Annotated in this window: 54 protein-coding genes, 3 pseudogenes and 1 riboswitch (1 of these 58 running past the window's edge); of the genes and pseudogenes, 27 read left to right on the forward strand and 30 right to left on the reverse strand. The window is 71.2% G+C overall.

Going from position 1 to position 56,339, the window contains the following annotated elements; genetic code table 11:
• Positions 1-121 precede the first annotated feature (121 nt).
• The 3 genes and pseudogenes from ACYVAG_RS14155 to ACYVAG_RS14165 all read right to left on the reverse strand — a co-directional run.
• Positions 122-403: pseudogene (locus ACYVAG_RS14155) on the reverse strand (DDE-type integrase/transposase/recombinase); the annotation flags it as partial.
• Between the two features lie 35 nt (positions 404-438).
• Entirely contained in the window at positions 439-1,665 is a 1,227-nt protein-coding gene (locus tag ACYVAG_RS14160) for an IS110 family RNA-guided transposase (protein WP_460770683.1), read from the reverse strand.
• A 305-nt stretch (positions 1,666-1,970) separates the two neighbouring features.
• A pseudogene (locus ACYVAG_RS14165) lies at positions 1,971-2,734 on the reverse strand (transposase); the annotation flags it as partial.
• 71 nt (positions 2,735-2,805) lie between these two features.
• On the opposite strand from ACYVAG_RS14165, the gene ACYVAG_RS14170 reads away from it, so the two are divergent.
• Positions 2,806-4,092 carry a cytochrome P450 gene (locus ACYVAG_RS14170; protein WP_460770685.1) on the forward strand — a complete coding sequence of 429 codons (1,287 nt, stop codon included), beginning with the start codon at positions 2,806-2,808 and terminating at the stop codon, positions 4,090-4,092.
• Between the two features lie 81 nt (positions 4,093-4,173).
• Here the strand turns inward: ACYVAG_RS14170 and ACYVAG_RS14175 are convergent, their stop codons facing one another.
• Positions 4,174-5,112: an SDR family NAD(P)-dependent oxidoreductase gene (locus tag ACYVAG_RS14175; RefSeq protein ID WP_460770687.1), complete on the reverse strand. Its 939-nt coding sequence runs from the start codon at positions 5,110-5,112 to the stop codon at positions 4,174-4,176.
• Positions 5,113-5,230: 118 nt separating this feature from the next.
• On the opposite strand from ACYVAG_RS14175, the gene ACYVAG_RS14180 reads away from it, so the two are divergent.
• Positions 5,231-5,617 carry a hypothetical protein gene (locus tag ACYVAG_RS14180; protein WP_460770689.1) on the forward strand — a complete coding sequence of 129 codons (387 nt, stop codon included), beginning with the start codon at positions 5,231-5,233 and terminating at the stop codon, positions 5,615-5,617.
• A 66-nt stretch (positions 5,618-5,683) separates the two neighbouring features.
• On the opposite strand, the gene ACYVAG_RS14185 is transcribed toward ACYVAG_RS14180, so the two are convergent.
• Positions 5,684-7,885, reverse strand: a complete 2,202-nt coding sequence (locus ACYVAG_RS14185) for a catalase (protein WP_460770691.1) — start codon at positions 7,883-7,885, stop codon at positions 5,684-5,686.
• 165 nt (positions 7,886-8,050) lie between these two features.
• Between ACYVAG_RS14185 and ACYVAG_RS14190 the strand changes: the two genes are divergently transcribed.
• The 7 genes from ACYVAG_RS14190 to ACYVAG_RS14220 all read left to right on the forward strand — a co-directional run bounded on the left by ACYVAG_RS14190 (position 8,051) and on the right by ACYVAG_RS14220 (position 15,244).
• Positions 8,051-8,416, forward strand: a complete 366-nt coding sequence (locus tag ACYVAG_RS14190) for a lycopene cyclase domain-containing protein (protein WP_460770845.1) — start codon at positions 8,051-8,053, stop codon at positions 8,414-8,416.
• A complete protein-coding gene (locus ACYVAG_RS14195) occupies positions 8,409-8,867 on the forward strand; it encodes a lycopene cyclase domain-containing protein (protein ID WP_460770693.1) in 459 nt (152 codons plus the stop codon). The genes ACYVAG_RS14190 and ACYVAG_RS14195 overlap by 8 nt, the downstream gene beginning before the upstream one ends.
• Complete coding sequence (locus ACYVAG_RS14200; RefSeq protein ID WP_460770695.1) at positions 8,857-9,555, forward strand: methyltransferase domain-containing protein; 699 nt, start codon at positions 8,857-8,859, stop codon at positions 9,553-9,555. Before ACYVAG_RS14195 ends, ACYVAG_RS14200 begins: the two co-directional genes overlap by 11 nt.
• Positions 9,552-11,372, forward strand: coding sequence for an FAD-dependent oxidoreductase (locus ACYVAG_RS14205; protein ID WP_460770697.1), 1,821 nt, complete (start codon positions 9,552-9,554; stop codon positions 11,370-11,372). The genes ACYVAG_RS14200 and ACYVAG_RS14205 overlap by 4 nt, the downstream gene beginning before the upstream one ends.
• Positions 11,373-11,394: 22 nt before the next feature.
• On the forward strand, positions 11,395-12,591 hold the full coding sequence (locus ACYVAG_RS14210) for a cytochrome P450 (protein WP_460770698.1): 1,197 nt from the start codon (positions 11,395-11,397) through the stop codon (positions 12,589-12,591).
• A gap of 466 nt (positions 12,592-13,057) precedes the next feature.
• Entirely contained in the window at positions 13,058-14,578 is a 1,521-nt protein-coding gene (locus tag ACYVAG_RS14215; protein ID WP_460770700.1) for a DUF222 domain-containing protein, read from the forward strand.
• Between the two features lie 312 nt (positions 14,579-14,890).
• A complete protein-coding gene (locus ACYVAG_RS14220) occupies positions 14,891-15,244 on the forward strand; it encodes a VOC family protein (protein ID WP_460770702.1) in 354 nt (117 codons plus the stop codon).
• A gap of 58 nt (positions 15,245-15,302) precedes the next feature.
• Here the strand turns inward: ACYVAG_RS14220 and ACYVAG_RS14225 are convergent, their stop codons facing one another.
• From ACYVAG_RS14225 to ACYVAG_RS14280, 12 genes and pseudogenes are all read right to left on the reverse strand, one after another.
• Positions 15,303-16,106 (reverse strand): MerR family transcriptional regulator, encoded by an 804-nt coding sequence (locus ACYVAG_RS14225; protein WP_460770704.1) that lies wholly within the window; start codon positions 16,104-16,106, stop codon positions 15,303-15,305.
• Positions 16,107-16,120: 14 nt separating this feature from the next.
• Entirely contained in the window at positions 16,121-16,369 is a 249-nt protein-coding gene (locus ACYVAG_RS14230; protein ID WP_460770706.1) for an ABC transporter permease, read from the reverse strand.
• A gap of 38 nt (positions 16,370-16,407) precedes the next feature.
• A complete protein-coding gene (locus ACYVAG_RS14235) occupies positions 16,408-16,719 on the reverse strand; it encodes a hypothetical protein (protein ID WP_460770707.1) in 312 nt (103 codons plus the stop codon).
• Entirely contained in the window at positions 16,716-17,060 is a 345-nt protein-coding gene (locus ACYVAG_RS14240; protein WP_460770709.1) for an AAA family ATPase, read from the reverse strand. The genes ACYVAG_RS14235 and ACYVAG_RS14240 overlap by 4 nt, the downstream gene beginning before the upstream one ends.
• The gene (locus tag ACYVAG_RS14245) at positions 17,045-17,464 is read right to left on the reverse strand and encodes an ATP-binding cassette domain-containing protein (protein ID WP_460770711.1); all 420 of its coding nucleotides are present in this window, start codon (positions 17,462-17,464) and stop codon (positions 17,045-17,047) included. Before ACYVAG_RS14245 ends, ACYVAG_RS14240 begins: the two co-directional genes overlap by 16 nt.
• 17 nt (positions 17,465-17,481) lie before the next feature.
• Entirely contained in the window at positions 17,482-17,742 is a 261-nt protein-coding gene (locus ACYVAG_RS14250) for a hypothetical protein (RefSeq protein WP_460770713.1), read from the reverse strand.
• Positions 17,743-17,949: 207 nt separating this feature from the next.
• Positions 17,950-18,849: a phytoene/squalene synthase family protein gene (locus ACYVAG_RS14255; RefSeq protein ID WP_460770715.1), complete on the reverse strand. Its 900-nt coding sequence runs from the start codon at positions 18,847-18,849 to the stop codon at positions 17,950-17,952.
• Positions 18,846-20,351: a phytoene desaturase family protein gene (gene crtI, locus ACYVAG_RS14260; protein ID WP_460770716.1), complete on the reverse strand. Its 1,506-nt coding sequence runs from the start codon at positions 20,349-20,351 to the stop codon at positions 18,846-18,848. Before crtI ends, ACYVAG_RS14255 begins: the two co-directional genes overlap by 4 nt.
• Positions 20,336-21,424: a polyprenyl synthetase family protein gene (locus ACYVAG_RS14265; protein WP_460770847.1), complete on the reverse strand. Its 1,089-nt coding sequence runs from the start codon at positions 21,422-21,424 to the stop codon at positions 20,336-20,338. The genes crtI and ACYVAG_RS14265 overlap by 16 nt, the downstream gene beginning before the upstream one ends.
• Before the next feature lie 6 nt (positions 21,425-21,430).
• Positions 21,431-22,000: pseudogene (gene idi / locus ACYVAG_RS14270) on the reverse strand (isopentenyl-diphosphate Delta-isomerase); the annotation flags it as partial.
• Complete coding sequence (locus ACYVAG_RS14275) at positions 21,997-23,265, reverse strand: FAD-dependent oxidoreductase (protein WP_460770718.1); 1,269 nt, start codon at positions 23,263-23,265, stop codon at positions 21,997-21,999. The pseudogene idi and the gene ACYVAG_RS14275, both read right to left, overlap by 4 nt.
• A gap of 54 nt (positions 23,266-23,319) precedes the next feature.
• Positions 23,320-24,861, reverse strand: a complete 1,542-nt coding sequence (locus tag ACYVAG_RS14280; protein ID WP_460770719.1) for an ATP-dependent DNA ligase — start codon at positions 24,859-24,861, stop codon at positions 23,320-23,322.
• A 94-nt stretch (positions 24,862-24,955) separates the two neighbouring features.
• Between ACYVAG_RS14280 and ACYVAG_RS14285 the strand changes: the two genes are divergently transcribed.
• The gene (locus ACYVAG_RS14285) at positions 24,956-25,324 is read left to right on the forward strand and encodes a DoxX family protein (RefSeq protein WP_460770721.1); all 369 of its coding nucleotides are present in this window, start codon (positions 24,956-24,958) and stop codon (positions 25,322-25,324) included.
• A gap of 1 nt (position 25,325) precedes the next feature.
• A complete protein-coding gene (locus ACYVAG_RS14290) occupies positions 25,326-25,913 on the forward strand; it encodes a TOPRIM nucleotidyl transferase/hydrolase domain-containing protein (RefSeq protein ID WP_460770722.1) in 588 nt (195 codons plus the stop codon).
• 32 nt (positions 25,914-25,945) lie between these two features.
• Here the strand turns inward: ACYVAG_RS14290 and ACYVAG_RS14295 are convergent, their stop codons facing one another.
• The gene (locus ACYVAG_RS14295) at positions 25,946-27,685 is read right to left on the reverse strand and encodes a pyruvate dehydrogenase (protein ID WP_460770724.1); all 1,740 of its coding nucleotides are present in this window, start codon (positions 27,683-27,685) and stop codon (positions 25,946-25,948) included.
• A gap of 78 nt (positions 27,686-27,763) precedes the next feature.
• Here ACYVAG_RS14295 and ACYVAG_RS14300 point away from each other — a divergent pair, with 78 nt between their 5' ends.
• The 7 genes from ACYVAG_RS14300 to lepB all read left to right on the forward strand — a co-directional run bounded on the left by ACYVAG_RS14300 (position 27,764) and on the right by lepB (position 33,428).
• Positions 27,764-28,666 (forward strand): SDR family oxidoreductase, encoded by a 903-nt coding sequence (locus tag ACYVAG_RS14300; protein ID WP_460770726.1) that lies wholly within the window; start codon positions 27,764-27,766, stop codon positions 28,664-28,666.
• An 81-nt stretch (positions 28,667-28,747) separates the two neighbouring features.
• Positions 28,748-29,737, forward strand: coding sequence for an LLM class F420-dependent oxidoreductase (locus ACYVAG_RS14305; RefSeq protein WP_460770728.1), 990 nt, complete (start codon positions 28,748-28,750; stop codon positions 29,735-29,737).
• A gap of 36 nt (positions 29,738-29,773) precedes the next feature.
• Positions 29,774-30,250: a hypothetical protein gene (locus tag ACYVAG_RS14310; protein ID WP_460770730.1), complete on the forward strand. Its 477-nt coding sequence runs from the start codon at positions 29,774-29,776 to the stop codon at positions 30,248-30,250.
• Between the two features lie 9 nt (positions 30,251-30,259).
• Positions 30,260-30,787: a hypothetical protein gene (locus ACYVAG_RS14315; protein ID WP_460770731.1), complete on the forward strand. Its 528-nt coding sequence runs from the start codon at positions 30,260-30,262 to the stop codon at positions 30,785-30,787.
• Position 30,788: 1 nt separating this feature from the next.
• The gene (locus tag ACYVAG_RS14320; protein ID WP_460770733.1) at positions 30,789-32,030 is read left to right on the forward strand and encodes an NAD(P)/FAD-dependent oxidoreductase; all 1,242 of its coding nucleotides are present in this window, start codon (positions 30,789-30,791) and stop codon (positions 32,028-32,030) included.
• Position 32,031: 1 nt separating this feature from the next.
• Entirely contained in the window at positions 32,032-32,571 is a 540-nt protein-coding gene (locus ACYVAG_RS14325; protein WP_460770735.1) for a type 1 glutamine amidotransferase domain-containing protein, read from the forward strand.
• A gap of 107 nt (positions 32,572-32,678) precedes the next feature.
• A complete protein-coding gene (lepB, locus tag ACYVAG_RS14330) occupies positions 32,679-33,428 on the forward strand; it encodes a signal peptidase I (protein WP_460770737.1) in 750 nt (249 codons plus the stop codon).
• On the opposite strand, the gene ACYVAG_RS14335 is transcribed toward lepB, so the two are convergent.
• Positions 33,409-34,362 (reverse strand): hypothetical protein, encoded by a 954-nt coding sequence (locus ACYVAG_RS14335; protein ID WP_460770739.1) that lies wholly within the window; start codon positions 34,360-34,362, stop codon positions 33,409-33,411. The two genes, lepB and ACYVAG_RS14335, sit on opposite strands and share 20 nt — an antisense overlap.
• A gap of 31 nt (positions 34,363-34,393) precedes the next feature.
• Positions 34,394-34,723, reverse strand: a complete 330-nt coding sequence (locus ACYVAG_RS14340) for a histone-like nucleoid-structuring protein Lsr2 (RefSeq protein ID WP_460770741.1) — start codon at positions 34,721-34,723, stop codon at positions 34,394-34,396.
• Between the two features lie 222 nt (positions 34,724-34,945).
• Between ACYVAG_RS14340 and ACYVAG_RS14345 the strand changes: the two genes are divergently transcribed.
• Positions 34,946-35,734 (forward strand): hypothetical protein, encoded by a 789-nt coding sequence (locus ACYVAG_RS14345; protein WP_460770742.1) that lies wholly within the window; start codon positions 34,946-34,948, stop codon positions 35,732-35,734.
• Positions 35,727-36,875 carry an NADH-quinone oxidoreductase subunit D-related protein gene (locus ACYVAG_RS14350; RefSeq protein WP_460770744.1) on the forward strand — a complete coding sequence of 383 codons (1,149 nt, stop codon included), beginning with the start codon at positions 35,727-35,729 and terminating at the stop codon, positions 36,873-36,875. The genes ACYVAG_RS14345 and ACYVAG_RS14350 overlap by 8 nt, the downstream gene beginning before the upstream one ends.
• Before the next feature lie 77 nt (positions 36,876-36,952).
• On the opposite strand, the gene ACYVAG_RS14355 is transcribed toward ACYVAG_RS14350, so the two are convergent.
• The 9 genes from ACYVAG_RS14355 to ACYVAG_RS14395 form a co-directional block, all read right to left on the reverse strand.
• Entirely contained in the window at positions 36,953-37,618 is a 666-nt protein-coding gene (locus ACYVAG_RS14355; RefSeq protein WP_460770745.1) for a hypothetical protein, read from the reverse strand.
• A 61-nt stretch (positions 37,619-37,679) separates the two neighbouring features.
• Positions 37,680-38,165, reverse strand: coding sequence for a DUF3180 domain-containing protein (locus tag ACYVAG_RS14360; protein ID WP_460770746.1), 486 nt, complete (start codon positions 38,163-38,165; stop codon positions 37,680-37,682).
• A gap of 1 nt (position 38,166) precedes the next feature.
• The gene (folK, locus tag ACYVAG_RS14365; RefSeq protein WP_460770748.1) at positions 38,167-38,718 is read right to left on the reverse strand and encodes a 2-amino-4-hydroxy-6-hydroxymethyldihydropteridine diphosphokinase; all 552 of its coding nucleotides are present in this window, start codon (positions 38,716-38,718) and stop codon (positions 38,167-38,169) included.
• Positions 38,715-39,077, reverse strand: coding sequence for a dihydroneopterin aldolase (gene folB, locus ACYVAG_RS14370; protein ID WP_460770750.1), 363 nt, complete (start codon positions 39,075-39,077; stop codon positions 38,715-38,717). The genes folK and folB overlap by 4 nt, the downstream gene beginning before the upstream one ends.
• An 84-nt stretch (positions 39,078-39,161) precedes the next feature.
• Positions 39,162-40,019, reverse strand: a complete 858-nt coding sequence (gene folP, locus ACYVAG_RS14375; RefSeq protein WP_460770752.1) for a dihydropteroate synthase — start codon at positions 40,017-40,019, stop codon at positions 39,162-39,164.
• Positions 40,016-40,585 (reverse strand): GTP cyclohydrolase I FolE, encoded by a 570-nt coding sequence (gene folE / locus ACYVAG_RS14380; RefSeq protein ID WP_460770753.1) that lies wholly within the window; start codon positions 40,583-40,585, stop codon positions 40,016-40,018. Before folE ends, folP begins: the two co-directional genes overlap by 4 nt.
• Before the next feature lie 103 nt (positions 40,586-40,688).
• Positions 40,689-41,627, reverse strand: coding sequence for a TIGR01777 family oxidoreductase (locus tag ACYVAG_RS14385; RefSeq protein WP_460770755.1), 939 nt, complete (start codon positions 41,625-41,627; stop codon positions 40,689-40,691).
• Between the two features lies 1 nt (position 41,628).
• Positions 41,629-42,294, reverse strand: a complete 666-nt coding sequence (locus tag ACYVAG_RS14390; protein WP_460770757.1) for a TetR/AcrR family transcriptional regulator — start codon at positions 42,292-42,294, stop codon at positions 41,629-41,631.
• A 25-nt stretch (positions 42,295-42,319) separates the two neighbouring features.
• Positions 42,320-43,489 carry a DUF418 domain-containing protein gene (locus tag ACYVAG_RS14395; RefSeq protein WP_460770759.1) on the reverse strand — a complete coding sequence of 390 codons (1,170 nt, stop codon included), beginning with the start codon at positions 43,487-43,489 and terminating at the stop codon, positions 42,320-42,322.
• 85 nt (positions 43,490-43,574) lie between these two features.
• Here ACYVAG_RS14395 and ACYVAG_RS14400 point away from each other — a divergent pair, with 85 nt between their 5' ends.
• Genes ACYVAG_RS14400 through cobF form a run of 3 tightly spaced genes read left to right on the forward strand, consistent with a single transcriptional unit; the run spans position 43,575 to position 46,137 of the window.
• Positions 43,575-44,198: a TetR/AcrR family transcriptional regulator gene (locus ACYVAG_RS14400; RefSeq protein ID WP_460770761.1), complete on the forward strand. Its 624-nt coding sequence runs from the start codon at positions 43,575-43,577 to the stop codon at positions 44,196-44,198.
• Positions 44,199-44,233: 35 nt separating this feature from the next.
• Complete coding sequence (locus ACYVAG_RS14405; RefSeq protein WP_460770763.1) at positions 44,234-45,370, forward strand: calcium:cation antiporter; 1,137 nt, start codon at positions 44,234-44,236, stop codon at positions 45,368-45,370.
• Positions 45,367-46,137, forward strand: a complete 771-nt coding sequence (gene cobF, locus ACYVAG_RS14410) for a precorrin-6A synthase (deacetylating) (protein ID WP_460770764.1) — start codon at positions 45,367-45,369, stop codon at positions 46,135-46,137. Before ACYVAG_RS14405 ends, cobF begins: the two co-directional genes overlap by 4 nt.
• Positions 46,138-46,140: 3 nt before the next feature.
• Here cobF and cobN read toward each other — a convergent pair whose 3' ends face one another.
• On the reverse strand, positions 46,141-49,995 hold the full coding sequence (gene cobN, locus ACYVAG_RS14415; RefSeq protein ID WP_460770766.1) for a cobaltochelatase subunit CobN: 3,855 nt from the start codon (positions 49,993-49,995) through the stop codon (positions 46,141-46,143).
• Positions 49,996-50,049: 54 nt separating this feature from the next.
• A riboswitch (cobalamin riboswitch) is annotated at positions 50,050-50,124 on the reverse strand.
• A gap of 769 nt (positions 50,125-50,893) precedes the next feature.
• Here cobN and ACYVAG_RS14420 point away from each other — a divergent pair.
• From ACYVAG_RS14420 to cobJ, 4 genes are all read left to right on the forward strand, one after another.
• A complete protein-coding gene (locus ACYVAG_RS14420) occupies positions 50,894-52,450 on the forward strand; it encodes a DUF222 domain-containing protein (RefSeq protein WP_460770768.1) in 1,557 nt (518 codons plus the stop codon).
• Between the two features lie 581 nt (positions 52,451-53,031).
• The gene (locus ACYVAG_RS14425; RefSeq protein ID WP_460770770.1) at positions 53,032-54,150 is read left to right on the forward strand and encodes a precorrin-3B synthase; all 1,119 of its coding nucleotides are present in this window, start codon (positions 53,032-53,034) and stop codon (positions 54,148-54,150) included.
• The gene (locus ACYVAG_RS14430; protein ID WP_460770772.1) at positions 54,147-54,827 is read left to right on the forward strand and encodes a precorrin-8X methylmutase; all 681 of its coding nucleotides are present in this window, start codon (positions 54,147-54,149) and stop codon (positions 54,825-54,827) included. The genes ACYVAG_RS14425 and ACYVAG_RS14430 overlap by 4 nt, the downstream gene beginning before the upstream one ends.
• A protein-coding gene (gene cobJ, locus ACYVAG_RS14435) for a precorrin-3B C(17)-methyltransferase (protein WP_460770774.1) crosses the window boundary here: on the forward strand, positions 54,824-56,339 show its 5' portion. The gene runs 128 nt beyond the window's last position; the window shows 1,516 of its 1,644 coding nt (coding positions 1-1,516); it begins with the start codon at positions 54,824-54,826; the stop codon falls past the right edge of the window. The genes ACYVAG_RS14430 and cobJ overlap by 4 nt, the downstream gene beginning before the upstream one ends.

Consider the following 56,339-nt stretch of genomic DNA (forward strand, 5'->3'; position numbering starts at 1 on the left):
CCCGGCCAGCAGCCTGGTGAACGCCACCACCCGGGGCCGACACGTCAACGCGAGGGCACCCGCAGGGCCGGTCATAAGCAAGGGTCAGACCCCAGGTGGTGGCGCAGTCACGATGCTCGCAGTCGTACGCGTCGCCGACCGAGCCGACTGAAGCGTCCACGCCGGCCTCGAGCAGTCGGGTCGTGAACGCGATCGAGGTGTACTGGCTGCCCGCGTCCGAGTGGGCCACGAGCCCGCTCAGGTCGTGCACCCCTTCCTGGGCGCGGGTGAAGATCGCATGTTCCAGGGCGTCCAGCACCAGGGGTGTGGTCATCGAGGTCGCGGCCCGCCAGCCGATGACGCGGCGGGAGAACGCGTCGATGACGAACGCGACGTAGACCATGCCCAGCCAGGTCGGGACGTAGACATCCCACGCGAGTCACGTGTCAAGTGCGGGGGTTACGCGGCGGCCGACTGCCGCGCGGGGGGAGGCGCGGGCCAGGCGGTTGATTCGTCCCACTCCTGACCGTGGGTCAGGCACCACCAGAGCTTGCCGAGGAGCTTGTTCGCGAGGTTGCGCAGGGCGGCGTTGTGGTGGTCCCCGGCGGCGCGGCGGGCATCATAGTGGGCGCGGGCAGCGGGTGATCTTGTCAGAGCGGCGAAGGCCCACCAGTGGCAGGCGTCGTTCAATCGCTTGTTCCGGACCTTGCGGGCTTTGACGTAGTGCGATCTGCCGGAGGACCTGGTCACGGGCGCGGTCCCCGCGTAACAGCGTAGGCTCGCCGCGGTGGGGAACCGGGCCGGGTCGTCGCCGATCTCGGCCAGCACCCGGGCTGCCAGGACCGGCCCCAGCCCGGGCACACTGGCCACGATCGGGGCCTGAGGATGCTCAGCGAACGAGGCCCTCAGAGCGGCCTCGAGTTCGTCGACGCCGGCACTCATCGTCTTGGCTACCGCGATCAGTTGGGTCGCGGCAACGCCCAGGGCTGCCTCGACGGCCGGCGGCTGGGCCAGCCCGTCGGCGCGCAGTACCGCCAGGAGGTGCTCGACCAGGGCGGGATCGTTGCGGCGACCACAGCGGTGCAGGGCCGCAACCAGGCCTCGGCGGGTCAACATCCTGGCCTTGGTGGGTGTCGGCGCCAGGGCCAGGACCTCGATCGCCGCTTTGTGCTTGAGGTTCGGGAAGGCCTGCACCGCCTGCGGGTAGAACTCCATCAGCAGCGAACGGAGCCGGTTCAGCACGTCGTGCCACGCCCAGATCGCCTCTTGGTGCTGACGAGCCAGGGCCTTCAACGCCAACCCGTGCTCGGTGATCGCGGGCATCGGGCGGTGCTGGTGGCGGTCGGTGCGCATCACGTCGGCCAGCAGCGCCGCGTCCCGGGCGTCGGACTTGCATCCGGACTGGGAGTGCCGCTCCCGGTAGCGCGCCACAGCGCGCGGGTTGAGCGGGTACACGGTGAATCCGGCTGCGACGAGGGCGACCACGATCAGGTTCTTGTCCGTCTCGATACCGACCGGTGTGGCTTCCGGGGTTCCGCCGTGCTCGGCGATCAGAGCCAACAGCTCGGTGAAGCCGGTCACCCCCGTGTCGATGCGGGCCTTGCCCACGACGGCGCCCGCCTGGTCCATCACGGCGACGTCGTGATGCCCCTCGGCCCAGTCGATCCCCACTGTGACAGGTCCCATCTGTCCTCCTCGTTCCCCGGTTCACAGGCCCGACGGTCAGGGCCTGATGGTTGAGCATCGGGACAAGCACGGCGACCTAATGGAAGCGCTCGGCGGCGCGGCATCTCACAAGCCGATGGCCTCGTCCCGGGCAACTGGCAGGGCCACCGTCTACGTTAAGAAACCTCGGCACGGGCCGAGCCTTGGTGAAGCACAGGTGAGTGGACACCCGCCAGCAGCTCACCTCCAGCATCGACCCACGGGTCAGTGAAATCTCAGTGGCCCCTGCCAGAGGCCCGCCACCGCTTCGGGTGGCATCCCCATTAGGTGAAGTCCGCGACCCACAGTCGGTTCGGCGCGGGCGGGTCGAAGTCCCGGTTGACCAGGTCCGCGGCCCGCGCCGCCTTCTCGTCGGCGATGGTCGTGCGCGGCTTCTTGCCATACCGGGCACCTTCCCAACCGTTGAGTCGGTAGAGCCGCTCGATCGTGCACCGGGCCACGTCGTGGCCCTTGCCGCGCAGCCGCAGCCACATCTTGCGCGACCCGAGGCCGGCGACCAGCCTGGAGGAGTCCTGCTCGGTGCGGATCAGCTCGGTGACCTGCTCATCACGCAGCGCCCGGGCCGAGGGCCTGTGGGAGACCCACTCGTAATACGTGGAGGGGCTGATGGTGATGCCGTGCTCGGTGAGCACGGCGCACCAGGGCTCGACACCCCAGCGCAGGCCATCGCCCACGCGGTGGTCCTTGTGCTCGGTGATGAAGGCGATCACCTGCGCCCGGGCCGGTCGAGCTCGGCCCCGAAGAAAGCCGCTGCGGCCTTCAGAATCTCGTTCGCGCGGCGCAGCTCGGCGTTCTCCCGCTGCAGCGCCTTGATCTTCTCGTGCTCGGCCGTGCTCAGCCCCGGCCGGGCACCGGAGTCGATCTCCGCGCGACGGACCCACTTACGCAGCGTCTCGGCCGAGCCGATACCCAACTTGGCCGCGATCGAGCGGATCGCCTCGAACTCCGAGGCGTACTCCTCCCGCTGCTCGACCACCAGCCGGACCGCGCGCTGCCGGAACTCCTGGTTGTACTTCGATGGACGTGCCATGACCTGCATCCTCCCAACGGATCAGGTCTCCGGACATCCCGGGAGGTCTCAATCCACCCCAAGGAGGCTCCATGTCCACCCACCCCACGAAGACCCGCGAGCAGTCCGGCCCCGGCGAACGCGCAATCGACCTGCTCCGCGACGGCTATCGGTTCGCCGATGTCCTGCGCGCCCGGGCCACCAATCCCGACGCCCATCACGCCGTCCCGCTGCGCGTGCTCGGCCGTCCGGCCCTGCTGGTCCGCGGGCTGGAGGGTGTCCGCTTCTTCTACGACACCACGAAGATGAAGCGCGCCGGCGCCATGCCGTCCTTCATCAAGGCGCCCCTGTTCGGCAGCGCGCCGGTGCATGGCCTGGACGACGAGGAGCACCGCCATCGCAAGCGCCTGTTCACCGAGACCGTCCGCCCCGAACCCGTACGCCGCCTCGCGCTCGCGGTCGCCGACGAGTGGCAACAACTCCTCGCGCCCGGCGCCGAGGTCCAGGTCTACGACGCGGCCGTCCAGGCGTACGGACGCGCGGTCCTCGCCTGGGCCGGCGCCACCGATCTGTCCCGTGACGACGCCACCGCACTGAGCCGTGACCTCGCCCTGATCGTCGACACCTTCGGTACGCCCGGCCTGCCGTGGCTGCGCGGCATGGCCGCGCGCCGGCGTACCGATCGGTGGGCCACCGACACCGTCGAGCGCGCCCGTTCCGGAGAGCTCGACCCGGCCGAGGGCACCGCCCTGCGCATCGTCGCCGACCACCGCGATCTCACGGGCCAGCTTCTCGACCCGCACACCGCCGGTCTCGAGCTGCACAACATCGTGCGCCCGACGATCGCGGTCTGCCGGTTCGCGGCCTTCCTCGCGCTGGCCCTGATCGACCACCCCGAGTGGCGCGACCGCCTGCGCGCCGAGGCCGCCGAACTCGGCGTCACCCCCGACGCGCCCCAGGCCCGCGCCTTCGCCCAGGAGGTACGCCGGTTCTACCCGTTCGTCCCGATGCTTCCCGCGCGGGCCCGTGACGACCTCGAGTTCAACGGCCACGCGGTGGCGAAGAACCAGTTGGTGCTCATCGACGTGCTCGGCACCAACACCGACCCCGAGCTGTGGGATCGCGCCGACACTTTCGCGCCCGAGCGGTTCCTCGAGCCCGGTGCGGATCACGCGGAGCACTTCATCCCGCAGGGCGGCGGCTCGGCCGAGACCGGTCACCGCTGCCCCGGGGAGCCGATCGCCGTCGAACTGCTCACTGTGACGGCCCAGGCGCTCGCCTCGCACGACTGGGACGTCCCCGAGCAGGACCTCGGCTATCCGGTCAACTGGCTGCCGACCCGGCCGCGCGACGGCGTACGCCTGCGGGTGCGGGGCTGAGGGTCAGCCCCACGCCCCCCGGCGGGCGTTCCAGTTGATCGTGCCGCCCTGATAGTTCTGCGAGCACGTCCAGGTGCCGCTTCAGTCCTCGTTCGTACGCCGGGCCATGCGGTCCCCCAGAGTGGTGAGACGGTCGACGATTCCCGAGTTGAGCCGGGTCCGCGCCTCGCGGCCCTCGATGGTTTCCGAGCTCGTGCCCGACGGCAGCAGCCGGCCCGCGACGCCCAGGACCGTCGGCAGAACGCCCGGCATCAGGCCCTGCGCCGCCGCGACCACCCGCGTGAGCGGGGTGATCGGCACGAAGGCCTTCCCGGCGAGGGTGGCCTCGACGATCTGGTTCGCGGCCCGCTCACCGTCGACCGACACCAGCGGCAGGGAGGCGCCGGGAGCGAACCACGCGTACTCCTTCGCGGCGTCACCGAAGAACGTCGCCCGGCCGTGCGACCCCGTGCGCATCAGCCACGGCGTGACGGTCGTGACGGTGACCCCGGTCCCCGAGGTCGCCGCGCGCAGGCCCTGGCTGAACCCGTACGCGCCGAACTTCGCCGTGCTGTAGGGCAGCAGGTGCGGGACGCTGACCAGGCCGCCCACCGACGAGATCGTGGCGATGTGGCCGGAGCGCCGCTCGCGCATGCGGGGCAGCACGGCCATGCCGACGTTGATGGGCCCCCACAGCATGACGTCGATCGCCTCCTGGAAGTGGCGACGCGTGACGGCCTCGGGTGGGCCCACCTGGATGTTTCCGGCCACGCAGATCGACGTCTCGATGGGGCCGAGCTCGGTCTCGATGCGGGCGACCATGGCCTCGACGGCGTCGTTGTCGGAGATGTCACAGGCGTACGCGGTCGCGTCGATCCCTTCTCCCGCAAGGATCGCGACGGCGTCGTCGAGCGACTCGGCGCTGCGGGAGCAGATGGCGACGCGGTGGTCACGCCGGCCCAGCTCACGCGCGATCAGCAGGCCGAGGCCGCGGGAGGCGCCGGCGACGAGGGCGACGGATCGATCAGGTGAAGTCTCCATGTCGACAGCCTACGCAGCAGTCCGCGGGAACATCTCGCGCCCCCGCGACTCGTAGGGGTTACATCCGGATCGACCGGTGGGACAACGACAGGAGTGCATGATGAAGAGGTTCCTCGCAGTGACCGCAACGACTGGCCTTCTTGCCGGTGGCGGCCTGCTGGCCACCCAGCAGGCCCATGCGGCGAGCACCAACGTGTACGCGAAGTACGGCTGCAACCAGGCGACGTTCGTCAACAACACCTCGAAGACGGCCAACGTGAACTACGGCACCGCGGGGAGCGGGGACGTCAAGAGCGTCAAGGTGGCCGCGGGCCAGAGCCGGACCATCACGATGCGCCACACCAGCTTCGGCTGGACGGCGACGCACGCCGACGGCACGGAGGTGGGCGGCCAGGAGTTCCCCGGCGTCGACCTCACTGACTATTGCTCCAGCAAGAGCCCGACGGCGAAGCCGACCACGCCGTCCAAGGACACCGGTGGAGGGCTGGCGAAGACGGACTTCTGAGTCCTCGGAGTGCGAGACCGCCCGCGGCCGGATCGGCCGCGGGCGGTTCGTGTGTCAGGTCCAGGATCAGGCGAAGCGCTCCCACACGCGGTGCTTCGGCATGATCTTCAGCAGGCCGGCGACGACCTCCTCGGGCGATCCGGTGACGACACCGGCCGCGTCGGTCGGGACGACAGCCCCCTGGGCGGGCGCCTTCGCACCCGTGACCAGCCCAATGGGCTTCGCGTGGCGGTACGCCTGGTCGAGGAGCGTCGCGATGCGCGGGTCGACGTCACCCTTGCCGGGGAGGCCGCGTGCGTCGCGCGCCTTGCCGACCTCGGCGGCCGGCTTGGCGGCCCCCATCACGAGGACCGCGTCCAGCTCGATCGACGCCACGGTGTTGTAGGTGCGCTGCGGTGCCAGTTCGCCGCCGAGCTTCTTGCCGGACGGGGCGACGACCAGCGGCTGGGCGCCGGCGGCGGTCACCTTCTCGAGCACGCCGCTCAGGTCGGCGGGCTTCGTTTCGGCGTCCACGATCACGCCGACCATGCGGCCGTCGATCGGGAACTCCTCGCCGATCTGGCGCACCGCGGGCGACTCGGCGACCTCGGGCGACTGGACGGTCGCCTTCGGAGCATCCAACCCGAGCCCGTCGGCGACCTCGGCGCACAGGTCCGCGTCGATGTTCGCGAGTGCCTGCAGCTGGCGCTCGCGGATGCTCTCCTCGAAGCACTTGGACAGCTCGAAGGTATAGGCCCCGATGACGTGCTCCCGCTCGACGGGCGTCAGCGAGCGGAAAAACATGCCCACCTGCGAATAGTGGTCGTCGAACGAGGCCGAGTGCTCGCGTACCTTCTGGCCCTCGACGGCCTGCGGCACGTCGATGAAGGCGTCGGCATTGCCTGCGGTGAAAGGACATCCGCCGTCGAGCGAGTTCGGCCGATAGGGCGCGACACCCGCATGGACACCCTGCTGGCCATAGCCGTCACGCAACATGTCGTTGACCGGCGCGTGCGGCCGGTTGATCGGCAGCTGGGTGAAGTTGGGCCCGCCGAGGCGCGTCAGCTGCGTGTCCAGATAGGAGAACAGGCGCCCCTGGAGCAGGGCGTCGTTCGACACGTCGATGCCGGGCACGAGGTGGCCGGGGTGGAACGCGACCTGCTCGGTCTCGGCGAAATAGTTGGTGGGGTTGCCGTTCAGCGTCATCGTGCCGACGACCTGCACCTCACACAACTCTTCCGGGATGAACTTGGTCGGGTCGAGCAGGTCGATGCCCTCGAACATGGCCTCGTCGGTGTAGGGCATCACCTGCAGCCCGAGGTCCCACTGCGGGTACGCCCCCGCCTCGATAGCGTCGGCCAGGTCGCGGCGGTGGAAGTCGGGGTCGAGGCCGTTGGTCAGCAGCGCCTCGTCCCACGTCACGGAATGGACGCCCAGCTTGGGCTTCCAGTGGAACTTGACGAAGCTCTTCTCGCCCTCGGCGTTGATCATGACGAAGGTGTGGACGCCGAAGCCCTCCATCATGCGATACGAGCGCGGGATGCCGCGGTCGGACATGTTCCACATGGTGTGGGCCTGCGCCTCGGTGTGCAGCGAGACGAAGTCCCAGAAGGTGTCGTGGGCCGACTGGGCCTGCGGGATCTCTCGGTCCGGGTGGGGCTTCACCGAGTGGACGACGTCCGGGAACTTGATCGCGTCCTGGATGAAGAACACGGGGATGTTGTTGCCCACAAGGTCATAGGTGCCCTCGGCGGTGTAGAACTTCGTCGCGAAACCGCGGGTGTCGCGCACCGTGTCGGCGGAGCCACGCGAGCCGGCGACGGTGGAGAAGCGCACGAAGACCGGGGTGGTCACGCCCTCGGCGAGGAACCCGGCCTTCGTGATGCGGCTCGCCGCGCCGTTCGACTCGAAGTGGCCGTGGGCGCCGGCGCCGCGGGCGTGCACGACACGCTCCGGGATGCGCTCGTGGTCGAAGTGCATGATCTTCTCGCGCAGGTGGTGGTCCTGCAGCAGCACGGGGCCTCGCGGGCCGGCCTTCAGCGAGTGGTCGCTGTCGGCGAGCCGAGCGCCCTGCGCCGTGGTGAGGTAGGCCCCCTGCTGCGCACGCGTCTCGGGTGCACCGCCCGTGGGGCCGACCGGCTCCGGGCCCTGCTGGTCGGGCTTCGGCGGCAGCGGGTCGTGGGGCGTGGTGGGCTCGTCGACCGAGGGGCTGGGGGCTCCCGGGGCTCCCGGGACTCCCAGTTCCGCCTCGGGAGCGGTGGGGTTCTTGGGCGTCTTCTTCGTGGGCACGGTGACCTCCTGGAGCGACTCACCGTCGGAGAGCACCGACGGGTGGACTCACGCTAACGCACCGATGTCGACAAAGAGGCCGTGGGGTGTTCGGCTCCACCGTTCCCAACCGACCACTAGGGTGACGCCATGACATGCGCCGGCACAGCCGCGGGGGGCTGACCCATCGACTCCCGCTACGAATACCTGCTGCTCATGGGCGCGTGCCTGCTCATCACGCTGCCGCTGGAGTTCGTCCTGCGCGCCCGCATCTACCGACGATGGAGGCGTACGCTGGTCGCCCTCCTGCCGGTCGTGCTCCTGTTCTCGGTGTGGGACATCGTCGGCATCGTCCGCGACCACTGGTCATACAACCCGCGCTTCGTCACCGGCATCAGGCTGATCTTCGACATGCCGCTCGAGGAGCTGGTCTTCTTCGTGGTGATCCCGCTGTGCGGACTGTTGACCTACGAAGCGGTCGGCTTCTGCCTGGGTCTGCTGCGCCGCTGGCGGCGTACGCGGGGCGAGGCTTCGGGAGGCCGGCGTGCCTGAATACACCGTGCTCACGGCGATCGCCGTCGTCGGCACTGTGCTGCTGGAGGTGCTGTGGCTGCGTACGGGCCTGTTCCGCCGCGCCCAGTACTGGATCTCCATGGCCATCGTCTTCTTCTTCCAGTGCCTGGTGGATGGTTGGCTGACGAAGCTGTCCGATCCGATCGTCCAGTACGCACCCCAACACATGCTCGGAATCCGCGCCCCGTGGGACATCCCGATCGAGGACTTCGGCTTCGGCTTCGCGATGGTGACACTGACGATGTTGCTGTGGGTGCGCGCGGGCGAACGCGACGAGGAGCCCCAACGCTCTCCGAGCGAGCGCCAGCGAGACGAGGAGCCCCAACGCTCTCCGAGCGAGCGCCAGCGAGACGAGGAGCCACCCAACCCGACCCTCCAACGCTCTCCGAGCGAGCGCCAGCGAGACGAGGAGCCGCCCCATGCCCATTGACCTCTCCGGGTCTTTCGACCACGCCGCCCGGCACTACGACCTGATGGTCGCGCTGAACCCCGGCTACCACAAGCACCTGCGCTCCGCGGCCCGCGAGCTGGTCACGCGCGCCCAGGCAGGCCCGCTGCTCGACCTGGGCTGCGGGTCGGGCGCCTCCACCCGTGCACTGCTCGGCGCGGGAGCGCGCGACGTCACGGGTGTCGACGCCTCCCCCGGCATGCTTGCCGAGGCCCGCACGAAGGACTGGCCCGCCGGGGTCGACTTCCGTGACGGCCGCGCGCAGGACCTCACGACGGTGCTGACGGATCGCCCGCCCGCCGCCGGGGCCCTGGCTGCGTACCTCTTCCGCAACGTCCCCGAGCCCGAGCGCGACGCTGCGCTGCGGGGCGTACGCGACGCCCTGACCCCCGGCGGATGGGTGGTGATCCAGGACTATGCGGTGGAACCCGGTTCGGTCGCCGATGCCGTGTGGACGGCGGTCTGCTGGGGTGTGGTGATCCCGATGAGCGCGGCGCTGCTGCGCGACACGACGCTCTATCGCTACCTGTGGCAGAGCGGGCGCGAGTTCGACGCGCCCGATCGGTTCATGCAGCGACTGGCCGACGCCGGCTTCACCGACGTCGCAGCACGCACGACGACCGACTGGCAGCACAACATCCTCCACACGTTCGTGGGGCGGCGACCATGACGCGGCTTCGACTCGCTGGCGCTCGCTCAGCCAACGCGGCCCGCCTCACACGTTCCCTGGGCGAGGCCGCCCGCCTCACACGTTCCCTGAGCGAGGCCGCCCGCCTCACACGTTCCCTGAGCGAGGCCGCCCGCCTCACACGTTCCCTGAGCGAGGCCGCCCGCGGCCGAGTCGAAGGGTGGCGTCCCGGCCGCGATCGCCGGGCCGTACGCCACCCCGCACCCGCCGGAGTCCCCCGCATTCAGGGCGATCGACACGTCGTCGTGGTCGGCGGCGGGATCGCCGGAATCGCCGCTGCCACAGGGCTTGCCGAGCGGGGCGTACGCGTGACCCTGATCGAGCGCGAGGACCAGCTAGGAGGCCGCGTACGTGCGTGGCCGGTGGAGGGCGAAGCTCCCGGCGGCCGCACCATGTCGCGGGGCTTCCACGCGTTCTTCCGCCAGTACTACACCTTGCGCGCCCTGCTGCGTCGCGCCGACCCCGAGTTGTCGCGGTTGCGCCCGGTCGATGACTATCCCCTGCGCCTGGCCGATGGCCCGACCGACTCGTTCGCCCCGCTCCCCCGCACCCCACCGTGGAGCATCCTCGACTTCGTGCGCCGCAGCCCGACGTTCCCGATCCGCGGGCTGGCGCAGGTCCACATCCCGTCGGCGCTCGAACTCGTCCGTGTCCGCTTTCCCGAGACCTTCACCGCCCACGACGGTGAGTCGGCCGAGGCATTCCTCGACAGGCTTCGGTTTCCGGCCGGCGCGCGCCACCTCGCGCTCGAGGTCTTCGCGCGCTCGTTCTTCGCCCACCCGAGCGAATTCTCGGCCGGCGAGCTGATCGCGATGTTCCACGCCTACTTCACGGGCTCGGCCGAGGGCCTGCTGTTCGACGTCCCCGACGACGACTACGACACCGCCCTGTGGGCGCCGCAGCGGGCGAACCTGAAGCGCCTGGGCGTCGACGTACGCACGGGTGAGTCGGTGACGTCGATCGAGCTGGACGACGCGGGAATCACCGTGCACACAGAGGCTTCACGCTCGCCGAGCGATGCCGATCCCCGCTGGCCGAGCGATCCCGATCCCCGCTGGCTGAGCGACGAAGGAGTCGAAGCCACCCCACCCAACGATCTCCGAGCGAGCGCCAGCGAGACGAGGAGCGACGCCCTCGTCCTCGCCACCGACCCCGCCACCACGCGCGCCCTGGTCGCCGCCATGCCCGACGACGGACCCGCCGACTGGCCCGCCTGGCGCGACTCCGTCGCCCGCATCCGCAGCGCTCCCCCGTTCGGCGTCTGGCGCCTCTGGCTCGACCGCCCCGTCGCCGACGACCGCCCCGCATTCCTCGGCACGGCAGCGTTCGGTCCGCTCGACAACATCTCGGTGCTGGAGCGCTTCGAGGGCGGAGCAGCCCGCTGGCGCGCCCAGCACGGCGGCTCCGTCGTCGAGCTCCACGCGTACGCGCTCGACCCGACCCGCAACCCCGCCCACGCCGACGAGGAAGGGGTCCGCGCCGAACTCTGGCGCCAGCTGGTCCGCGCCTATCCCGAGGTCGACGGAGCCACCGTCGTCGCCCAGGAATGGCTGCTGCAGGACGATTGTGGGCTCGTCGGCCTCGAGCCGTGGGCGTCGCGACCCGGCGTACGCACCCCCGACCCGCGCCTCGTGCTCGCCGGCGACACGATCCGTTGTGAGCATCCGGTCGCCCTGATGGAGCGCGCCGCCGTCACCGGGATGCAGGCCGCCAACGCGCTGCTGGACGGCTGGGGCGTCGCGGGCCACGACCTCTGGACCGTGCCGACGACTGGCCTGATTCCGGCCAACGTCGGCTGAGCGAGCGAAGCGAGTCGAAGCCATGCCCCAGCGCCGTGCCGTCCGCCCCGGTGAGCCCGATGGCGCCGATGCGCCCCGGGTCGAGCGCGTGGGCAAGGTCTGGCGCGTCCGCTCCCTGCAGGCCGCCCGCGACGTGCTGCGTGCCCGCACGCTCACGACGCAGGCCGGGTTCACGGCCGAGCACATCCCGAAGGGCGCGCTCAAGCACCACCCCATCCTGATGTCGGACGGTCCCCTCCACGACGAGCAGCGCAGCAAGGTCGGCCGCTTCTTCGCCCCGAAGGTCGTCGCCGAGCGCTACACCGGACTGATGGAGGAGTGCGCCGATCGCCTTCTGGCCAAGGCATCTGCGACCAGCGGCACCGTCGACCTCGACGAGCTCGCCCTCCACTTCGCCGTCGAGGTCACCGCCGAGGTCGTGGGGCTGACCGAGTCGCCGGTCGAGGCCATGTCGCGGCGCCTCGTCACCTTCTTCAACCAGCCGCCGTTCGACATCACGCGCCCCGACCTGGGGCGTACGCCGCGCCAGTGGGCCAGCGCGGCGATCAACGGCCTGGTGCCGATCGCGCGCTTCTTCGTCGCCGACGTACGCCCGGCCATCCGCTCCCGGAGGCGGCGGCGGCGCGAGGACGTGATCAGCCACCTGCTCGACGAGGGCTACACGACCGCGGACATCCTCGTGGAGTGCGTGACCTATGGGACGGCCGGCATGGTGACCACCCGCGAGTTCATCTGCATGGCCGCCTGGCACCTGCTCACCGACGACTGCTTGCGCTCCCGTTTCCTCGCCGCCGGCGAGACCGAGCGTCATGCCCTGCTGAACGAGATCATCCGGCTCGAACCCGTCGTCGGCCACCTCTATCGCCGCGCCCAGGGCCCGGTCGAGTTCACCGACGGAGACCGGACCTTCACCGCGGAGAAGGGTGACCTCATCGACGTCTGCGTACGCCCCGCCAACGCCGACCCACAGGCCGTCGGTGAGGACGCCCTCACCCTCTGCCCCGGGCGTACGCTCCCCCGCGGCGTCAACGAGGCCGGCCTGGCCTTCGGCGACGGCGCCCACCGCTGTCCGGGGCAGCCGTTGGCGATCCTCGAGACCGACGTGCTTCTCACGCGGCTCCTGAAGGCGAACCCGACCATCGTCGCCGAACCCGAGCTGGGTTGGGACGACCTGATCGCGGGCTATTGGCTGCGGGGATTCACGCTGCGGCTGGGGTGACCTGAGGGTCACGCCGGCTGAGCGAAGAACGGTCGGGGACGCTGGCTGAGCGAGGAACGGTCTGGGACGCTGGCTGAGCGAGGAACGGTCTGGGACGCTGGCTGAGCGAGGAACGAGTCGAAGCCACTCGCGGTCACGCTGGCTGAGCGAGGAACGAGTCGAAGCCACCCCCAGGCTCACGCTGGCTGAGCGAGGAACGAGTCGAAGCCACCCCCAGGCTCACGCTGGCTGAGCGAGGAACGAGTCGAAGCCACCCCCAGGCTCACGCTGGCTGAGCGAGGAACGAGTCGAAGCCAGCCGGAGGCGACGTTGGCTGAGCGAGGGACGAGTCGAAGCCGCCGGCTCCCGATAACCTTCCCCGCAAGAATAAGAGTTTGAGATTCTTTTCGCAGAACCCTGTTCTGGACCCGAAATTGTCAGACCCCCTTCCTAGGCTGGAATCATCACCACACCTCAGGGGGAAACCATGGACGATCTCACCGAACACCTACTGGCCAAGGGAAAACCCGACCGCACCGCGGTCATCCTGGGCCTCAAAGACGCCGCCGACCGCCAACGCCAGGCCGAGATCGACCAGCTCGCCCTCGTCGCCGCCGCAGCCAAGGCGTACTCGTGGATCAACGAACCCCTCGACGACAACGATTCCGCGCCGTCGGTCATGCACGGCGAACGACTGATCGTCCTCGGCGGTGACGGCACGCCGCAGGTCGCCGAGTTCTGCACCCTCGAAGTCGGTCCGGCGCTCGGCATCTCGCCCGACGCCGCGGCCCAGCTCATCGCCGATGTCCTCGACCTTCGTCATCGTCACCCACAGTTGTGGGCGCTGGTGATCGACGGATTCGTCCGCGTGTTCGCCGCCCGGAAGGTCGCCCAGCTCACCCGCACTCGTGAGCTCACCGCCGAGATGGCGGGTGAGGTCGACCGCCAGCTGGCCCCGTTTGCGCCGCAGTGCACCGTCACGCGGCTGCTGAACCAGGCCGAACTCCTGTGCGACGTGGTCGACCCCGACGGTGCCGAGGCCCGACGGAAAGCCGCACTGGAGCGACGCTTCGTCAATGTCCGCCCCGCCGAGGCCGGGACCGCGTTGGTCACTGGGCAGGTCGATGGTCCCGCCGGGCTGCGGCTCGACAAGACCATCACCGAACTAGCCGGCATCCTGCGCGACTGCAGGGAATCCGAGGACGGCACGGAGTTCGAGGTCCTGCGCGCCGAAGCGTTGGAGCTCTTCGCCGACCCCGCCCGCGCCGGGCGGGTCCTCGGCGCTGGAACCCTCGACCTCGACGGCACTGACGAGACCGACACGTCGTCGGGATTGCCATCGCGCAAGGACCTCCTCGAACTCGTGGTCCACGTCCGCCCCGACCAGGTCGACCGCGGCGCCGGCGGCCAGGTCACCGGCCTCGGGTCGGTCGCCCGCTCCCAACTCGACGAACTCCTCGCGAACGCCGCGAAGGTCACCGTCCGGCCGGTCCTGGATCCGGAGGCGCCCCACATGACCGTCGGCTACGAACCCACTCAGTCGCAGCGGCGTGAAGTGTTGTTGCGGGAAGAGTACGAGGCGTTCCCGTTCTCCACACGGCGTTCCGCGGGGAAGTGGGTCGACCTCGACCACATCGTCGAGTTCCCCCTCGGGTCGACGTGCACCACGAACCTCAGCCCGTTGTCGAAGCGCGTCCACCGGGCCAAGACGTTCGGCGGGTTCACCTCCACCCCGGTCCGCCCCGGCATGAAGCACTGGAAGACCCCGACGGGGCAGGAGTTCTGGACGACCCCCCACGGCACCTTCATCCGAAACCCCCACACGGACCTGATCATCGACCCGACAGGAACCAGACGCCGCATCCGCCAAGCCACCCGACGAGCCGCCGAACTCGCCGAGAAGCACACCAAGCAACAGATCTGCGAAGAAGCGCAAGCTGCGGCCGCACGACTGTTCGCCCAGGTGAACCCTGCACTGATCCCCCTCATGAACAAGTCCGCCGCCTGAAGTCAACCGCACGACCGCGGCCCGCATCCCTGCCGACCGACCCGCCAGGAGAACCCACCCGGCGGGCGCGAAGCCTGCCCCCAGAAACCCGCCGGCTCCTCGACTCGGCCGCAGGCGGCCTCGCTCGGAGAACGTGGGTGCGGTCCCGCCGGATGCCCGGCTCCTCGTCTCGCGAAGCCTGTGCTGAGCGAGGCCGCACCCGGCCGAGACGAAGTGCTCGCTCGGAGAACCTGGGCCGGCGCTCCTTGTCTGACCGCCCGATGGACCGGTGTGACCGGTGTGACATCGTGGCCCCACGAGAAGGGACCTCTCATGCGCGTCGTCGACATCATCGCTGACCTCCCCGTGGACCACCTCGAGTCCGCCCGCGACTTCTACGCGGGTTATCTCGGCCTGACCATCGAGGAGTTCAACCTCGGCTGGGTCGCCCGCCACACTTCACCCGACACTGGAGCCCACCTTCAACTGGTCACGACCGACGCCACGGCTCCCCAGCGGCCGATCGTCTCGGTCAAGGTCGACGACGTCGACGCCGCCTACACCGAGGCGCAGCGACGTGGCTTCGAGATCGTGCATCCCCTGCAGGACGAGGAATGGGGCGTACGCCGGTTCTTCGTCCGAGCGCCCGACGGCAACGTTATCAACATCGTGGCCCATCGGGAATGAGCCAAAGGGCTCGGACCCCTGGACAGGCGCGACGGGCTCCCCGACGACACGAGCTTCTTCAACAGGGCGATGGACCTGGTGCTGCCCCGCTGAGCCGGCCGTCGGGGCGGACACGCTCAGGCCGCGTCCACCCCTTCCACCCCCGCTCCTCCAGCAGCGTGATCAGCCGCTCCGCAGCTGGTGCCGTCTCAGCCGTGGTGGCGTCCAGCAGCGAGACGAAGCGGTCGTCGAACCCGTCCTGACTGCCTTCCCCCGACACTGTGAGGCGCCGCCAGATCCGATCCAGAATGTCGGCGAGTTCATCCACGCGCGGGTCGTCCGCCGGCCAGTCGAGCGCCCCGTTGGTCAGCGTGTACAACCGCACCATGTCGGGGTCGTCAAGATGCCGGTGCTTGTCGGCGATGATGGCGTCGATCTGATCGGGCACCTGGGCCGCCACCATGATCCAGGCGTCGCGTTCCAGTTCGACGTTGCGCTCGTCGACCCCCAGGCCCCGGAGTCGCTCGAGATAGCCGATCACGCTCGGCGGAAGGGCCAGATGGTCCCCCGCGGCGAGTCGGGCCAGCCGCCCGCGGGTTTCCCGCAGCCGCCGCTCATCGTCGCGCAGGCGGTCGTCGATCACGCGCACGCCGGCCGCGAACTCGTCCGCCCCGGCTTCGAGGAGTTCCTCCACCTGCGCCAACGGTACGCCTGCGCTCGCCAGCACGTGGATGCGGATCAGCCGCACCACCGCTGCCGCGTCGTAGGTCCGGTAGCCCGAATGGTCGCGCTCCGGCTCGGGCAGCAGCCCGATCCGGTGATAGTGCCGGACCGTTGCCACCGTCACCCCCGCGTACGCGGCCAGCTGGCTGATCGTGATCACGACACCAGCCTGCCTCAGGCGCACTTCCGCCGATAGGTGACCATCGCGACGGCGTACGCGATGACGCCGAGGCCGACGCACCACGCCAACGCGACCCAGAGGTCATCGCCGACCGCTCGTTGCGCGAACAGGGCGCGGATCGCGTTGACGATCGGAGTCACCGGCTGGTGCTCGGCGAACCAGCGCACCGGTCCCGGCATGGACTGGGTGGGCACGAAGGCGGAGCTCACGAACGGAAGGAAGATCAGCGGATAGGAGAACACGCTGGCGCCCTCGACCGAGCTCGCCGATAGCCCGGCGATCACCGCGCGATCGGCATGGAGTGGAACCGATCGAAGATCCCGCCCTGCAGGTCGGTGAACAGGCGGAACGCAGTGTAGGAGACGCCCATCGCGATCGTCATGAGGAGGATGCCGGGCAGCATGTAGTTGATGTAGCGCCCCGCCCCCTCCCCGGGCCCGGTGTCGATGGCTCCGCCCAGCACGTAGACGAAGAGCAGCATGATCGCGATCGGCATGACCGCGGTGGTGATGATGGTGTCGACGCTGCGACTGACGTGTTTCAGCGAGCGCCCAATGAGGGTGGCGGTGTCGGCGAACAGATGTGCGGTCACGGTCGTTCCTCCTGCTGATCGGCGCCGACGAGGGCGAGGAAGATGTCCTCCAGCGACGGTTGCTTCTCGACGTATTCGATCTGGGCTGGCGGCAGCAGCCCCTTGAGCTCCGCCAAGGTGCCGTTGACGATGATTCGGCCGCGGTGAAGGATCGCGATCCTGTCGGCCAGCTCCTCGGCCTCATCGAGGTACTGCGTCGTGAGCAGAATCGTCGTCCCGCCCCGCGCCAGTTCCTTCACGGTCTGCCACACCTCGATCCGGGCCTCCGGATCGAGCCCGGTCGTCGGCTCGTCCAGGAAGACGACCGCCGGGTCACCGATCAGGCTCATGGCGATGTCCAACCGCCGACGCATGCCGCCCGAGTAGGTGGCGACGCGGCGACCCCCGCCTCGGTCAGGGAGAATCGGAACAGCAACGCGTCGGCGATCGACACCGGGTCCGGCAGGTGACGCAGCCGGGCGACCAGCACCAGGTTCTCCCGACCGCTGAGAATCTCATCGACGGCCGCGAACTGCCCGGTCAGGCTGATCGACTGCCTCACGTCGCCCGCATCATCGACCACGTCCGCGCCGTTGACGATGGCCGAGCCCGCGTCGGGGGCCAGCAGCGTCGACAGGATCCGCACCGCGGTGGTCTTGCCCGCGCCGTTCGAACCCAGCAGCGCGAAGATGCTGCCCGGCTCGACCTCGAAATCGACGCCCCGCAACACCTCGAGCTTCCCGTACGCCTTCACCAGACCCTGCACGCGGATCGCCGGCGTCGTCAGTGTGGCGGGCATGCGTCCGCGCGCCCGTCCTGGGCCTCGGCTCGGGCGATCGTGTCGACCAAGCGCCTACGCTCGGACTCGATCCATTCCCCGGCGGCGTACTTCGCGAGCAGCGCCTCAGCGAACCGCACGGGATCGGCGCCCACGACGGCGCCGATCGAGCGGCCGTCCCGCAGCGCGCCCTCGAACTCTCCCACCAACTCCTCGTGCAGGGAGACCAGCACGTCACCGTCGGTGATCGCGCCCCGATACAGCACGAAGCGCTCCACCCCCTCGGCAGCGTCCGATAGCCACCAGGCAGAGCCTTCACCCGTGCCCTGTACGCCCGCCACCGCTGCTGGTCGCCCAGTTCCCCGACGATCTTCTCCATGAAATGCGACATCATCCTGCCCGTCTGTCAGCGTCCTCCCCGCGGCTGCGGAAAGGTTCTGACACCACCGTGCAGGGTTGATGCCGCATCAAGGTCAAGCAGGAACCGAACCGAACCCCCGCGGCCCCGCCACCACCGTTGCGGCCGCCGTCGCCGCCTTCCGCCACGTCGGCACGCGGTGCCGCCCCGAGAACACGTCATAGCCCGACGCCTCGATCCGGTCCAGGATCCGCGCGTACAACACGTGCGCCGTCGCGACGCACCGCGCCGACCGCGGCGGCAACATGCGTACGCCCGGCTCCGCCTCGCGATAGAGCTCCCGGTTCCGCGCCACCTGCTCGGCCATCATCGACCGCCACGCGTCATCCACCACCCGCCGCGCGGGGTCCGCCCCGTGCCGCGCCAGGTCGTCCTGCGGCAGATACAGGCGCCCTCGGTCAAGGTCCTCCGCCACGTCCCGCAGGAAGTTCGTCAGCTGGAACGCCAGTCCCAGCGAGCGCGCGGGCGCGTACGCCTCCGGGGTGACAGGCTCCAGCACCGGCAGCATCATCTCCCCGATGACCGCCGCCGACCCCTCCATGTAGCCGTCGCGCAGTTCGTCCCACGACGACCACGTCGTCCGCGTGAGGTCGAGCGCCATCGCGTCGAAGAAGCGGTCGAAACACTCCGGGTCGATCCCGCGGCGCCGGATCGTGTCGACCACCGCGGCCAGCACCGGCTCGTTCGCCCCACCCGACTCGAGCCCGTCGAAGAGCCAATGCCGGAACGTACGCAGCCGCTCGGCCGGATCGCCGTCCCTCGGCAATGACAGGTCGACGGTGTCGGGCTCGTCCACGATGTCGTCGGCCAGCCGGCACAGCGCATAGACCGCGTGCACGTCGCGCCGCTGGGCCGGCGGCAGGATGGCCGCGCCCCAGTAGTAGGTCGTCCCATGGCGTCGCGTCAGCTCCGCACAGCGCCGGAATCCCTGCTCCAGCAGCGGATCGCCCGTCATCGGAGGTACGCCCCCACCCGCTGCGCCGCCAGTTTGCCCGAGATGAGAACCATGGGTACGCCGACCCCCGGCACCGTGCCCGACCCCGCGAACACCAACCCAGGCAGCTGTTTCGTCACGTTCGCCGGCCGGAACGGCCCCGTCTGGGCGAACGTGTGGGCCAGCGCGAACGGCGTGCCCGCCGCCATGCCCTGCGCCCGCCAGTCGTCGGGAGTGACGAGTTCCTCGGTCACGACGTCGGCCGGATAACCCTGCTCCGTAAGGAATCCGTGCAGCCTGTCCCGCAGCCGTGGCGCCTCGCGCTTCCAGTCCACCTTCCCGACGTCGAGATTCGGCACCGGCTCCAACACATAGAGCGTCGAGTCCCCCTCCGGCGCTGCCGTCGGGTCGTCGAGCGAGTGCACGCAGACCAACCGCGACGGGTCGCGCATCAGCTCCCCGCGCTTCAGCAGGTCGTCGAAGGACGCCGCCCACGCGTCACCGAAGTGGATGTTGTGGTGGGCGATCTCGGGGGCCGGGAGGCCGCGTACGCCGACGTGCCACACCGCCGCCGACGGCGAGTACGCCCCCTTCCGCACCGCGCGCGGCGCCTTCAGGTCCGGCAGCAGCTTCTCGTACGCCACCGGCAGGTCGAGCGTGCAGACCACCGCGTCGGCGGCGATCGTGGTGCCGTCGGCCAGCTCGACCCCGCAGGCGGCCCCGTCGTGTCCGCGGCGCAGGACCCGGGAAACCTCGTCCCCATAACGGAACTCCACCCCGGCCCGCTCGGCCGCGGCCGCCATGGCCGCCGGGATCGCGTGCATGCCACCCGACCCGCCCAGGCCGCCGGGCTCCGGGAACCACACCCCCTCGATCGAGTCCATGTAGGTGATCACCGCATAGATCGCGAGCGCGTCGTCGGGGGCCAGCCCGGCATACATGGCCTGGAACGAGAACAGCCGGTGCAGCCGGTCGTCGCGGAATCGCCGCCTGACCTCGGCCCCCAGCTTCCCGAACCCGCCCATCGCCAAGAGCCGCGCGGCCGCCGCCGGGTTGCGCAGCAGCCCCAGGGGCGAGTCGAAGTTGCGGTCGATGAAGTGCGGCATCTCCAGCTCATACAGCCGTTTGAGCCACACCACGAAGTCGTCGAACGCCCGCGCGTCGTGCTCGCCGCACTCCCGCGCGATCTCCTCGCGCATCGCCGCGTGCCCGAACCGCACGTGCAGCGTCGACCCGTCCGCGAACCGCGCCCGGTACGCCGGGTCGAGTCGCCGCAGCGGCAGCACCTCGTCGATGTCGGCCCCGACCGCGCGCAGCGGCTCGGCCACGAGGTCCTTCATCGTGAACACCGTCGGCCCGGTGTCGAACGCGAACCCGTCCCGCACCAGGCGCCCCGAGCGTCCACCGGGAATCGCCTCCCGCTCCACCACCGTCACCCGATGTCCCTCGCCGGCCAGGTGACAGGCGGCGGCGAGCCCCGCGAGCCCGGCCCCCACGACCACGACGCTCATCGGTCGCGCCACGCGATCTTCTGGGCCACGTCGCGCAGGCCCGCGGCGCCCACGGGATCCAGCCCGTCGGCCTCGAGAGCCGCCAGCGCGCGCTGGTGGGAGTCGGCGATCATGCGCTCGACCCGGTCGTGCACGCCTGTGTCCACGAGCGCCCTCTGCAGCAGCTCGACGTCGCCGGCGCGGGCGGCCGGCGTGCCGATGCGCTCCAACGCGGCGGCCGCGGCCCCCGTCAACCGTTCCCGCGCCAGCCCCACGATCACCGTCGCCTTGCCCGACCGCAGGTCGTCGCCGGCCGGCTTGCCCGTCACCGCCGGGTCGCCCCAGATGCCGAGCACGTCGTCGCGGAGCGCGAACGCGTCGCCCAGGTGGCGCCCGTACGCCGCCAGCGTCGACCGGACGCCCTGCGGCGCCCCCGCGGCCGCCGCCCCGAACAGCAGCGGACGCTCGACCGTGTAGGCACCCGACTTCAGCCGCGCCACCAGTTGGGCGTGGGCGAGGTCGCGCCGCCCGGAGGCCGCGCCGGTGAGATCGGCCCGCTGACCCGCGATGAGCTCCACGCACATCTCGAACCAGTCCTGTCGCAGGGGCCCGGGCAGCGTGGCCACCAGCCGGTCGGCCTCGGCGTGGGCGAGGTCGCCGAGCAGGATCGCCATGTTGCGCCCGAACTCGTCGGCGGGCCCGTGCCCGCCCGACCGCCGGTGGACGTCCGCGGCCCGGACGTGGGCGGCGGGCGCCCCGCGCCGCGTGTCCGACCCGTCCATCACGTCGTCGTGGATCAGCGCGAACACGTGCAGCGTCTCGAGCGCCGCGGCCATGCGGACCACATCGGCGTACTGCGGTCCCCCGATCTGCCCGCCGGCGGCCACGAAGCCCCAGTGGCACATCGTCGGGCGGAGCCGCTTGCCGCCGGTACGCACGAGGGTCCCCAGCCAGGTCGGCAGGTCCTCGCCGAGCACGTCGGTGGGCCCCGGAACGATCGACGACGACCACAGCGATGCGAGTTCGGCCCCCTCCCGCGCCAGAAGCTCGTCCACCGCGTCGAGCGTCACCCCGGCCGTGGTCGGCAGCGCTGCCGGCGACCGCATCCATCGCGGCAATTCCTCGTCCAGCAAGAGGATCTGCTGCGCCGCCCACGGGCTGAACATCTCGGGGGTCGCCCGGACCCCGGCCACCAACCGGTCCCAGTCCATCCAGCGGTGGTCCATCACCTCGGCCGGGTCGGGCGACAGGCGGTCGTCCACCAAGGCCCCCAGATAGACCGGGCAGATCTCGTTCTCGACCAGCCCGCTCGCGTCCACCGCCCGGTACGCGAAGTCAGGCAGCGCCACGTCCTCGCACTGCACCGTCGCCCCGAGCTCCTCGGTGACGCGACGTCGCAGCGCGTCGACGGTCGCCTCACCGGGCTTCGGATGACCGCAGCACGCGTTGGTCCACACCCCCGGCCACGTCTTCTTCGTCAGCGCCCGGCGCGTCATCAACACCTGCTCCTGCGCGTTGAACACATACATCGAGAACGCGCGGTGCAGCGGGGTGTCGGTGGTGTGCACCGTCAGCCGCGGGGCCGTGCCGATGGGCGTCCCGTCGGGATCGACGAGTTCGACCAGGTCGTCGGTCTCGTCGACGTCGTCGGACGGAACCCCCAGGTGCGCGTGATCGGTCATCCGGCATTCCCCTTCCTCGACGTCATTCCCAACGAATCCTTCACCGCCGCAGCGGCCCGTCCGCCCGACACCAACGCGCCCTGGATCGACGCGGTGTCGCGGTGGTCCCCACACACGAACAGCCCGTCCCCCAGCGCCACCGGCCGCCGCGCGTCCAACGGCGCCGGCTGCGCGGGCAGGGCCTCGCGTACGACGTGCCGCGCCAGCGTCTGCACGTCGCCCAGCCGCCCCCGGTGGAGGTCGGCCAGGTGCCGGCGCACGCGCTCGTGTTCCGGCACCGACCCGTCCGCCCCCAGCAGGCACGTCGCCTGGATGAGGTGGCGCCCGGCAGGCGCATAGCTCGGCACCGCGTTGCTGATCACCGCGGTGTTGACGAGCGGGCCCGCGTCGCGGCGTCCCTCGACCATGAGCAGGTCCGACGACGTCGGCGCCTCGTCGGCGGCGAACCAGTCGGTGACCAGACCCTTCATCGCCGGCGCGGGTTCGCGTACGCCGGCCTCGGCCAGCAGGTCGGCCGCCGCGCGCGGACCGGCCGCCACGACCACGGCGCGCGCCGCCACCTCGCCGTCATCGGTCGTCACACCGGTGCGCGAGACCGCGCGTACGCGGACGCCCGTCGAGACCCGATCGCCCAGCGGTGCGGCGAGTTGCGCGGGCATCGCGCCCATGCCGGCGGCCGGCAGTCCCGGCGTGCCCAGGACGAAAGACCGCAGGAGCAGCCGCACGAAGGTCGCCGACGTCGAGCCGTCGGTCTCGAGGATGACGCCAGCCAGGAAGCGTTCCAGCACCTCGCGGCGCAGCGGGCCGTGCACCCCGGCGGCGTCCAGCGACGCCCCGTACGCCCGGTCGCCCGACCCCAGCAGCGCCGGCACCGAACCCAGCGCCGGCGCCACCCATGCGCCCAGCCGCGCCAGCTCGGCGGGGCGCAACAGCCCGCTGCGCAGCATGGCCGGGACGGCCGAGGGCCGGCGGGTGGGATCGACGAGCTCGACCAGCCCCTTGTCGCGGCGTACGCCCACGCCGCGCCCGAACGCCCGGACGTCGAGCGCCGCGAGGTCGAGGGCGCGCCGCACCGCCGGGTAGGACGGGTTGAGCACCTGGAAGCCGCGGTCGCAGCGGAAGCCGTCGATCACCTCGGTCCGCACCCGTCCGCCGATCGTCTCCTCGGCCTCGAGCACGCGCACGTCGAGCCCGGCCTCGTGCAGCAGTGCGGCACAGCGCAGGCCGGCGAGACCCGCGCCCACAACGATCACATCGGCGGTCACTGGGGGACTCCCGTCGCTTGGCGTGTGTCGACAATACCGGCCCGGGCGAAGCCCTCACGCCAGCAGGGACCGCACCGTCTCGATCGTATCCGCCTCGCCCGGACCCTTGTCGTCGCGATAGCGCAGCACCCGGGCGAACCTCAACGCCACCCCGCCCGGATAGCGCGTCGACCGCTGGACCCCGTCGAAGGCGATCTCGACCACCTGCTCGGGGCGGACGCGCACGACCCCGTCCCCGCCGTCGCCGTCCGGCCCGTCCTCCCCCGTCGCCAGCTCGGTGAACCGTTCCGTCTGCCACGCGAGCATGGCGTCGGTCATCCCCTTGAACGTCTTGCCCAGCATGACGAAACCGCCCGTCTCGGGGTCCCGCGCCCCCAGGTGGATGTTCGAGAGCGTGCCCGTGCGGCGGCCGCTCCCCCGCTCCACCGCCAGCACGACCAGGTCGAGCGTGTGCCGGGGCTTGACCTTCACCCAGCCCGCCCCGCGGCGTCCCGCCGCCCACGTGGCGTCGAGCGCCTTGACCACCACGCCCTCGTGCCCGTCGGCGACCTGGGCGGCGAAGAACGCCTGCGCCGCGTCCACGTCGTCCGTCTCGAGCGACGGCACGCGGGATTCCTCGCCCAGCAACGCCTCCAGCACCCCCCGTCGCGTACGCAGCGGCTCGTCGATGAGGTCGCGCCCGTCGGCGTGCAGCACGTCGAAGAAGTACGCCGACAACGGCACCTCGTCGCGCATCGCCTCGGTCGATCGCCGGCTCGACGTCCGCGAACCCGTGACCTGGAAGGGATGCGGCCGGCCGTCGGGGCGCAGCGCGATCGCCTCGCCGTCGAGAACCAGGTCGCCGCCCGGCAGCGCCGCCACGACCTCCACCACCTCGGGCAGGCGCTCGGTGACCTCCTCGAGGCTGCGGGTGAACAGGCGTACGCGACCGCCCACGCGGTGGGCCTGCAGCCGGATGCCGTCGATCTTGCGCTCCACCAGCAGCGGGCCCGCGCCCTCCAGTGCGGCGGCGATGTCGGGCGCCGACGCGGCGAGCATCGGTGACACGGCGACGCCCGGTGTCAGGGACACCGCCTCGAGCGCGGCGACGCCGCCGGTCAGAGCCGCGTCGACGACCCCCACCACGCCGCCGGCCAGCATCGCCACCCGCCGCACGACCGCCTCGGGCACGTCGGCCGCATCGGCCAGGGCCTTCGTCACCACGGCGTCCAGCGCACCCTGCCTCAGCTCGCCGATCATCAACCTGCGCAGGAAATCCTGCTCATCGGCGGTGGCGGCCCCCAGCAGCGCGGCCAACGCGTCGGCCCGACGCCCGCGCGACCCGGCGCCCCTCGTCCCCGCCAGCACGGCGAACGCGGCGTCGACGTCGCCCAGCGCCAGGCCGGGCTCCGCTGCGGCCGCCGGCGGGTCGCCCAGTGAGCGCCACCCCACCCCCAGTCGGCCCTGCGGCACCACGCCGGACAGGTACGCGACCGCGAGCCGCGCGTCGCCCGGCCCCGCCCCGCGCAGCAGTTCGGCGATGGCCGCGGTCTTGGCCGTCCGCGATCGCGTGGCGGCGACGGCCGCGGACGTCTCGACGACCTCGTTGAGGAGCATGCACGCATCATGCACCCACGTTGGCTGAGCGAGCGTGGTCCCACGTTGGCTGAGCGAGCGCCAGCGAGTCGAAGCCACCTGCCACAATCACCCCATGCCCACCACGACCACCACCGCGTCCCACCTCCGCACCTCCGCCCTCTTCGTCGGCATGGGCGTGCTCCACTTCGTCAGGCCCCAGGCCTTCGACCGCGCCGTGCCCGACTGGGTGCCGATGTCGAAGCGCACCGCGACCCTCGCCAGCGGCGTCGCCGAGATCGCCGGCGGCATCGGCTACGCCATCCCCGCCACCCGGAAGCCCGCTTCGTGGGGCCTCGTCGCCCTCCTGCTCGCGGTGTTCCCCGCCAACATCCACATGGCCCAGCACCCCGAGCGCTTCCGGCCCGTGCCGCGCTGGGTGTTCCTCGCGCGCCTCCCGCTGCAGTGGCGCCTCATCCAACAGGTCCGCCGCGGGGCGCGCTGAGATGGCGACCGACGCCTCGCTCCGCATGAGTGCGAACGCCCGCACCGTCGTCCTGCTCGAGGGCGCCAGCGACGTGGCCGCCGTGCGTGCGCTGATGGAGACCAGCGGCATCGACCCGCGCCCCATCGAGCTGCTCTCGCTCCAGGGCGTCACCAACGTCGGCCGCGTCCTCAAGGAGATCCGCCTCGTCCGCTCCGATGTCGACGTCGTCGGGCTGTGCGACGCGGCCGAGACGCGGTTCGTCGAGCGTGCGCTCGTCCAGGACGGCCTGCCGGTCAGCGACGCCAGCGACCTGCCCACCTACGGGTTCTTCGTCTGCGTGGCCGACCTCGAGGAGGAGTTGATCCGGGCCCTCACGCCGGAGCGCGCCCGCGACACCCTGATGGGCGCCGGCCTGGGCGGCCGCTTCGAGGCGCTCCAGACCCAGGCGGCGTGGGTCGACCGTCCCCTGGCCGAACAGCTGCACCGCTTCTGCGGCGTCGCGTCCGGCCGCAAGGAACTCGCCGCCGGGATCCTCGCGGGCGCGCTCGCCGACGGCGAGGCGCCCGAGCCGCTCGCGATGCTGCTCGACCGGCTCCGCTGGGCCTGACCCCGGCTCCGGCACCCCGAGAACACGAAGCCCTACCGCGGGATGTTGCGCAGGTTCGACCGCGCCATCGACACGACCTCGCCCGACCCGCGGCCCAGCGCGATGCGGCTCATCGCGGTCGCAAAGCCCATCACCTGGTCGGCGGTCACCTTCGGCGGCAGCGACAGCGCGTTGGGGTCGGTCACGACCTCCACCAGCGCCGGTCCTGGCGCGTCGAACGCCTTCCGATAGGCCTTCGCCAGGTCCTTCGGCTTCTCCACACGCGTGCTCGGAATCCCCATGGCAGCAGCGATCGCCGCATAGTCGACGGCCGGCACGTCGGTCGCGAAGTCCGGCATGCCCTCGACCAACATCTCGAGCTTCACCATGCCCAGCGTCGAGTTGTTGAAGACCACGACCTTGACCGGCAGCGCGTACGCCCTGATGGTCAACAGCTCGCCGAGCAGCATCGACAGGCCGCCGTCGCCGGACACCGCGACCACCTGCCGGTCGGGGTACGCCGCCTGCGCCCCCATCGCCTGCGGCAGCGCGTTCGCCATCGACCCGTGCAGGAACGACCCGATGAGCCGGCGGCTCGGCGACGTCCGCAGGTAGCGCGCCGTCCACACGTTGCACATGCCGGTGTCGGCGGTGAATACCGCGTCGTCGGCGGCCTCCTCGTCGAGCACCGCGGCCGCATACTCGGGATGGATCGGGGTCATCTTCTCGACCTTGCGCGTGTACGCCCCCACGCCCTTGGTCATCAGCTTCTCGTGCCGCTTCAGCTGGCGCTCGAGGAACCGCCGGTCGTCCTTGCGACGCACCAGTGGCGCCAGCGCGCGCAGCGTCGGCAGCACGTCGCCGTGCACCGGCACGTCCACCGCCGTACGCCGCCCGATGTTCTCCGCGCGCCGGTCGACCTGCGCGGTGCGCGTGTCCGGCAGGAACTGGTCGTACGGGAAATCGGTGCCCAGCAGGACGAGCAGGTCGGCGTCCTCCATCCCCTCGGCCGCCGCGCCATAGCCCAACAGCCCCGTCATGCCGACGTCGAAGGGGTTGTCGGCCTGGATGAAGTCCTTCCCCCGCAGGGAATGCCCGATGGGCGCCCCGATCTGTTCGGCCAGCGAGACGACCTCGTCATGAGCGCCCTCGACGCCCGCCCCGGCGAAGATCGCGACCCGGTCGGCGGCGTTGATGGCATCGGCAAGTCGTGCCACCGCAGCGATCGGGGGCACGACCTCCGCCGGCTCGATGTCCGGCAGCACGCGCCCCTCGCCCGCCACCTCCAGCTCGGCGATGTCGCCGGGCAGCGACACGACCGCGACCCCGCGCGCCCCCATCGCGTGGCGCACCGCGGCGTCCACGACGCGTGGCGCCTGCGTTGCGGTGGAGACCAGTTCGGAATAGACCGAGCACTCGTTGAACAGGCGGTCGGGATGGGTTTCCTGGAAGAAGCTCTGGCCGATCTGGTTGCTCGGGATGTGGCTCGCGATCGCCAGCACGGGGGCCTGGCTGCGGTTGGCGTCATAGAGCCCGTTGATCAGGTGGAGGTTGCCCGGCCCGCACGACCCGGCGCAGACGGCGAGGCGCCCCGTCAGCTGGGCCTCGGCCGAGGCGGCGAACGCCGCGGCCTCCTCGTGGCGCACGTGGATCCAGTCGATCCCACCGCGCGCCGATCCGCCAGTGCGGCGGACGGCGTCCACAACTGGGTTGAGCGAATCGCCCACGATCCCATAGATCCGGCGTACGCCGGCCTTGCGCAGCTGGTCGACCAGCATGTCCGCGACGTTCATGACGGCTCCTCTCGACGGACCCCCAGCCTAGGTCGACCCACCCGCAGCCCCGGCGACCGGGAGGGATATTGTCGACATATGACTCTTCACCCGGACGTGGCCCGCACCGCTGAGAGCAAGACGAACGACAAGGGCGGTTTCCCTGCCCAGCAGCAGGATCCGCCCGGCCTGACCAGCGAGATGACCCCGCTGCCCGACCACGGCGAGGAGAGCTGGGAGGGCCACGGTCGCCTGAAGGGGCTGAAGGCCCTCATCACCGGCGGTGACTCCGGCATCGGCCGCGCCGTCGCGATCGCCTACGCCCGCGAGGGCGCCGACGTCGCGATCTCCTACCTGGCCGAGGAACAGTCCGACGCCGAGGACACGAAGCAGTGGATCGAGAAGGCCGGCGTGAAGGCCGTCCTGCTGCCGGGCGACCTGCGCGACGAGGACACGGCCCGCAAGGTCGTTGACGACGCCGTCGCCGAACTCGACGGCCTCGACATCCTCGTCAACAACGCCGCGTTCCAGTACGCCCGCGGCGAGGGCCTGGCCGACATCTCGACCGAGCAGCTCGACCGCACGCTGAAGACGAACCTGTACGCGATGTTCTGGGTCACCCAGCAGGCCCTGCCCCACCTCAAGAAGGGCGCGAGTGTCATCAACACCACCTCCGTGCAGTCGTACGCCCCCTCGGAGACGCTGATGGACTACGCCGCCACCAAGGCCGCCATCACGAACTTCACGATGAACCTCGCCGGCGAGCTCGGCGAGAAGGGCATCCGCGTCAACGCCGTCGCCCCCGGCCCCATCTGGACGCCGCTCCAGCCGGCCACCCAGAAGCCCGAGAAGGTCGAGCAGTTCGGCGGCGACGCCGCGCTCGGCCGCGCCGGCCAGCCCAGCGAGCTCGCGGGCGCGTACGTCTTCCTCGCCTCGCCGAAGGAAGCCAGCTACGTCAGCGCCGCCGTCATCGGTGTGACCGGCGGCAAGCCGGTCTTCTGAGGACGATCCGCGACCACTGACCGTCACGTTCTCCGAGCGAGGCCGCCCGCGGCCGAGACGAGGAGCCAGAAGGGACGACCCATGACCCGTTTCGGCTACACCCTGATGACCGAGCAGAGCGGACCGAAGGACCTGGTCCGCTATGCCCGCGCCGGCGAGGAGGCCGGCTTCGACTTCGAGGTCAGCAGCGACCACTACTTCCCGTGGCTGTCGGCGCAGGGCCACGCGCCGTACGCGTGGACCGTGCTCGGCGCGGTCGCGCAGGTGACCGAGCGCGTCGACCTCTACACCTACGTGACGTGCCCGACGCTGCGCTACCACCCCGCAGTGGTCGCCCAGAAGGCCGCCACGCTGCAGATCCTCGCCGACGGCCGCTTCACCCTGGGCCTCGGCAGCGGCGAGAATCTCAACGAACACGTCGTCGGCGAGGGCTGGCCCGCGGTCGACGAGCGCCAGGACATGCTCGAGGAGGCCATCGAGATCATCCGTGAGCTCCACACCGGCGAGCTGGTCACCTGGGCCGGCGAGCACTTCCGCGTCGACTCGGCCCGCATCTGGGACCTCCCCGAGCAGGGTGTCGACCTCGCCGTGGCCGTCGGTGGCGACAAGGCGGTCGAGCGGTTCGCCCCGCTGTCGGACCACCTCGTCGCGACGGAACCCTCGGCCGACCTCGTCACGTCCTGGAACGCCGCCTCCACCCACACGATCGGCGCCGACGCGAAGGCCATCGGCCAGATCCCGATCTCATGGGATCCCGACCCCGAGCGCGCCAAGGAGCGGGCCCACGAGCAGTTCCGCTGGTTCGCCGGCGGCTGGGCCGTGAACGCCGACCTCCCCACGACCGCGGGCTTCGCCGGGGCCAGCCAGTTCGTCCGTCCCGACGACGTGGCCCAGCAGATCCCCTGCGGTCCCGACCTGGACGCCATCGTCGAGGCCGTACGCCCCTTCTGGGAGGCCGGGTTCACCGACATCGCCCTGGTGCAGGTCGGCGACGAACTCCAGGACCGCTTCCTCGCCGAGGCCGCCCAGCCCCTGCTCGAGAAGCTGCGTGCCGCGGCACCGAGCTCCTGACCTGCCCACCCCTCGCCCACAGAATCGAGTTTCACCATGGCCACCGAACTCCTGCACGTCTACCTCCAGGACCACCACGCCGGCGCCAGCGCCGGAGTCGACCTGTTCCGCCGCGTCGCCGACAGCCACAGCCGCCCCGATGTCCGCGAGACCGTGGCCCGCCTCGGCGACGAGGTCGAGGCCGACAAGGCCCTCCTCGAGGAGTTGATGGCCGCGGTGGGCGCGAAGCCGGCCGCCGTCAAGGACATCCCTGCCCGTGTGGGCGAGAAGCTCAGCCAGCTGAAGGCCAACAACCGTTTGGTCGAGCGCTCGCCCATGAGCGACCTCCTCGAACTCGAGGCCCTCACGCTCGCCGTGCACGGCAAGCTGCTCGGGTGGAAGACGCTGCAGGAACTCGCCGATCCGCGCCTGTCGAGCGAACTCATCACCCGCCTGATCGACCGCGCCGCAGACCAGGGCCGCGAGCTGGACGACCTCCGGCTGTCCTGCGCCGACGTCCTCCACGCTGAGTAGGGTGAGCGCGTGACCACGAACCCGAACACCACGCCGAACCCGACCCCCGACCCCGAGCGTCCCACTCACGCGGGATCTCCCGCGGCGACGCCGCGTGGCGACACCTCCCACCACGACGGCAATCCCGCCTCCCTCCTCGTCCTGCGCGCCGCAGCAGCGCTGACCGCACTGGGCGCCCTCGTCCAGGCCGGCATCGGCGGCAGCATGCTGACGAGTGGCCCCGGCATGGCCGGCGTCCACGGCACCATCGGCCTGATCACAATGATCCTTGCCGTCGTCGCCGGCATCGCCGCGGGCCTGTGGGCCAAGCAGGGCGGCAACACCGGCATGATGTGGCACGCGCTGACGGTCGCCGTCCTCGCCGTGCTGCAGTACGGCCTCGGCGAGATGGGGCCCGGCATGCAGATCGCCCACATCGTCATCGGCCTGATCCTGCTCGTGGCCGCGATCGGGCTGGTGACCCTGGCGTTCCGCAAGCCCTACGCGGCGAACCCCCACGGCGCGCTGAACGAGTCGACCCACCACCACGAGGCCTGACATGGCCACGCCCCGCGCCCACGATGCAGCCGAGCCCCTCGGCCTGGTCGTCGTGGGCTCGGGGCCCGCGGGCGTACGCGCGGCCCAGGCCTACCGCGACGCCGGCGGAGCGGGACCCGTCGTCGTCGTCAGCGCCGACGAGACCGCGCCCTACCAGCGCCCGCCGCTGAGCAAGGACATGCTCGCGGGCGAGTCCCCGGCCGAGCCGACGCCCATCGACGACGACGACCCCGAGTTGTCGAGCATCGACGTCCGCCTCCGCACCCGCGCGCTGGCCCTGCGTCCCGACGAGCACGTGCTCGAGACCGACGCGGGTCCCCTCCCCTACGCGGCCTGCGTCCTCGCGCCCGGCAGCGAGCCGAAGCCCTTCCCCGACCTCGCCGACGGCGCCGACGTGCTCCTGCTGCGCACCTTCACCGACGGCGTACGCCTGCGCGAGCGCGCCGAGTCGGCCGACAGCGCCGTCGTGGTCGGCGCGGGGTTCATCGGCTGCGAGGCCGCGGCCTCCCTCGCGGCGCGCGGAATCAGCGTCACGCTGATCGCTCCCTCGAGGCCCCAGGAGTCCCGTCTCGGCCGCGAGGTCAGCGACTGGCTGACGTCCCACCTCCATGGGCTGGGCGTCGACGTGCGCGTCGGCGAGGTGACCCGCATCGAGGCCCCCACCAACCCCGGCGCGGCCGCCCGCGTCATCCTTGCCGACGGCCCCGACACCCCGGGCGGCCCCACGCTCGAGCCCGACCTCGTCCTCACCGCGCTCGGCGTACGCCCCGCCACCGGCTGGCTCCCGGCCGGCGACCTCGTCGAGGGCCGCATCCCGACCGACGACCACCTGCGTACGCCGTGGCCGGACGTCTGGGCCGCCGGCGACGCCGCGCTGGCCCACAACGCCGCCGCCGCGAGGCGCGTGCCGGTCGAGCACTGGGGCGACGCCGAGACGATGGGACGCATCGCGGGCGCCAACGCCGCCGGAGGCGACGAGGCCTGGGACGCCGCGCCGGGGTTCTGGTCGGAGATCGGCCCCCACACCCTCAAGCAGTCGGCGTGGGGCGACGGCCACGACGCCGTCCACGCCGAGCGCCACGGCGACGGCATCACGGTCTGGTATTCCCGGGACGACCGCGTCGTCGGCGTCGTGACCAACGACGACGACCCCGCGTACGAGCGGGGCGACGACCTGGTGCGCCGCGGCGCACCGCTGCGCGAGATCCAACCCGACACCGAGATCCCCAACACCAAGGAGTGACATGTCCGACAAGCTGACCGGTTCCACGGTGGCCTTCCTCTGCACCACGGGTGTCGAGCAGGTCGAGCTCACCAAGCCCTGGCAGGCCGTCGAGGCCGCCGGCGGCAAGCCCGTCCTCGTCTCCCTGGAGTCCGGCACCATCACCGGCATGAACGGCGACTGGGAGCACGCCGACGACTTCACGGTCGACCAGACCGTCGCCCAGGCCGACGTGACGGAGTTCGACGCCCTCGTGCTGCCGGGCGGCACCCTGAACGCCGACAAGGTGCGCGTCGACGACGACGCGAAGGCGTTCGTGAAGGCCTTCTTCGACGCCGGCAAGCCGGTCGCCTCCATCTGCCACGGTCCCTGGACCCTCATCGACGCGGGTGTGGCGAAGGGCCGCCGCATGACGTCCTACACCTCGATCGCGACCGACCTGAAGAACGCCGGCGTCGAGTGGACCGACGAGGAGGTCGTCGTCGACGGCAACCTCGTGACCAGCCGGAACCCCGGCGACCTCGACGCGTTCTCGAAGGCGCTGCTCGACCAGCTCCGCTGAGCCCTCGACACAGAACGTCCCACCATCTCGCGAGTCACCCCGGTTGGGCTCCCTGAACTACGATTCAGGGGGCACCCAGCCGGGGTGATCAGCTGAGAGGACTTCCATTGACCGCCGAAGAGCCACGATCCGCCCTGCGCTCGACGCTGTCGTTCCTCAAAGAGGTCCTTATCGTCATCCTCGGTGCGATGGTCGTCTCCGCGCTCCTGCGCGCCTTCGTGTTCGAGCCCTTCACCATCCCCTCGGGGTCGATGGAGAACACGCTCGCGGTGAAGGACAAGGTGATCGCCCAGAAGGTGACCGACTTCCGCCGCGGCGACGTCATCGTGTTCAAAGACCCGGGCGAGTGGGTCCCCGGCCAGAACCAGCAGCGCAGCGGCACACCCGCCAAGCTCCTCGAGTTCGTCGGCGTGCTCCCCAACTCCAGCGACGACTTCCTCACCAAACGTGTGATCGGCATGCCGGGTGACCGCGTCTCCTGCTGCGACGCCCAGGGGCGCCTCATGATCAACGGCCAGCCGATCACCGAGGACTACCTGTACGCGGACGCGAACGGCCGCGTACGCCCGTCGGAGTTCCCGTTCGAGGTCGTCGTGCCCGCGGGTCGCCTGTTCGTGATGGGCGACCACCGCAACGCGTCGGCCGACTCGCGCTGCCACCTCAACGACGTCGTCGGGGGGCGCACGCGCGGGGACACGGCGTTCGTCCCGATCGAGAACGTCGTGGGTCCCGTCAGCCTGATCGTGGCGCCGTTCGACCGCTGGCAGCAGCTGAAGACGCCGCCGGTCTTCGCCGGGGTGAAGAATGCCGAGGGGGCGCCCGCCGAGGCGAAGATCGTCACGACCGCCCGCTGCTGAGCCCCAACAACCGGGACAGCTCGTCGCGCACCGCGTCGAGTTCCGCGCCGGCTCGCTCGGACTCCGCTTCGGCCTCGGCCGTCCGTGTCGCCGCAGCGTCGGCGGCAGCGCGCTTCTGGGCCTCGGCCTTCTCCTGGTCCGCCAACGCCCGTTCGGCCTCGGCCAGCGCGGCGCGGGCCGCCTCGACCGCGGCCCTGGCCGCGTCCGCTCCCTGCGCCGCGGCCGCGGCGCGGTCCTCGGCCTCCTGCGCCTGTGTCTGTGCCTCGGTCGCGGCCCGCGTCACGTCGCCGGGGGCGCGCTCTGCCCGCTTCAGCGCGGCCGACAGCTCCGCGAGGCGGGCGGGGTCGGGACCGTCGTCGCCCTCCGGGTCCCCCGCACCCTCGGCGGGGCGGGGGGCGGCGGCGCGGCGCGCGGCTGCGGCCTCGCGCCGCGGCTGGAGCTGGATCACCTCGGCCATGGGAGCGAACAGGTCGACGGGGCCGAACCCCGACGCGCGCACGGTGCGGCTCAGGGTGCCGGCGCGGATGCCTGCGGCCACCTCGGGGTCGGCGAGTCCCGCCGTCAGGGTCTCCGCCACCTCGGAGCGGACCGAATCCGGCGCGATATAGCCGTCGTCCCGGCCCAATTCCACTGCGCGTTTCGCCAAGGTGGAGACCAACTGCGTACGCAGCCTCGAAAGTTCCCGCAATTGCGTGGCATCAGCATTGCGGTGGGCCTCGGCCAGAGATTCTCCGAGCGCGAGGGCTTCGGCCACCTGATCGGGCTCATGCAGGGACAGCAGATTGACCAGCCACGCACCGCGCGTCGGTTTTTTCCACGTGGCAATGGCTTTGGCGGCATCCTTTTCGCCCGCCTCGCGCGCGGCGGCGACCGCGTCCTTGCGGCGCGCCACGAACGCATCGAAAGGGCCGGCGAACACCTCGCGTGCGTTCACCGGCCCCTCCTGAAGAAATGTGCGACCGAGCTCAGGCGTTGGCCCGCTCGTACGCCTCGCGCACCTCGGCGGGGACCCGCCCGCGCGCGTTGACCTCCATGCCGTTGGCCTGGGCCCACGCGCGGATCTCGCCGGCATCGGCCTTGCCGTTGGCGGCGCGGGCGCGTCCGCCGGACCGCGAGCTGCGCGTCACCTTGCGTCCATGGCCGGTCCAGGGTGCGAAGTCGTCGCGCAGCTTGCGGGCGTTCTTCTCGGAGAGGTCGATCTCATAGTCGACACCGTCGAGCGCGAAACGGACGGTCTCGGCCGCTTCGCCGCCGTCGACATCGTCTTCGAGAATGACCTGGACTCGTTGGGCCATGAAAGACTCCTTGAATGTGGGGAACTTCAGTACGGCCCCATTCCACCACGGCCCGAAGGTCAGTTTCAAATAATGTCTGCGCATTCCCCGCATTATCCGTCCGCATATTCCTGGGCCCACATGTGGTCCGAATCCACTTTCTGGTTCGCGAGTCAGCCGTCGATGCATTTCACGACGCCCGCAATAGCGTGTCCCACGGTGCTTTCCGGTGCGATTGCCGATTTGTTGAGAATTCACGCGATCGACCACCTGATCGAGGTCGGCGCCGGTGACGCCCCCGTGGATCTGGGGGCCGATTGCCCCCGCGTACGCCGCCACGCCATCGACCTGCGTCCCGTCCCGGGGCTGGAGGACGACACCCGCCTGGCGCGATGGGACGTCGCGGGCGACTCCTGGGACGGTCCCGTCGCCGACCTGTGGGCCGACGGCACCCCGGTCCTCCTGCTGGCCGTGGAATGGCTCGACGACCTGCCCTGTGTGGTCGCCGGTCCCGCGAACGGGGAAGAAGGGCCGCGCGTCGAACTCGGACCGCACGGTGCCGCAGGCCCCGTCTCCCGCGACGACGATGCCTGGCTGAACCGTTGGTGGCCGTCCGTCGGCACCGTCGACGTGGGGCGTACGCGGGACTCCGCCTGGCTGTGGTTCGCCGAACGGCTGCCCCCGGGCAGCCTCCTGGTGGCGCTCGACTACGGCCACACCGCCGAGCGCCGACCACGCCGGTCCACGCTCACGGCCCACCGCGACGGCCGCGCCGTCGAGCCCGGGACGCCGGACGCGAACCTCACCGCCCACGTGGCCGTCGACAGCCTGGCCGACGCCGTCGAGCGCGCGGGTGCCGAGCGACTCGCCCTGACCCGACTCCGCGACCTCCCGGTCGCCCTGCCCGACTCGGCCGGCCTCCACGCCCTGGCCCTCCGCAGCGAGCTGGCCCTCTGGCGCGACCCCGCTCGCTTCGGAGACTTCTGGTGGATCGTCCACCGGGTCGCCGACCATAATGGCCCCCATGCCTGACCAGCCCGCGACCCCCGCCCTCCCTCGGCGGCTCAGGTTCCTCGTCGGATCGATGGCGGCCGGCATCCCCGGCGACGCGACCACGATCTGGCTGGACCTCGGCGCCGACCACCCGTCCCACGCCGGCCTCCTCGAGCTGTGCGTGGCGGAACGGGACGGCGTCGTCACCGAGGCGACCGTGGTTCCTGGGGCGATGCATCGCGGGGTCGAGAAGCTCTTCGAGGTGCGCGACTATCGTCAGATCCTCAGCCTGGCCGACCGGCACGACTGGCAGGCGCCGTTCTTCGGCGAGCTGCTCGCTGCCACGGCGGTCGAGCAGATGCTCGGACTCGAGGTCCCCCCGCGGGCGGCGTGGCTGCGGACGCTGCTCGCCGAGCACACCCGCATCCTGTCCCACCTGGGATTCCTGACCTGGGTCGCCCGCGACACCGAACACGCCACGGTCGTCCGTCGGGCCCGCGAGGAACTCCGCGAGCAGACGCGTCGGCTCACCGGCAACCGCATCCACCCGATGGTCGTCCGCCTGGGGGGTCTGGGCGCCGACGCCACCCCCGCCTGGCTCGCCGACGAGGTCGCCCTCGTCACTCGCATCGCCGCCGACCTCACCCCGCTGTCCGAGTCCCTGCCGGGAGCCGGGGTCGGCCTCGTGGACGAGGCGCTGGTGGACGCGTACGGGCTCTCCGGTCCCCTCGCCCGCGCCGCGGGCCTCGACCTCGACCTGCGCCGCACGGCCGCGTCCGGTCCGTACGCGGAGCTCGCCGACCTGGTGCCCGCGCCCACCACCGAAGGGGCCGGCGACGCCCGCGCACGCTTCTCCCTCCTGCTCGATGAGGTGGGAGTGTCCGCGCGGCTCGTCGAGGCGTCAGCCGAGCGTGTGCCCGACGGCCCCATCGACGTCCGCCTGCCGAAGATCGTCAAACTGCCCGACGACGAGGCGTACGCGGCGGTGGAGGCCCCGCTGGGTCGCTCCGGCCTCCACGTGGTCTCCCGCGGCGACAAGACGCCGTGGCGCATGAAGCTGCGTACCCCGTCGTTCCACCACGCCGCCGCGCTGGAGGCGATCCTCCCGGGCACGCCCGTGGGTGACGTGGAATGTGTGCTGGCCTCGATCGGTCACGTCATCGGCGACCTGGACAAATAGGCGCGGGCCCACCGACCCCGGCGACACGGCAACGGCGCCGGCCCCCCGAGGGACCGGCGCCGTCGGCGTACGCGGGGTCAGGCCTGCTTGCGGACCTCGGCCTCGACGGCCGGGAAGGCCAGCTTCTGCAGGTCCACCACGGTCGGGTGGTCGCCGTCGGCGAACAGGTCCTCCGCGGTCGGCAGGGCGTCCCAGTCCGAGCCGGCGGCGTGACGCGGCATGGCCAGCACCTCGGCGTCGTCCTCGATCTCCTGCAGGGTGCGCAGCTCGGCCTCGCGGGAGGCGAGGTCGCGACGAAGGGTGGAGATGCGGTGGTCGCGCTCGGCGAGGTCGGCCTTGAGGCCGGCGTTGGCGCCGCGCAGGGTGTTCAACTCGACCTTGAGCTCGCCGATGGTTCCCTCGAGTTCGCGCACCGCCGCGTCGGCGCGACCGTTGTGGTCACGCAGGGCGTCGAGCACCTCGCCGGTGCGGCGCCGCTCGGCGGCGATCGACGCACCCTGGGAGCGGGCGATGTGGGACAGGGCCTGGCCGTGTTCGGCCTGGGACTGGCGCAGTTCCTGCCAGGCGAAGCGGACCGCGAGGACCGCACCGATGGCGAGCACGACGAGCCCGGCGCGCACCACCCAGACCGAGCCGAAGGCGGAGGCGATCGCCAGCACGAGGCCTGCGGAGAGCGCGAACTGCGACGCCCGGCGGAGGGGGGACGCGGAGCCGGAGCGGCGGCTGGTGGAGGTGGTGTTCACGTGCGTAATGGTAGTGCTCGGACACCGGCGCGGGCGGGTGCGAAACGCCCTCCGAGAGAATCTAATCGCGATCCTCGGGCGTGGGTGGCTCGTCGCCCCAGCGCCCGCGGCACGCCTTCTCCAGCACCCATCCGGCCAGCGCGATCGCGACCGCGACGACGGCCGAGACGACCCCGCGGATGACGCGCTGCCGCGGGCCGACCGCGTCGAGGTGGTCGACGAACAGGTAGGCGAACACCAGGTAGCCCGCGGCCAGGGCCGCGCCGCCGAGCAGGGCCGATTTGGCGAGGGCGAGGTGGACGAGCGCTCGCCGGTTCTCGACGGGCGGCGAACCGGGCTTGGTCGCAGCCCGGCGTACGCTCCACGCCAGCCACCCCATGGCGATCGCGAGGGCGCCGAGCATGGCCACCCCCACCCACGGCAGCTGCGGCGTCTCGCCCGTGGCGCGTTCGACCGTGCGGACGAACAGCCACGCGCCGAAGGCGCCGACGAGCGCGGCCGCGCCGAGTTCGCGACCCGTCGTCGCGGTGACGGTGGGTTCCGCCAACTCAGGCCTCCAGGGCGAGGTCGTCGCGCCGGCGGACGCCGGAGGTGTCGACGTCCTCGAGCAGCACGGCGATGGGGCCGTGGCCGGGGAGTTCACCGGTCGGGTCGACGTCGTGCCACGGCACGAGGACGAAGGCGCGTTCGTGGGCGCGGGGATGGGGCAGGGTCAGCTCGGGATCGTTCTGCTGGACCTGGCCGACGACCACGAGGTCTACGTCGAGCGTGCGGGGATCGTTGCGATGCTCGCGCTCACGCCCGTACGCGTCCTCGATCGCCTGCGCCCGCTCAAGCAGCGTCCGGGTCTGGAGCGTGGTCTCGGCCACGACCACGGCGTTGAGGAACTGGGGGCTGTCGGCGGGACCGCCGACGGGGTCGGTCTCATAGACCGGCGAGACGTCGACGATGATCACGTCGGGGGTGTTGCCCAGCGAGTCGAGGGCCCCTTGGAGGTTCTCGAGCGGGTCGCCGAGGTTCGATCCGAGGGCGAAGACGACCTTGCGCAGCGGGCGCATGCCGCTGAGGGTGTCGGCGTCGATGGCGTAGGGGTGGGTCATGTGCGGCTCCTTCTCACGGTGACGGCGATGTCGTCGAACGGGACGTCGACCGGCGCCATCGGCTTGTGGACGGTGACCTCGACCTCGCGTACGCGGGCGTCGGTCAGACAGGTGCGGGCGATGCGGGCGGCGAGCGCCTCGATGAGGTCGAGCGGGTCGCGCTCGACGTCGGCGACGATGGCCTGCGCGACCCCGCCGTAGTCGACGGTGTCCACGAGGTCGTCCGACTCCCCCGCAGGGCCGAGGTCGAGCCACAGGGTGGCGTCGACGCGGAAGCGCTGCCCATCTGCGCGCTCGTGCTCGAACACGCCGTGACGGCCGAAGGCCTCGATGCCGGTGAGGGTGATGCGGTCGCTCATGGTCCACCTCCGTCCAACTGCCCGCTCCTGGTCCAGCTGTTGGGGCGGAGCCTAGCCGACGGCAGGAACACCTCGGTGAACGACCTACTCATCAGTAACGTCGCCGCGCAGCCGCTCCACCACGGCGATCGCGTCACACTGGTCCCGCACCGAGTGCGTACGCACGGCCCAGACCCGGCGCTGGGCGCAGACGGTGGTGATGGCGGCCGTGGCCGCATCGCGCCGCTTGGGCGCGCGCTCGGTGCCGGACGTTGCGAGCAACTCCCCCAGGAATCGCTTGCGCGACACCCCGACGAGCACGGGAAGGCCCAGCGACTCGATCTCGTCGAGGCGTCGCAGCAGCTCCCAGTTGTGACCGGCGGTCTTGGCGAAGCCGATGCCGGGATCGACGACCAGGCGGGCCTCCCGTACGCCGGCCGCCAGGGCCGCGTCGACGCGCTCCGCGAGCTCGCGGCGCACGTCGGCGACGACGTCCTCATAGGTGGCGAGGTCCTGCATGGTGGTGGAATGGGCGCGCCAGTGCATGGCGATGTAGGGCACGTCCAGATCGGCGACGACCGGGAGCATGTCGGGGTCCGCGAGTCCGCCGGACACGTCGTTGATCATGGTCGCGCCCGCGGCGACCGTGGCCCGGGCGACTTCGGCGCGCATGGTGTCGACCGACACAGCGACCCGTTCGGCGGCCAGCGCCGTCACGACCGGCAGGACACGGCGCAGCTCTTCGGCGGCCGTGGTGCGGGAGATCCCCGGCCGCGTCGATTCGCCGCCGACATCGATGATGTCGGCGCCCCGGGCGGCCAGCTCGAGGCCGTGGGCGATGGCGGTGTCGTGGTCGAACCAGTCGCCGCCGTCACTGAAGGAGTCGGGGGTGACGTTGAGGATGCCCATCACGCGGGTGGGCCCGGGGGCGAGCAGGCCCCCGCTCTCAGGCCGGGGGGTCATCGGCCCAGGATCAGGCTCATGGCCTCGGCCCGCGTCACGGCGTCGCGCAACTGGCCGCGGACGGCGCTGGTGACGGTGCGCGAGCCGGGTTTGCGTACGCCGCGCATCGTCATGCAGAGGTGCTCGCACTCGACCACGACGATCACGCCGCCGGGGTTGAGGTGCTCCATCAGCGCCTCGGCGATGTCGGTCGTCATTCGCTCCTGCACCTGCGGGCGCTTCGCGAACACGTCGACGAGTCGCGCGAGCTTCGACAAGCCGGTCACGCGGCCGTCCTCGCCGGGGATGTAGCCCACGTGGGCCACGCCGGTGAACGGCACCAGGTGGTGTTCGCACATCGACCAGACCTCGATGTCCTTGACGAGGATCAGCTCGTTGTGGGCCATGTCGAAGCTGGTGGCGAGGACCTCTTCGGGGCTCTGGCGCAGCCCGGCGGTGAGTTCGGCGTACGCGCGCGCCACCCGCGCCGGGGTGTCGCGCAGGCCGTCGCGGTCGGGGTCCTCGCCGATCCCGACGAGGATCTCGCGGACGGCCGCCTCGATGCGGGCGTGGTCGAACTCATGCATGGGAGGTGACTCTATCGGGCGGCCGAGCAAGCAGGAGTCGAAGCGCTGGCTGAGCGACGAAGGAGTCGAAGCGCTGGCTGAGCGACGAAGGAGTCGAAGCCTGTCACCCCATCTGCACCCTCAGCAGCCCCCGCGGCGTCCGGCGCGCGATGTCGGCCAGCGCGCCATCGAGCTCCGGGTGGCGGAACGCGTACGCGGTGTCCAGCAGCCGGCCCGGGTGGACCCAGCGGCTCTTGAGCACCAGCTCGGCCTCCGTGCGGATGATGCGTGCGCCCGCCTCCAGCGACCAGGCCGGCAGCGGCAGACCCACGGGGCGTCCGAGATGACGCCGCACCGCCGCCATCAGTTCGACGTTCGTCACCGCGTGGGGTGAGGCCAGATTGACGGGTCCCTCCAGGGCCGGGGTGTCGATGATGTGGCGGATCGCGCCATGGACGTCGTCGACGTGCAGCCAGCTGAACCTCTGGCCGCCGTCGCCCTCGGGGCCACCGAACCCCAGGCGGGCCAGGTTGATCAGCGGGCTCAGCGCCCCGCCTTCCGGGCCGAGGACGATGGTGGTGCGCAGGGCGACCCGGCGTACGCGGTCACCGACCGGCGCCGCATCCAGCTCGCGCTCCCAGGCGCGGGCGACCTCGACGGAGAAGCCGTCGCCCAACTCGCCGGAGTCCTCGTCCTGCGGTCGGTCGCGGGCGTCGCGATAGATGGTGCCGGTGCTCGCGTTGAGCCAGACCGGCGGCGGGGCGTCGCAGGCGGCCAGCGCCAGCCCGAGTTCGCGGGTCGTCCGGGTGCGGGAGCGGAAGATGGCGTCGGCGTTGGCCTTCGAATAGCGGCAGCTGACCGAGCGCCCGGCCAGGTTCACCAGGGCGTCGGCGCCCTCGACGAGCCGTCCGAGGTCACCGCCCCAGGTGGCGTCCGCGCCCGAGCGGCCGATGGTCTTCACGTCCCAGCCGTCGCCGGCGAAGGCGCGGGTGAGGTGGCGGCCGAGGAAACCGGACGCCCCGGCGATGACCACGCGGGGGCGGGAGGTGGCGGGTGTGAACATGTCAGTCCTTTGCGGGTGCGAAGCGGTCGACGAGGGCCACGACGTCCGCGGAGACGCCGCGGGCGATGGGGAGGCGGGCGAGGTTGAGGGCCCGGCCCAGCAGGGGCGCGAGTCCGTCGACGAGGTCCCGCGTACGCCGCTGGCCGTCGGTCGCGTCGTGGACCCAGTGGAGCGTCACGCCCAGGTAGGCCAGCAACAGCAGGGTGGGGAGGCGATCGGCCAGAGCGCCGCGCGGGACTCCGCGGGACGTCCCCACTGCCTCGGCCATCAGTGCGACGGCCTGGGCCCGGGCGGGTGACGAGGCCGCCGAGAACGGGCTGATGTCGGAGGCGGGGCGCAGCGCGGTGGCGATCATCGTCGCGCCCAGCGCGTGATAGGGCGCCATCACGTCGAGGCCTGCGTGGAGCACGCGCCGCAGGTTCTCCCCCACCGGGTCACCGTCCACCAGCCTCGGGAGGGCGATCGCGCGATGGTCGGCCTGGACCCGATCGAACAGCTCCTGGACCAGGGCGTCCTTGCCGGCGAAGTAGTAGTACGCGTTCCCGGTCGAGACGCCCGCCTCCGTGGCGACGCGCCGCATGGTCGTGGCCTCATAGCCCTCGTCGCGCAGGAGTCGCAGGGCGGTGTCGACGAGGAGTTCGCGCGTGCGCTCCGCCTTGGCGGTCATCGCAGGCACCCAGTTTTGAACATGTTCAAATCTTAGCGGACACCCGGTGCACCAGCCCCTCCACCGGACCGCGCTCGAAGCGCCGCAGCCACAGGTGGGCGAGCGTCGCGATCGCCAGGCAGACCCCGGCGTACGCGACCGCGGTGACGGGGAGGCGCAGCACCGGCGCCACCGCGTTGAGCCCGAGACCCCAGCCGTAGAACAGGGCCGACGACAGCAGGTTCTGGGCGATGTAGCAGCTGAGCGCGGCGCGTCCCACCTCCGAGAGCCGCCGGCCGACGAAGCCCGGCTCGCGGCCGAGCCACGCGTGGGCGATGAGGGCGAGCAGGCCCGCAGAGACGACCGGGGCCAGGAGGTAGCGGCACACGAGGACCGAGGTCGGCAGCTGGGCCAGCAGGAGGTCGAGCGGAAGCGCAATCCCGCCCGCGATCATCAGGCGCCGCCGCAGCCCGGCGCCGCGCGGCTCGAAGATCCCTCGGGACAACAGCGCGGCACCGGCGAGGAACATCGCCACCGACATGGGGCCGATGAACACTGGCTCCAGACGGAAGAGGAACGCCTGGTCGAGGCGCAGTCCGACCAGGTCCAGCCAGCTGCCGTCGCGATAGGGATTGGCGTCGGAGCCGGTGCCGGGGAGCGCCATGGCCCCGGTGGGCATCGCGACGAGCAGCCAGGTGACCACCCCGACCGCGGCGACGTGCAGCGCGGTGCACGCGACGGCCACGCCCAGGCGTACGCGGGGTGAGGCGAGGATGAACCAGCTGACGACGAGCGCGGTCACCGCGTACCCCATCAGCACATCGAACTCGGCGATCAGGAGGTAGTGGACCAGCCCCTCGGCGAACAGCAGTCCGGCGCGGACCCAGTAGCGGCCGGGCCAGGGCCTGCCGCGGCGCTGGGCCGAGCGCGCCTGGATGGCGAGGCCGATGCCGAACATGAGGGTGAGCAGGCCCAGGAACTTGCCGTTGGCGAGTGCCATCAGGAAGGCCTCGACGCGTTGTTGGGCCGGGCCGGCGCCCGGGGTCGTCGGCCCGCCGAGATAGCCGAGGAAGCCCCCTGGATGGCTGAACAGCCAGATATTGGTGGCGAGGGTGCCGAAGATCGCGATGCCCCGGGCGATGTCGAGGGCGGGGATGCGCGCCGAAACCGACGGGCTGGGGGTGGCGCGGTCTGCGGTGCTGCGAGCGGAGGACATGGGGGTGATCCTTTTTATCTCGACTGTGATAATTGCAACCTACCACGCCGGGAGGGGATCCATCACATGCGTGATAAAATCTCGTATGCCCAAGCTCGTTGACCCCACCGAGCGGCGGCAGGCGATCATCGAGGCGGTCTTCCGTCTCGTGTGTCGCGACGGCATCACGGGCGCGTCCCTGCGGCACATCGCCGACGAGGCCGGGCTCAACATCGGGTCGGTGCGTCACTATTTCGACAGCGCCGACGACCTGCTCGAGGCGGCCGCCCGCGCCATGGCCGATCGCGTGGCCAACCGCATCCGGTCCCACGAGCCGGCGATCGACGCGGCGATGCAGCGGGGCGACCATCAGGCCGCCCTGCAGGGTCTGGTCGGGATGCTCGAAGAGCTCATGCCGCTCGACGAGGCCCGGCGGGCCGAGGCGACCGTGTGGCTGGCGTTCACCGAACGGTCACGCACGCGCGAGAACCTGAAGCCGTACGCCGCCGAGCTCCTCTTCGGTTCGCGGGAGCTGGCGCGGGCGCTGACCGGCGCCCTCGGTCAGCCGGACGAGGCCGCCGAGGCGCTCGCGGCGTGTGTCGACGGTCTGATCCTGGCCGCCGTGCACTTCCCGGAGAACTATCCGGCCGAACGCCAGCGGGCCGTCCTGGCCCACCAGATCGACACCGTGACGCGCGCCGCCGCCGTTGACCGCCCCACCACAGACTGACCGACCGTCCCGCACCACCCACGGAAGGACCGCCCTTGTCCCTCGTACGCCGACACCTGACCTGGACCACCCTCGCCCCGATCGCGGCCATCGTCGCGCTCCTCGCCTCCTGGGGACGCGACCTGCCGCTGTTCGCCGTCCTCGTGGTGGCCGTCCTCCTGGGCGCCGCCGTGCTCGCCGCCGTCCACCACGCCGAGGTCGTGGCCCACAAGGTCGGCGAGCCCTTCGGCTCACTGGTCCTCGCGGTGGCCGTGACGATCATCGAGGTCGCCCTGATCGTGACGCTGATGGTGTCGGGTGATCCGGAGAAGAACGCCACGCTGGCCCGCGACACCGTGTTCGCCGCCGTGATGATCACCCTGAACCTCATCGTGGGCATCACGCTGTTCGTGGGCATCAGCCGCCGCTCCCGGCTGGCCGTGTTCAACTCGGAGGGCACCGGCGCCGCGCTAGCGACCGTCATCGCGATCGCCGCCCTGTCGCTGGTCATCCCCCGGTTCACCACGACGACCGAGGGACCCATCTTCAGCGACACCCAGCTCGTCTTCGCGGCGGTCGCCAGCCTCGTGCTCTATGGCATGTTCGTCGTGACCCAGACCGCGCGTCACCGCGACTTCTTCCTCCCCGTCGAGGAGCCCCGCAAGGCCAAGGGCGGCAGCTCGGCGGCCGCCGGGTCGAACGTTCCCGACGACGAGGACCACGCCGCGCCGCCGTCGCGGTCGGAGGCGCTGGTCAGCGTGCTGCTGCTCGCGGTGTCGCTCGTGGCCGTCGTCGGCCTGTCGAAGGTCGAGTCCCCCGCGATCGAGGCAGGCGTGAAGGCGGCCGGACTGCCCCCGTCGTTCGTGGGCGTCATCATCGCCCTGGTGGTCCTGCTGCCGGAGACGCTGGCCGCCGCGCGCAACGCCAAGCGCCGGCGCGTCCAGATCGGCCTGAACCTCGCGCTGGGGTCGGCGATGGCGTCGATCGGCCTGACCATCCCGGCCATGGCGATCATGACGCTGTTCATCGACACCCCGCTGGTGCTCGGTCTCGACCCGGTCCAGATCGTCCTGCTCGCACTGACGGCCTCGGTGTCGATCCTCACCGTGATGCCGGGCCGCGCGACGCGACTGCAGGCGTCGATCCACCTCGTGCTCGGCGTCGCGTTCGTCTTCCTGGCGGCGATCCCGTGACCGACCTGCGCCGCGTCAAGGTGATCGGCATCGGGCCCGGCGGCCACGACCAGCTCACACTCGCGGCGGTGCGTGCGCTCGGCGAGGTCGACACGTTCCTCGTCACCGACAAGGGGGCCGACACCTCCGACCTCGTCGCGTTCCGCACCGCGGTCGTGGAGCGCCACGCGCCGCAGGCCCGCGTACGCGTGGTCCCCGATCCGCCGCGGGACCGGGCGGCCGAGCGCCCGGGCGGCGAGGCGTCCGCGTACCACCGCAATGTGGGCGACTGGCACCACGCGCGGGCGCGGGTGTACGCCGAGGCGATCGCGGACTCCCTCGGCACCCTCGGATTCCTGGTCTGGGGTGACCCGGCGTTCTATGACTCGACGCTGCGGGTGGTCGACCACCTGCGCGCCGGCGGGCTGGAGATCGACCTCGAGGTGGTCCCCGGCATCTCGTCCCCCCAACTCCTCGCCGCGCGCCACGGCATCGCGCTGAACCGCGTGGGGTCACCGATCCACATCACGACGGGCCGGCGACTGGTCGACGAGTGGACGCCCGAGCTCGGCGACGTGGTGGTCATGCTCGACGGCCACCTGACCTGCCGATCGCTGGTGGGCAAGGGGCTGGAGATCTTCTGGGGCGCGATGCTGGGCGACCCGCGCGAGGCGCTCGTGAGCGGCCCGCTGGACGCGGTGATCGACGAGATCACAGCCGTACGCGAGGCCCTGCGGGCCGAGCACGGCTGGGTGATGGACACCTACGTGCTGCGGCCCGCGGGCTGAGGCTCACTCCTCCAGGTCGCCCTCGATGTCGAGATAGACCTGCTGGAGCTGCTGCATGAGTGCGGCGTCCGGCTCCTCCCAGAGGTTGCGGTCGGCGGCCTCGTGGAGCTTCTCGATGATGCCGCGCAGCGCCCAGGGGTTCGCGTGCCTCATGAACTCCTGGTTGGTCTCGTCGAGGACGTACGCCTGCGCCAGCTGCTCATACATCCAGTCGGGCACCACGCCGGTAGTGGCGTCGAAGCCGAACAGGTAGTCGACGGTGGCGGCGAGTTCGAACGCCCCTTTGTAGCCGTGCCTCTGCATCGCGGCGATCCAGCGGGGGTTCACGACGCGGGCCCGGAAGACGCGGTTGGTCTCCTCCTGCAGCGTGCGGGTCTTCACGGCGTCCGGGGTCGTCGAGTCGCCCACGTAGGCCTTCGGGGAGTCCCCCGTCAGCGAACGCACCATCGCGACCATGCCGCCGTGGTACTGGTAGTAGTCGTCGGAGTCGGCGATGTCGTGCTCGCGGGTGTCGATGTTCTTCGCCGCCACCTGGATGCGGCGATAGTTCGCCTCCATCGTATCCCTGGCAGGGATTCCGTCGAGGTCGCGCCCGTACGCGAAGCCGCCCCAGGTCGCGTACACCTCCGCGAGGTCGGCGTCCGTACGCCAGTTCCCCGCCTCGACCAGCGGCAGGATGCCGGCGCCGTAGGAGCCCGGCTTGGAACCGAAGATGCGCGTGGTCGCGCGCCGCTCGTCGCCGTGCTCGGCGAGATCCCTTGCTGCGTTGGCCTTGACGAAGTTGTGGTCTTCGGGCTCGTCGAGTCCGGCGACCAGGCGTACGGCGTCGTCGAGCAGCGTGAGGACGTGGGGGAAGGCGTCGCGGAAGAAACCCGAGATGCGGACGGTCACGTCGATGCGGGGCCGGCCGAGCTCGTCGAGCGGCACGACGTCGAGGCCCGTGATGCGCCGTGATGCCTCGTCCCACTGGGGAATCACGCCCATGAGGGCGAGGACCTCGGCGATGTCGTCACCCGACGTACGCATGGCCGACGTGCCCCACACCGACAGGCCGACCGAACGGGGGTGCTCGCCGGTCTCCTCGACATAGCGGGCGACGAGCGAGTCGGCCATGGCGCGGCCGGTCTCGTAGGCGAGCCGCGACGGGATGGCCTTGGGATCGACGGAATAGAAGTTGCGGCCGGTGGGCAGGACGTTGACGAGGCCACGCAGCGGCGAGCCCGAAGGGCCGGCGGGGATATAGCCGCCCTCGAGCGCGTGCAGGATCGCCGGGATCTCGTCTCGGGTCCGGGCCAGCCGCGGCACGACCTCCGCGCAGGCGAACCGCAACGAGGCCTCGACGGCGGATCGGTCGACGCCGTCGGGCAGGTCCGCGCAGACCTCGGCGACTGCGTCGGGCGCGAATCCCTTGCGGGCCAGCGATTCGACGAGGCCGCGGGCGAGCTGCTCGACGCGATCGGTGTCGTTGCGGATCCCCTCCCCCACGCTCGCCGAGCGAGCACGCTCCCCCACGTTCTCCGAGCGAGTGCGCTCCCCCACGTTCTCCGAGCGAGCGTGCTCCCCCACGTTCTCCGAGCGAGCGGAGCGAGTCGAGGAGTCAAGCCCCAGCGCCGTCCTCAGCCCCGGGATGCCGTCGGACGACCCGCCGAAGACCTGGTTCGACCGCAGGATGGCCAGCACGAGGTTGACCAGCTCGTCGCCCTCGGGCGCCTGCGCGAGCACATGCAGGCCGTCGCGGATCTGCACGTCCTTGACCTCGCAGAGCCAGCCGTCGACGTGCATGATGAACTCGTCGAACTCCTCGTCGCCTGGACGCTCCTCCAGGCCGAGGTCGTGATCCATCTTCGCGGCCTGGATGAGGGTCCAGATCTCCTGGCGCAGGGCCGGCGCCTTGGCCGGGTCCATCGCCGTGACGTTGCCGTACTCGTCGAGCAGCTGCTCGAGGCGGTTCATGTCGCCGTACGTCTCGGCGCGCGCCATCGGCGGGACGAGGTGGTCGATGATCGTGGCGTGGGCGCGGCGCTTGGCCTGCGTACCCTCGCCGGGATCGTTGACCAGGAAGGGATAGATCAGCGGAACCGAGCCGAGCGCGGCGTCGGTGCCGCAGCTGGGCGACATCGCAAGGTTCTTGCCCGGCAGCCATTCGAGGTTGCCGTGCTTGCCCATGTGGACGATCGCGTGGGCGCCGAACTCCTCGGCGATCCAGCGATAGGTCGCGAGGTAGTGATGGGTCGGCGCCAGGTCGGGATCGTGGTAGATCGCGATGGGGTTCTCACCGAAGCCGCGTGGCGGCTGCACCATGATCACGACGTTGCCGGCGCGCAGGGTCGCGGCGACAATCTCGCCGTCGGGGTCGGTCGTGGTGTCGACGAACAGCTCGCCGGGGGCCTCCCCCCAGGCCTGCGTGACGGCCTCGACGAGGTCGTCGGGCAGTTCCTTCAGCCAGTCGCGATAGGTGGCCGCGGGGATGCGTACGGGTTGTCCGGCGAGCTGACCCGACGTGAGCCACTCGGGGTCCTGACCGCCGGCCTCGATCAGGCCGTGGATCAGTGCGTTGCCGCGGGTGGTGTCCTCGGCCTCACCTTCCACGGCGTCGATCGCGCCCGTCCCGGGGATGTCGCCGGGCTCGCCGAGGTCATAGCCCGCATCGCGCATCGCCGCCAGCAGACGGATCAGCGAGACGGGGGTGTCGAGGCCGACGGCGTTGCCGATGCGGGAATGTTTGGTGGGATAGGCCGACAGCATGATCACGATGCGCCGTTCGGCCGGCGGGATGTGGCGCAGGCGGGCGTGGTTGACGGCGAGCTCGGCCATGCGACGGCAGCGTTCGGCGTCGGGCTCATAGTGGGGCAGGCCGTCGGAATCGGTTTCCTTGAAGGAGATCGGCACTCCGATGATGCGGGCGTCGAACTCGGGGACGGCGACCTGGGTCGCGACGTCGAGCGGGCTCATGCCGTCGTCGGAGCCGGCCCACGACGCCCGGTCCCACGTCAGGCAGAGCGCCTGCAGGATCGGCACGTCGAGGGCCGCGAGCGCGCGTACGTCCCACCCCTCGTCGTCGCCGCCGGCCTGCGCCGAGGCGGGCTTGGTGCCACCGGCGGCGAGCACGGTGGACACCAGTGCGTCGTAACCCGCGAGGTGGTCCAGGAGGTCGGAGGGCGCGTCGCGCAGGGAGGTCGCGAAGACGGGTACGCCGACCCCACCGGCCTCGTCGATGGCGCTGGCGAGGGCTTCCACGTATGCGGTGTTCCCCGCGGAGAACTGGGCGCGATAGAAGAGGACGGCGACACGGGGACGGGCCGCCTCCGGGTGACTGAGCGAGCCCTCACCATCACGTTGACTGAGCGAGCCCGCACCATCACGTTGACTGAGCGAGCCCGCACCATCACGTTGACTGAGCGAGCGAAGCGAGTCGAAGTCCCCCAGCACCCCCCACTCCGGCTGCTGCTGCACGGGATCGAAGCCGCGCCCGGTCAGCAGCACGGTGTCGGACAGGAACGCGTGCACGCCCTCGAGGTTCTCCCGCCCGCCCTGCGCGAGGTAGAGGTGGGCCTGCGCCGCCACGTTCACCGGCACGGTCGACAGCTCCATCAGGCTCGCGTCGGGCAGTTGCTCGCCGCCGAGCACGACGAGCGGCTTGGCGGCCGCGCGTACGGCTTCGAAGGTCTCCGGCAGCGACTGCACCGACCCCAGGAAGCGGAAGACCACGAGGTCGGCACCCTCGAGGAGCTGGGCGAGGCGGTCGGGGCCGACGCGGGTCGGGTTCGCGTACGTGTAGTCGGCATCGCACGCCCGGGCCGACAACAGATCGGTGTCGGAGGTCGACAGAAGGCAGACGGTGGGCACGGGCTCGGTCATGATTCTCCTCGCGGGATCCTCGTCCCGTGGTGGCGGATTGCGGGTGGTCGGCGGCAGTTCCTGGCTTCCTCGCGGATGGATCGCGGGGTCACAGTGGCGGGACCGTCCCGGATTCACACCGGGTTCCTGACGACGACGGGTTCACCCTAGCCGGACTCCTCCCGGGCCGGGGTTCGCGGCCCGGCGCGCGGTTGGGCGACCGATGCGACGAAGCCGTGTCGCCGACCCACGTTCTCCGAGCAACCACTTCGTCTCGGCCGCGGCGCGGCCTCGCTCAGCACAGGCTCCGCGAGACGAGGAGCAGGCGACCGATCCGAGGACTCGGGTCTCGCTGGCTGAGCGAGGAACGAGTCGAAGCCACTCTGGGGGTCACGCTGGCTGAGCGAGGAACAAGTCGAAGCCACTCTGGGGGTCACGCTGGCTGAGCGAGGAACAAGTCGAAGCCGCGGAAGCCCACGTTCTCCGAGCGAGCGCCAGCGAGACGAGGAGCAGGTGACTGATCCGAGGACTCGCGGTCACGCTGGCTGAGCGACGAAGGAGTCGAAGCCACCCCGTGTCGTCACGACGCTCTCCGAGCGAGCGCCAGCGAGACGAGAGGCAGGCCACCGATCCAGGGACTCGCGGTCACGCTGGCTGAGCGAGGAACGAGTCGAAGCCACCCCGTGTCGTCACGACGCTCTCCGAGCGAGCGCCAGCGAGACGAGGAGCAGGCCACCGATCCGAGGACTCGCGGTCACGCTGGCTGAGCGACGAAGGAGTCGAAGCCACCCGGCCGCGATCGCCTTCCACGGCAAGAGAAAAATAGTTCGAAAAACTTTTCGCGCACCGCTGTTCTGGACCCGAAATTGTCAGTGGGTCTTCCTAGGCTGGACCCATCACCACACCCCAGGGGGAAACCATGGACGATCTCACCGAACACCTTCTTGCGAAGGGAAAACCCGACCGCACCGCCGTCATCATCGGCCTCAAAGACGCCGCCGACCGCCAACGCCAAGCAGAGATCGACCAGATCTCGTTGATCGCTGCCGCAGCAAGGGCGTACTCATGGATCGACGAACCCCTTCACGACGACGATTCCGCACCATCGGTCCTCCACGGCGAACGCCTGATCGCCCTCGGCGGTGACGGCACCCCGCAGGTCGCCGAGTTCTGCACCCTCGAAGTCGGCCCCGCTCTCGGCATCTCGCCCGACGCCGCCGCCCAGCTGATCGCCGACGTCCTCGACCTTCGTCATCGTCACCCACAGTTGTGGGCGCTGGTGATCGACGGCTACGTCCGCGTCTTCGCGGCCCGCAAGGTCGCCCAACTCACCCGCACCCGTGAACTCACCCACAAGATGGCCGGTGAGGTCGACCGGAAGCTCGCCCCGTTCGCCCCGCAATACACCGTCACGCGGTTGCTGGCGCAGGCCGAACTGCTGTGTGATGTGGTCGATCCCGACGGCGCCGAGGAACGTCGGAAGGCCGCGCTCGAGCGGCGGTTCGTCACCGTGCGTGCTGGTGAAGCGGGCACCGCGCTCGTCACGGGCCAGGTCGACGGTCCCGCCGGCTTGCGGCTCGACCAGACCATCACCCAACTCGCGGGCATCCTCCGCCACGCCGGACACCGGGACTCGGCCCACGGTGATGGCACGGTGGCCGGGGGCGCGGATGTCGATCCGTTGGACCATCAGTTCGCAGTGCTCCGCGCCCAGGCACTCGAGCTCCTCGCCGACCCCGCCCGCGCGGGACGGGTCCTCGGCACGGGATCCCTCGACCTCGACGCTGCTGACGAGGCCGGCACGTCGTCTGGGTTGCCGTCGAGGAAGGACCTTCTTGAGCTCGTGGTCCACATCCGCCCGGACCAGGTCGACCGCGGTGCGGGCGGTGAGGTCACCGGCCTCGGGTCGGTCGTGCGTTCCCAACTCGACGCGCTCCTCGCGAACGCCGAGAAGGTCACCGTCCGGCCGGTCCTGGATCCGGAAGTGCCGCATGTCACGGTCGGCTACCAGCCGACCGAGGCGCAGAGGCGGGACGTGCTGCTGCGGGAGGAATACGAGGCATTCCCGTTCTCCACACGGCGCTCGGCCGGGAAGTTCATCGACCTCGATCACATCGTGGAGTTCCCCCTCGGCCAGACCTGCACCACCAACCTCACGCCGTTGTCGAAGCGCGTCCACCGGGCCAAGACCTTCGGCGGGTTCACCACCACCCCCGTCCGCCCCGGCGTGAAGCACTGGAAAACACCCACCGGACAGGAGTTCTGGACCACACCCCACGGCACCTACACCCGCAACCCCGACACCGACCTCATCATCGACCCGACCGGGACGAAGCGAAGGATCCGCCAAGCCACCCGACGAGCAGCCGAACTCGCCAAGCACCAGATCCGCGAAGAAGCCCAAGCTGCGGCCGCACGACTGTTCGCCCAGGTGAACCCTGCACTGATCCCCCTCATGAACAAGTCCGCCGCCTGAAGTCAACGGCACGATCACAGCCGCCGTCTTCGCTGACTGACCCGCCAGGAGATCCCGCCTGGCGGGCGCGAAGCCTGCCCCCAGCGAACCCGCACGCAGGTCGTCACCTCTCCTCGTCTCGCTGGCGCTCGCTCGGAGAACGTGGGGCTCCTCGACTCGCTGGCGCTCACTCGGAGAACGTGAACCAGCTCGCAGGTCGTCACCACTCCTCGTCTCGCGGAGCCTGTGCTGAGCGAGGCCGCCCGCGTCCGAGACGAAGTGCTCGCTCGGAGAACGTGAACCAGTCCGCAGGTCGTCACCCCTCCGGTCTCGCTGGCGCTGCTCGGAGAACGTGGCTTCGACTCCTTCGTCGCTCAGCGCGCGAACAGCGGTTGGGGCGTGGGCCGGGCGGCCGCGAGTTCGGCGAAGCGGCGTAAAGACGCCGCGAACCCAACGCGACCAAAGAACCCACGACCCGGCGTCCCAGCCGCAAGACGAAGCTCGCGGAGCCCGGCCCACGCCCCCGCCGCGCACCCAGCCGCAAGACGAAGCTCCCGAAACCCGGACCCCACCCCCACCGCGCCCCGCATAGGCTCGACCCCATGCCTGACCCCGCCATCGACCGCGGCCGCGAGGACCTCTGCCCCGGCATCCTCAAACCCTTCTTCGCCGAGGATGGCGCCATCATCCGCCTCCGCGCGCCCGGCGGCCGCGTCGATGTCGCGACCCTGCGTACCCTCGCCGAGCTGTCCCCCAGCCGCTTCGTCGGCCTCACCTCCCGCGGCAACCTCCAGCTCCGCGCCCTCCCCCAGCCCGTCCCCGCCGCGGTCGAGAACGCCGTCATGGCGACCGGTCTGGTGCCCTCGCCCGCCCACGAGCGTGTACGCAACATCGTCTGCTCTCCGCTGACCGGACTCACGGGCGGCCTCGCCGACCTCCGCCCCCTGGTCAACGAACTCGACCACCGGCTTTGCGCCGACCCCCTCCTCGCTGCCCTCCCCGGCCGCATCCTGTTCGCCCTCGACGACGGCCGCGGCGACATGGTCACCGAGCCGTTCGACCTCGCGATCGTCGCGACGTCCGCCACCGAGGCCGAGGTGCGTCAGCGCGGCCACGACCTGGGCCTCCGGGTCCCGCTCGCCGAGGCCACGGCGTCCGTCATCGACCTCGCGCGCACGTTCCAGCTAACCCGCGTACGCCTGGACCCGGTGCCCTGGCACGTCCGCGAGCTGGCCGAGCCGATCCCCCATCGCGACCTGGTCCGGCTCGACGCCGTGGTCGCGGGCGAGCAGGCGCGCCCCGGCGTCGTCGGCAACCACCTCGTCGCCGGCGTGCCCCTGGGTCAGCTCACCGTGGCCCAGCTCGAGGCCCTCGCGGCGGTCAGCGACGACGTGATCGTGACTCCGTGGCGCTCGCTCGTGGTGCCGAACGGGGCCGCGTACGCGGAATCGCTGCGTGACGCCGGTCTGACCGCTGACGCGACCGACGCCTGGTCGGCGATCAGCGCCTGCACGGGACTTCCCGGCTGCCGAAGGTCGGCCATCGCCACCCTTCCCCTCGCCCACGACGTGGTCGCGGCCCTTCCCCGCGCGCCCCGGCTGCCCATCCACCTGTCCGGGTGTGAGCGGCGGTGCGGCGCCCCGCGTCGCGACCACCACGACCTGGTCGCGCCCGCGAGCGCCGCCGAGGTCCTCGCGGTCGTGGAAGAATCCCGCCCATGATCAGCCGCTCCACCCTGAACGAGCCGGTACGCCCCACCCGCCGGTTCGCCTACGAGACCGACGGGGCCGAGATCTATCGACGGTCGTTCGCGACGATCCGCGACGAGGCCGACCTCAGCGCGTTCGACGAGGAGCAGGCCACCGTGGCGGTCCGGATCATCCACGCGGCCGGGGATCCCGCCATCGCCGCCGACCTCGCGATGAGCGACGACCTCGTGCCGGCCGCCCGCGCCGCGCTCCGGGCGGGCGCCCCGATCCTCACCGACGCGACCATGATCACCGCCGGAGTCACCCGCAATCGCCTGCCCGCCGACAACGAGGTGCACTGCCTGCTCGGCGATCCCCGCGTGGCGCCGCTCGCCGCCGCATGGGGCACCACCCGCTCGGCCGCCGCGGTCTCCCTGTGGGGCAGCGACCTGGACGGCGCCGTCGTCGCGATCGGCAACGCGCCGACCGCCCTGTTCCACCTGCTCGAGCTCGTCGCCGACGGGGGGCCGAAGCCGGCGGCGGTGATCGGCGTACCCGTGGGGTTCATCGGCTCGGCCGAGTCGAAGGAGGCCCTCGCCGGCAACGAGTTCGGCCTGCCTTGGCTCGTGGTCCGCGGCCGCCGCGGCGGCTCAGCGATGGCCGCCTCGGCCCTGAACGCGCTGGCCCGCGAGAACGAGATGCCTGCATGAGGGCCCGCCTCGCCTTCGTCGGCGTCGGTCCCGGCGACCCCGAACTCATCACGCGGCGCGCGGCCCGCCTCATCGTCGATGCCGACGTCATCGCCTACTTCGCCGGCCCGAAGGGTCGCTCGAACGCCCGCACGATCGCCGACGACCTCGTGACGGACCAGGCGATCGAGGAGCTCCTGCGCTATCCGGTGACGACGGGAACCACCGACCACGCGGGCGGCTACTACGGCGTGATGGAGGACTTCTATGACGAGTCCGCCGCGCGCCTCGCGAGCCACCTCGACGCCGGACGCGCCGTGGTCGTGCTGGCCGAGGGCGATCCGCTGTTCTACAGCACGTCGATGTATCTCCATGATCGACTGACGCGGCCGACAGCCAACAGGGCTGCGTACCCCGCCGAGATCGTGCCCGGCGTGACCTCGATCCAGGGGGCGACGGCCGCTGCGGCCACCGCCCTGTCGCGCCACGAGGACGTCGTCACCGTCCTTCCCGGCACCCTCCCCGTCCCCGAACTCGCCTGGCGGCTCGCCCAGACCGATGCCGCGGTGATCATGAAACTCGGGCGCACGTTCGCGGGCGTACGCGAGGCCCTCCACCAGGCGGGCCGCCTCGCCGACGCGACCTATGTGGAGCGAGCGACGTGGGACACCGAACGCGTGCTGCCGGTGGCCGCGGTCGACCCGGCCGACGTCCCCTACTTCTCCATAATCATCGTCGCGGGTCGCGACCGACGGGCGGACGCCGCAGGACGGGCCGACCGTTCTCCGAGCGAGCGCCAGCGAGACGCGGAGCCTAGCGAGCGCCTCCCCTCACGTTCTCCGAGCGAGCGCCAGCGAGACGAGGAGCCTAGCGAGCGCCTCCCCTCACGTTCTCCGAGCGAGCGCCAGCGAGACGAGGAGCACCCGACTGACGGCACCCTCCTCGTCGTCGGCCTCGGCCCCGGCCCCGACCGCTGGATCACCCCCGAGGTCACCGCGGCCCTCGCCGACGTCGACCACGTCCTCGGCTATGCCCCCTATGTCGACCGCGTCCCCCAGCGCCCCGGCCTCACCCGTCACCCGTCGGGCAACACCGTGGAGGTCGACCGCGCCCGCGATGGCCTGGACCTGGCCCGCTCCGGCGCCCGCGTCGCCGTGGTGTCGGGCGGCGACGCCGGCGTGTTCGGCATGGCGTCGGCGGTCTTCGAGGCGGCCGAGGACCCCGCGTACGCCGGTGTCGACATCCGGGTCCTGCCCGGCCTGACCGCGGCCCAGGTCGTCGCGGCGCGCGCCGGCGCACCGCTGGGCGCCGACTTCGCGGTCATGTCGCTGTCGGATCGCCTCAAGCCGTGGGAGGTCATCGCCGACCGCCTGCGCCACGCAGCGCTCGCCGACCTCGTCATCGCGCTCTACAACCCGCGGTCCCGGGCCCGGCCGACCCAGCTCGAAGACGCGCGGCGGGTCCTGCTGGAGGTGCGCCCGCCCGAGACCGTCGTGGTCGTGGGCCGCGACGTGGGGCGTGCGGAGGAGTCGC

It is taken from the genome of Mariniluteicoccus flavus (genome assembly GCF_054776655.1).

Excerpts from the sequence above, each read along its gene's own strand:
- ACYVAG_RS14160 (WP_460770683.1), bottom strand. The coding sequence starts at position 1,665 with ATGGGACCTGTCACAGTGGGGATCGACTGGGCCGAGGGGCATCACGAC.
- ACYVAG_RS14170 (WP_460770685.1), top strand. The coding sequence starts at position 2,806 with ATGTCCACCCACCCCACGAAGACCCGCGAGCAGTCCGGCCCCGGCGAA.
- ACYVAG_RS14175 (WP_460770687.1), bottom strand. The coding sequence starts at position 5,112 with ATGGAGACTTCACCTGATCGATCCGTCGCCCTCGTCGCCGGCGCCTCC.
- ACYVAG_RS14200 (WP_460770695.1), top strand. The coding sequence starts at position 8,857 with ATGCCCATTGACCTCTCCGGGTCTTTCGACCACGCCGCCCGGCACTAC.
- ACYVAG_RS14205 (WP_460770697.1), top strand. The coding sequence starts at position 9,552 with ATGACGCGGCTTCGACTCGCTGGCGCTCGCTCAGCCAACGCGGCCCGC.
- ACYVAG_RS14210 (WP_460770698.1), top strand. The coding sequence starts at position 11,395 with ATGCCCCAGCGCCGTGCCGTCCGCCCCGGTGAGCCCGATGGCGCCGAT.
- ACYVAG_RS14215 (WP_460770700.1), top strand. The coding sequence starts at position 13,058 with ATGGACGATCTCACCGAACACCTACTGGCCAAGGGAAAACCCGACCGC.
- ACYVAG_RS14220 (WP_460770702.1), top strand. The coding sequence starts at position 14,891 with ATGCGCGTCGTCGACATCATCGCTGACCTCCCCGTGGACCACCTCGAG.
- ACYVAG_RS14255 (WP_460770715.1), bottom strand. The coding sequence starts at position 18,849 with ATGACGGGCGATCCGCTGCTGGAGCAGGGATTCCGGCGCTGTGCGGAG.
- ACYVAG_RS14265 (WP_460770847.1), bottom strand. The coding sequence starts at position 21,424 with ATGCGGTCGCCGGCAGCGCTGCCGACCACGGCCGGGGTGACGCTCGAC.
- ACYVAG_RS14280 (WP_460770719.1), bottom strand. The coding sequence starts at position 24,861 with ATGCTCCTCAACGAGGTCGTCGAGACGTCCGCGGCCGTCGCCGCCACG.
- ACYVAG_RS14285 (WP_460770721.1), top strand. The coding sequence starts at position 24,956 with ATGCCCACCACGACCACCACCGCGTCCCACCTCCGCACCTCCGCCCTC.
- ACYVAG_RS14290 (WP_460770722.1), top strand. The coding sequence starts at position 25,326 with ATGGCGACCGACGCCTCGCTCCGCATGAGTGCGAACGCCCGCACCGTC.
- ACYVAG_RS14295 (WP_460770724.1), bottom strand. The coding sequence starts at position 27,685 with ATGAACGTCGCGGACATGCTGGTCGACCAGCTGCGCAAGGCCGGCGTA.
- ACYVAG_RS14300 (WP_460770726.1), top strand. The coding sequence starts at position 27,764 with ATGACTCTTCACCCGGACGTGGCCCGCACCGCTGAGAGCAAGACGAAC.
- ACYVAG_RS14305 (WP_460770728.1), top strand. The coding sequence starts at position 28,748 with ATGACCCGTTTCGGCTACACCCTGATGACCGAGCAGAGCGGACCGAAG.
- ACYVAG_RS14310 (WP_460770730.1), top strand. The coding sequence starts at position 29,774 with ATGGCCACCGAACTCCTGCACGTCTACCTCCAGGACCACCACGCCGGC.
- ACYVAG_RS14320 (WP_460770733.1), top strand. The coding sequence starts at position 30,789 with ATGGCCACGCCCCGCGCCCACGATGCAGCCGAGCCCCTCGGCCTGGTC.
- ACYVAG_RS14325 (WP_460770735.1), top strand. The coding sequence starts at position 32,032 with ATGTCCGACAAGCTGACCGGTTCCACGGTGGCCTTCCTCTGCACCACG.
- ACYVAG_RS14340 (WP_460770741.1), bottom strand. The coding sequence starts at position 34,723 with ATGGCCCAACGAGTCCAGGTCATTCTCGAAGACGATGTCGACGGCGGC.
- ACYVAG_RS14350 (WP_460770744.1), top strand. The coding sequence starts at position 35,727 with ATGCCTGACCAGCCCGCGACCCCCGCCCTCCCTCGGCGGCTCAGGTTC.
- folK (WP_460770748.1), bottom strand. The coding sequence starts at position 38,718 with ATGACCCACCCCTACGCCATCGACGCCGACACCCTCAGCGGCATGCGC.
- folB (WP_460770750.1), bottom strand. The coding sequence starts at position 39,077 with ATGAGCGACCGCATCACCCTCACCGGCATCGAGGCCTTCGGCCGTCAC.
- folP (WP_460770752.1), bottom strand. The coding sequence starts at position 40,019 with ATGACCCCCCGGCCTGAGAGCGGGGGCCTGCTCGCCCCCGGGCCCACC.
- folE (WP_460770753.1), bottom strand. The coding sequence starts at position 40,585 with ATGCATGAGTTCGACCACGCCCGCATCGAGGCGGCCGTCCGCGAGATC.
- ACYVAG_RS14385 (WP_460770755.1), bottom strand. The coding sequence starts at position 41,627 with ATGTTCACACCCGCCACCTCCCGCCCCCGCGTGGTCATCGCCGGGGCG.
- ACYVAG_RS14390 (WP_460770757.1), bottom strand. The coding sequence starts at position 42,294 with ATGACCGCCAAGGCGGAGCGCACGCGCGAACTCCTCGTCGACACCGCC.
- ACYVAG_RS14395 (WP_460770759.1), bottom strand. The coding sequence starts at position 43,489 with ATGTCCTCCGCTCGCAGCACCGCAGACCGCGCCACCCCCAGCCCGTCG.
- ACYVAG_RS14400 (WP_460770761.1), top strand. The coding sequence starts at position 43,575 with ATGCCCAAGCTCGTTGACCCCACCGAGCGGCGGCAGGCGATCATCGAG.
- cobN (WP_460770766.1), bottom strand. The coding sequence starts at position 49,995 with ATGACCGAGCCCGTGCCCACCGTCTGCCTTCTGTCGACCTCCGACACC.
- ACYVAG_RS14420 (WP_460770768.1), top strand. The coding sequence starts at position 50,894 with ATGGACGATCTCACCGAACACCTTCTTGCGAAGGGAAAACCCGACCGC.
- ACYVAG_RS14425 (WP_460770770.1), top strand. The coding sequence starts at position 53,032 with ATGCCTGACCCCGCCATCGACCGCGGCCGCGAGGACCTCTGCCCCGGC.
- ACYVAG_RS14430 (WP_460770772.1), top strand. The coding sequence starts at position 54,147 with ATGATCAGCCGCTCCACCCTGAACGAGCCGGTACGCCCCACCCGCCGG.